Annotated in this window: 59 protein-coding genes (1 of these 59 only partly in view); 25 read left to right on the top strand and 34 right to left on the bottom strand. The window is 68.6% G+C overall.

Annotated elements, in window-relative coordinates; genetic code table 11:
• The 9 genes from ACWF9G_RS22900 to ACWF9G_RS22860 form a co-directional block, all read left to right on the top strand.
• On the top strand, window positions 1–1,711 hold the 3' portion of the coding sequence (locus ACWF9G_RS22900; protein WP_452517753.1) for a hypothetical protein. The gene continues 68 nt to the left of window position 1, outside the view; 1,711 of the gene's 1,779 nt are visible here — the last part of the coding sequence; the start codon falls outside the window, past its left edge; its stop codon occupies window positions 1,709–1,711.
• Complete coding sequence (locus ACWF9G_RS22895; protein ID WP_452517752.1) at window positions 1,708–2,025, top strand: hypothetical protein; 318 nt, start codon at window positions 1,708–1,710, stop codon at window positions 2,023–2,025. Before ACWF9G_RS22900 ends, ACWF9G_RS22895 begins: the two co-directional genes overlap by 4 nt.
• Window positions 2,022–3,638, top strand: a complete 1,617-nt coding sequence (locus ACWF9G_RS22890) for a peptidoglycan DD-metalloendopeptidase family protein (RefSeq protein ID WP_452517751.1) — start codon at window positions 2,022–2,024, stop codon at window positions 3,636–3,638. The genes ACWF9G_RS22895 and ACWF9G_RS22890 overlap by 4 nt, the downstream gene beginning before the upstream one ends.
• A 14-nt stretch (window positions 3,639–3,652) precedes the next feature.
• Complete coding sequence (locus tag ACWF9G_RS22885) at window positions 3,653–4,210, top strand: hypothetical protein (RefSeq protein WP_452517749.1); 558 nt, start codon at window positions 3,653–3,655, stop codon at window positions 4,208–4,210.
• 19 nt (window positions 4,211–4,229) lie between these two features.
• The gene (locus tag ACWF9G_RS22880) at window positions 4,230–4,706 is read left to right on the top strand and encodes a hypothetical protein (RefSeq protein WP_452517747.1); all 477 of its coding nucleotides are present in this window, start codon (window positions 4,230–4,232) and stop codon (window positions 4,704–4,706) included.
• Window positions 4,707–4,737: 31 nt separating this feature from the next.
• A complete protein-coding gene (locus tag ACWF9G_RS22875; protein WP_452517746.1) occupies window positions 4,738–6,294 on the top strand; it encodes a DNA translocase FtsK in 1,557 nt (518 codons plus the stop codon).
• The gene (locus ACWF9G_RS22870; protein WP_452517744.1) at window positions 6,291–8,081 is read left to right on the top strand and encodes a type IV secretory system conjugative DNA transfer family protein; all 1,791 of its coding nucleotides are present in this window, start codon (window positions 6,291–6,293) and stop codon (window positions 8,079–8,081) included. Before ACWF9G_RS22875 ends, ACWF9G_RS22870 begins: the two co-directional genes overlap by 4 nt.
• Window positions 8,078–8,491 (top strand): DUF4913 domain-containing protein, encoded by a 414-nt coding sequence (locus ACWF9G_RS22865; protein ID WP_452517743.1) that lies wholly within the window; start codon window positions 8,078–8,080, stop codon window positions 8,489–8,491. Before ACWF9G_RS22870 ends, ACWF9G_RS22865 begins: the two co-directional genes overlap by 4 nt.
• Before the next feature lie 114 nt (window positions 8,492–8,605).
• A complete protein-coding gene (locus ACWF9G_RS22860; RefSeq protein ID WP_452517741.1) occupies window positions 8,606–8,803 on the top strand; it encodes a hypothetical protein in 198 nt (65 codons plus the stop codon).
• Window positions 8,804–8,942: 139 nt separating this feature from the next.
• Here the strand turns inward: ACWF9G_RS22860 and ACWF9G_RS22855 are convergent, their stop codons facing one another.
• From ACWF9G_RS22855 to ACWF9G_RS22840, 4 genes are all read right to left on the bottom strand, one after another.
• Window positions 8,943–10,142 (bottom strand): hypothetical protein, encoded by a 1,200-nt coding sequence (locus tag ACWF9G_RS22855; protein WP_452517739.1) that lies wholly within the window; start codon window positions 10,140–10,142, stop codon window positions 8,943–8,945.
• A gap of 235 nt (window positions 10,143–10,377) precedes the next feature.
• Window positions 10,378–11,472, bottom strand: coding sequence for a hypothetical protein (locus tag ACWF9G_RS22850; protein WP_452517737.1), 1,095 nt, complete (start codon window positions 11,470–11,472; stop codon window positions 10,378–10,380).
• A 1,725-nt stretch (window positions 11,473–13,197) separates the two neighbouring features.
• Complete coding sequence (locus ACWF9G_RS22845) at window positions 13,198–13,572, bottom strand: hypothetical protein (RefSeq protein ID WP_452517735.1); 375 nt, start codon at window positions 13,570–13,572, stop codon at window positions 13,198–13,200.
• Complete coding sequence (locus ACWF9G_RS22840) at window positions 13,553–13,843, bottom strand: hypothetical protein (protein ID WP_452517733.1); 291 nt, start codon at window positions 13,841–13,843, stop codon at window positions 13,553–13,555. Before ACWF9G_RS22840 ends, ACWF9G_RS22845 begins: the two co-directional genes overlap by 20 nt.
• 216 nt (window positions 13,844–14,059) lie before the next feature.
• Here ACWF9G_RS22840 and ACWF9G_RS22835 point away from each other — a divergent pair, with 216 nt between their 5' ends.
• A complete protein-coding gene (locus tag ACWF9G_RS22835; protein WP_452517731.1) occupies window positions 14,060–14,506 on the top strand; it encodes a hypothetical protein in 447 nt (148 codons plus the stop codon).
• Window positions 14,507–14,562: 56 nt separating this feature from the next.
• Here the strand turns inward: ACWF9G_RS22835 and mobF are convergent, their stop codons facing one another.
• A complete protein-coding gene (gene mobF, locus ACWF9G_RS22830; RefSeq protein ID WP_452517828.1) occupies window positions 14,563–21,426 on the bottom strand; it encodes a MobF family relaxase in 6,864 nt (2,287 codons plus the stop codon).
• 335 nt (window positions 21,427–21,761) lie between these two features.
• On the opposite strand from mobF, the gene ACWF9G_RS22825 reads away from it, so the two are divergent.
• Genes ACWF9G_RS22825 through ACWF9G_RS22815 form a run of 3 tightly spaced genes read left to right on the top strand, consistent with a single transcriptional unit; the run spans window position 21,762 to window position 23,286 of the window.
• Entirely contained in the window at window positions 21,762–22,310 is a 549-nt protein-coding gene (locus tag ACWF9G_RS22825; RefSeq protein ID WP_452517729.1) for a hypothetical protein, read from the top strand.
• A 3-nt stretch (window positions 22,311–22,313) separates the two neighbouring features.
• The gene (locus ACWF9G_RS22820; protein ID WP_452517727.1) at window positions 22,314–22,877 is read left to right on the top strand and encodes a hypothetical protein; all 564 of its coding nucleotides are present in this window, start codon (window positions 22,314–22,316) and stop codon (window positions 22,875–22,877) included.
• 46 nt (window positions 22,878–22,923) lie between these two features.
• Window positions 22,924–23,286, top strand: a complete 363-nt coding sequence (locus tag ACWF9G_RS22815; RefSeq protein WP_452517725.1) for a hypothetical protein — start codon at window positions 22,924–22,926, stop codon at window positions 23,284–23,286.
• Here the strand turns inward: ACWF9G_RS22815 and ACWF9G_RS22810 are convergent.
• The 22 genes from ACWF9G_RS22810 to ACWF9G_RS22705 all read right to left on the bottom strand — a co-directional run bounded on the left by ACWF9G_RS22810 (window position 23,283) and on the right by ACWF9G_RS22705 (window position 38,782).
• Window positions 23,283–23,525: a hypothetical protein gene (locus tag ACWF9G_RS22810; RefSeq protein WP_452517723.1), complete on the bottom strand. Its 243-nt coding sequence runs from the start codon at window positions 23,523–23,525 to the stop codon at window positions 23,283–23,285. The genes ACWF9G_RS22815 and ACWF9G_RS22810 overlap by 4 nt on opposite strands.
• 155 nt (window positions 23,526–23,680) lie before the next feature.
• Window positions 23,681–24,124: a hypothetical protein gene (locus ACWF9G_RS22805; protein WP_452517722.1), complete on the bottom strand. Its 444-nt coding sequence runs from the start codon at window positions 24,122–24,124 to the stop codon at window positions 23,681–23,683.
• Window positions 24,121–24,753 carry an LPD29 domain-containing protein gene (locus ACWF9G_RS22800; RefSeq protein ID WP_452517720.1) on the bottom strand — a complete coding sequence of 211 codons (633 nt, stop codon included), beginning with the start codon at window positions 24,751–24,753 and terminating at the stop codon, window positions 24,121–24,123. Before ACWF9G_RS22800 ends, ACWF9G_RS22805 begins: the two co-directional genes overlap by 4 nt.
• Entirely contained in the window at window positions 24,753–25,271 is a 519-nt protein-coding gene (locus ACWF9G_RS22795) for a hypothetical protein (protein ID WP_452517718.1), read from the bottom strand. Before ACWF9G_RS22795 ends, ACWF9G_RS22800 begins: the two co-directional genes overlap by 1 nt.
• A 40-nt stretch (window positions 25,272–25,311) precedes the next feature.
• A complete protein-coding gene (locus tag ACWF9G_RS22790) occupies window positions 25,312–26,061 on the bottom strand; it encodes a hypothetical protein (protein WP_452517716.1) in 750 nt (249 codons plus the stop codon).
• Between the two features lie 196 nt (window positions 26,062–26,257).
• On the bottom strand, window positions 26,258–27,025 hold the full coding sequence (locus ACWF9G_RS22785) for a DUF6884 domain-containing protein (RefSeq protein ID WP_452517714.1): 768 nt from the start codon (window positions 27,023–27,025) through the stop codon (window positions 26,258–26,260).
• Between the two features lie 69 nt (window positions 27,026–27,094).
• Window positions 27,095–27,751, bottom strand: a complete 657-nt coding sequence (locus tag ACWF9G_RS22780; RefSeq protein ID WP_452517712.1) for a hypothetical protein — start codon at window positions 27,749–27,751, stop codon at window positions 27,095–27,097.
• A gap of 67 nt (window positions 27,752–27,818) precedes the next feature.
• The gene (locus tag ACWF9G_RS22775; RefSeq protein WP_452517711.1) at window positions 27,819–28,511 is read right to left on the bottom strand and encodes a hypothetical protein; all 693 of its coding nucleotides are present in this window, start codon (window positions 28,509–28,511) and stop codon (window positions 27,819–27,821) included.
• An 89-nt stretch (window positions 28,512–28,600) separates the two neighbouring features.
• Window positions 28,601–29,044, bottom strand: a complete 444-nt coding sequence (locus tag ACWF9G_RS22770) for a hypothetical protein (RefSeq protein ID WP_452517709.1) — start codon at window positions 29,042–29,044, stop codon at window positions 28,601–28,603.
• A 154-nt stretch (window positions 29,045–29,198) separates the two neighbouring features.
• A complete protein-coding gene (locus ACWF9G_RS22765; protein ID WP_452517707.1) occupies window positions 29,199–30,212 on the bottom strand; it encodes a DUF3560 domain-containing protein in 1,014 nt (337 codons plus the stop codon).
• An 81-nt stretch (window positions 30,213–30,293) separates the two neighbouring features.
• Window positions 30,294–30,644 carry a hypothetical protein gene (locus ACWF9G_RS22760; RefSeq protein WP_452517705.1) on the bottom strand — a complete coding sequence of 117 codons (351 nt, stop codon included), beginning with the start codon at window positions 30,642–30,644 and terminating at the stop codon, window positions 30,294–30,296.
• Between the two features lie 205 nt (window positions 30,645–30,849).
• Window positions 30,850–31,134, bottom strand: coding sequence for a hypothetical protein (locus ACWF9G_RS22755; protein ID WP_452517704.1), 285 nt, complete (start codon window positions 31,132–31,134; stop codon window positions 30,850–30,852).
• A complete protein-coding gene (locus tag ACWF9G_RS22750) occupies window positions 31,131–31,742 on the bottom strand; it encodes a hypothetical protein (RefSeq protein ID WP_452517702.1) in 612 nt (203 codons plus the stop codon). The genes ACWF9G_RS22755 and ACWF9G_RS22750 overlap by 4 nt, the downstream gene beginning before the upstream one ends.
• Before the next feature lie 32 nt (window positions 31,743–31,774).
• Window positions 31,775–32,245: a hypothetical protein gene (locus ACWF9G_RS22745; RefSeq protein WP_452517700.1), complete on the bottom strand. Its 471-nt coding sequence runs from the start codon at window positions 32,243–32,245 to the stop codon at window positions 31,775–31,777.
• 62 nt (window positions 32,246–32,307) lie between these two features.
• On the bottom strand, window positions 32,308–33,162 hold the full coding sequence (locus tag ACWF9G_RS22740) for a PP2C family protein-serine/threonine phosphatase (RefSeq protein ID WP_452517698.1): 855 nt from the start codon (window positions 33,160–33,162) through the stop codon (window positions 32,308–32,310).
• A 99-nt stretch (window positions 33,163–33,261) separates the two neighbouring features.
• On the bottom strand, window positions 33,262–33,624 hold the full coding sequence (locus ACWF9G_RS22735; protein ID WP_452517696.1) for a hypothetical protein: 363 nt from the start codon (window positions 33,622–33,624) through the stop codon (window positions 33,262–33,264).
• A 191-nt stretch (window positions 33,625–33,815) separates the two neighbouring features.
• Window positions 33,816–34,466: a hypothetical protein gene (locus ACWF9G_RS22730; RefSeq protein ID WP_452517694.1), complete on the bottom strand. Its 651-nt coding sequence runs from the start codon at window positions 34,464–34,466 to the stop codon at window positions 33,816–33,818.
• Between the two features lie 128 nt (window positions 34,467–34,594).
• A complete protein-coding gene (locus ACWF9G_RS22725) occupies window positions 34,595–35,443 on the bottom strand; it encodes a DUF932 domain-containing protein (RefSeq protein ID WP_452517692.1) in 849 nt (282 codons plus the stop codon).
• A 311-nt stretch (window positions 35,444–35,754) separates the two neighbouring features.
• Complete coding sequence (locus ACWF9G_RS22720) at window positions 35,755–36,048, bottom strand: hypothetical protein (RefSeq protein ID WP_452517691.1); 294 nt, start codon at window positions 36,046–36,048, stop codon at window positions 35,755–35,757.
• 97 nt (window positions 36,049–36,145) lie between these two features.
• A complete protein-coding gene (locus tag ACWF9G_RS22715) occupies window positions 36,146–37,810 on the bottom strand; it encodes a ParB/RepB/Spo0J family partition protein (protein WP_452517689.1) in 1,665 nt (554 codons plus the stop codon).
• 129 nt (window positions 37,811–37,939) lie between these two features.
• Window positions 37,940–38,311, bottom strand: a complete 372-nt coding sequence (locus ACWF9G_RS22710; protein WP_452517687.1) for a DUF6573 family protein — start codon at window positions 38,309–38,311, stop codon at window positions 37,940–37,942.
• Between the two features lie 72 nt (window positions 38,312–38,383).
• A complete protein-coding gene (locus ACWF9G_RS22705) occupies window positions 38,384–38,782 on the bottom strand; it encodes a hypothetical protein (protein WP_452517686.1) in 399 nt (132 codons plus the stop codon).
• Window positions 38,783–38,994: 212 nt separating this feature from the next.
• On the opposite strand from ACWF9G_RS22705, the gene ACWF9G_RS22700 reads away from it, so the two are divergent.
• The gene (locus ACWF9G_RS22700; protein WP_452517684.1) at window positions 38,995–39,360 is read left to right on the top strand and encodes a hypothetical protein; all 366 of its coding nucleotides are present in this window, start codon (window positions 38,995–38,997) and stop codon (window positions 39,358–39,360) included.
• A gap of 158 nt (window positions 39,361–39,518) precedes the next feature.
• Here the strand turns inward: ACWF9G_RS22700 and ACWF9G_RS22695 are convergent, their stop codons facing one another.
• Window positions 39,519–40,193, bottom strand: coding sequence for a hypothetical protein (locus tag ACWF9G_RS22695; protein ID WP_452517832.1), 675 nt, complete (start codon window positions 40,191–40,193; stop codon window positions 39,519–39,521).
• Here ACWF9G_RS22695 and ACWF9G_RS22690 point away from each other — a divergent pair.
• Window positions 40,192–41,889 (top strand): PIN domain-containing protein, encoded by a 1,698-nt coding sequence (locus ACWF9G_RS22690; protein WP_452517826.1) that lies wholly within the window; start codon window positions 40,192–40,194, stop codon window positions 41,887–41,889. The genes ACWF9G_RS22695 and ACWF9G_RS22690 overlap by 2 nt on opposite strands.
• Here the strand turns inward: ACWF9G_RS22690 and ACWF9G_RS22685 are convergent.
• Entirely contained in the window at window positions 41,886–43,163 is a 1,278-nt protein-coding gene (locus ACWF9G_RS22685; RefSeq protein ID WP_452517682.1) for a recombinase family protein, read from the bottom strand. The genes ACWF9G_RS22690 and ACWF9G_RS22685 overlap by 4 nt on opposite strands.
• A 247-nt stretch (window positions 43,164–43,410) precedes the next feature.
• Here ACWF9G_RS22685 and ACWF9G_RS22680 point away from each other — a divergent pair, with 247 nt between their 5' ends.
• The 7 genes from ACWF9G_RS22680 to ACWF9G_RS22650 all read left to right on the top strand — a co-directional run bounded on the left by ACWF9G_RS22680 (window position 43,411) and on the right by ACWF9G_RS22650 (window position 48,473).
• Entirely contained in the window at window positions 43,411–44,232 is an 822-nt protein-coding gene (locus ACWF9G_RS22680; RefSeq protein ID WP_452517680.1) for a helix-turn-helix transcriptional regulator, read from the top strand.
• Between the two features lie 132 nt (window positions 44,233–44,364).
• Window positions 44,365–44,697 (top strand): hypothetical protein, encoded by a 333-nt coding sequence (locus tag ACWF9G_RS22675; protein WP_452517678.1) that lies wholly within the window; start codon window positions 44,365–44,367, stop codon window positions 44,695–44,697.
• Between the two features lie 221 nt (window positions 44,698–44,918).
• On the top strand, window positions 44,919–45,194 hold the full coding sequence (locus tag ACWF9G_RS22670; RefSeq protein ID WP_452517676.1) for a hypothetical protein: 276 nt from the start codon (window positions 44,919–44,921) through the stop codon (window positions 45,192–45,194).
• Between the two features lie 252 nt (window positions 45,195–45,446).
• The gene (gene mycP, locus ACWF9G_RS22665) at window positions 45,447–46,877 is read left to right on the top strand and encodes a type VII secretion-associated serine protease mycosin (RefSeq protein ID WP_452517674.1); all 1,431 of its coding nucleotides are present in this window, start codon (window positions 45,447–45,449) and stop codon (window positions 46,875–46,877) included.
• A gap of 5 nt (window positions 46,878–46,882) precedes the next feature.
• A complete protein-coding gene (locus ACWF9G_RS22660; RefSeq protein ID WP_452517672.1) occupies window positions 46,883–47,023 on the top strand; it encodes a hypothetical protein in 141 nt (46 codons plus the stop codon).
• 161 nt (window positions 47,024–47,184) lie between these two features.
• Window positions 47,185–48,009 carry a hypothetical protein gene (locus tag ACWF9G_RS22655; protein ID WP_452517670.1) on the top strand — a complete coding sequence of 275 codons (825 nt, stop codon included), beginning with the start codon at window positions 47,185–47,187 and terminating at the stop codon, window positions 48,007–48,009.
• A 245-nt stretch (window positions 48,010–48,254) separates the two neighbouring features.
• Complete coding sequence (locus ACWF9G_RS22650; protein ID WP_452517668.1) at window positions 48,255–48,473, top strand: hypothetical protein; 219 nt, start codon at window positions 48,255–48,257, stop codon at window positions 48,471–48,473.
• 197 nt (window positions 48,474–48,670) lie between these two features.
• Here the strand turns inward: ACWF9G_RS22650 and ACWF9G_RS22645 are convergent, their stop codons facing one another.
• On the bottom strand, window positions 48,671–48,988 hold the full coding sequence (locus ACWF9G_RS22645; protein ID WP_452517666.1) for a hypothetical protein: 318 nt from the start codon (window positions 48,986–48,988) through the stop codon (window positions 48,671–48,673).
• Between the two features lie 23 nt (window positions 48,989–49,011).
• Between ACWF9G_RS22645 and ACWF9G_RS22640 the strand changes: the two genes are divergently transcribed.
• Window positions 49,012–49,185: a hypothetical protein gene (locus ACWF9G_RS22640; protein ID WP_452517664.1), complete on the top strand. Its 174-nt coding sequence runs from the start codon at window positions 49,012–49,014 to the stop codon at window positions 49,183–49,185.
• 132 nt (window positions 49,186–49,317) lie between these two features.
• Here the strand turns inward: ACWF9G_RS22640 and ACWF9G_RS22635 are convergent, their stop codons facing one another.
• The 3 genes from ACWF9G_RS22635 to ACWF9G_RS22625 form a co-directional block, all read right to left on the bottom strand.
• Window positions 49,318–50,073, bottom strand: a complete 756-nt coding sequence (locus ACWF9G_RS22635) for a TIGR02391 family protein (protein WP_452517662.1) — start codon at window positions 50,071–50,073, stop codon at window positions 49,318–49,320.
• 153 nt (window positions 50,074–50,226) lie between these two features.
• The gene (locus ACWF9G_RS22630) at window positions 50,227–50,517 is read right to left on the bottom strand and encodes a hypothetical protein (protein WP_452517660.1); all 291 of its coding nucleotides are present in this window, start codon (window positions 50,515–50,517) and stop codon (window positions 50,227–50,229) included.
• Window positions 50,518–50,750: 233 nt separating this feature from the next.
• Window positions 50,751–52,202 (bottom strand): hypothetical protein, encoded by a 1,452-nt coding sequence (locus tag ACWF9G_RS22625; protein ID WP_452517658.1) that lies wholly within the window; start codon window positions 52,200–52,202, stop codon window positions 50,751–50,753.
• A 178-nt stretch (window positions 52,203–52,380) separates the two neighbouring features.
• Between ACWF9G_RS22625 and ACWF9G_RS22620 the strand changes: the two genes are divergently transcribed.
• Entirely contained in the window at window positions 52,381–52,749 is a 369-nt protein-coding gene (locus tag ACWF9G_RS22620) for a hypothetical protein (RefSeq protein ID WP_452517656.1), read from the top strand.
• A gap of 104 nt (window positions 52,750–52,853) precedes the next feature.
• On the opposite strand, the gene ACWF9G_RS22615 is transcribed toward ACWF9G_RS22620, so the two are convergent.
• Entirely contained in the window at window positions 52,854–53,234 is a 381-nt protein-coding gene (locus ACWF9G_RS22615) for a single-stranded DNA-binding protein (RefSeq protein WP_452517654.1), read from the bottom strand.
• Between the two features lie 406 nt (window positions 53,235–53,640).
• On the opposite strand from ACWF9G_RS22615, the gene ACWF9G_RS22610 reads away from it, so the two are divergent.
• Window positions 53,641–54,294, top strand: a 654-nt coding sequence (locus ACWF9G_RS22610; protein WP_452517652.1) for a hypothetical protein, incomplete at its 3' end; no start/stop codon positions are given.

The raw sequence follows: 54,294 nt of genomic DNA, 5'->3' as shown, positions 1-54,294 counted from the left end.
TATCGGCACCGCGGTCCTGAGCGACGAGCGCCGCGCTGCGGTGGAAATGAAGGCGGCATCGAACAACCCGCTGGCTTCCTACCCGGCGCGCCTGCGCCTGCACGTCGACACCAACCGGCGCATCGCCGCCGGAATGCGCGAGAACGGGATGGTCGGTAGGAACGCGCGAGATCTGGTGCAGATCAGCAAATCCGGTGTCGTCGGCGCCAGCGGTGGCCGGTCGTGCTCGGTCGGCTCACCGGTCGAATTCCGCGGCACCACCGCCCAGGTGTGTGGGATCTGGCCCTGGGCCGTCGGCGCTGGCGCGCCTCTCATCGGCACCCCCTTGGGCACTCATCTGACCACCGGGGAGCCGGTCTGCTTCGACCCGATGAACTGGTTCAGTCGCGGCGGATTCATCACCGCGCCGATTCTGTTCGTGCTGGGGCTCAACGGCTATGGCAAGTCCTCGCTGGTGCGCCGCATCGTTCTCGGCAACATCGCGCAGAAGATCAAGCCGCTGATCCTGGCCGATGTGAAGCCGGACTACCGCAGCAGCATCGAGCTGGTCGGCGGTCAGGTCATCGACCTGGGCTACGGCCACGGCATCATCAACCCCCTCGATCCCGGTGTCATGGCGCAGGCGCTGGCCAAGCTCGACCGGGCTGGCCTCGAGGTCGAGGCGCAGTCGCTGCGCACCGAGCTGCGGGCCCGCCAAACCAACCTCATCGCCGCCCTCATCGAACTCATCCGTGGGCAGCGCATCGCCGACTTCGAGGACACGATCCTCTCTACTGCCCTGCAAATTCTGTTCCGTCCCGTCGTCGACGGCGGTCGCGGGTTCACTCTCGATGCCCCGCCGATCCTCGACGATCTCGCCGAGGTCGTGACCGCCGGTGGTCCCGAGCTGCAGCTGGACGCGGCCGCCGAGGACGCCGAGCAGTACGCGGCGGCGACCATTCCGCTGCGCCGCTCGCTGCGAGCCCTGACCCAGGGCAACTTCGGCGCGGTGTTCAACGGCGCGACGACCACTCCGCTCAACCTGGACTCGGTCGCGGTCTGCGTCGATGTCTCCCACATCGCCAAGAACGACCGCAAGCTCAAAGCCGCTGTGATGCTGGCGAGTTGGAACTCCGGCTTCGGCGCGATCGAGGCCTTGAACATGCTCGCCGACGTCGGCCTGGGCAAGCAGGAGTATTTCTCGGTCGTCATGGATGAGCTGTGGCAGGCACTGGGGCTGGGCGACTTCATGGTCGACCGCGTCGACGAGATCACCCGCCTGCAGCGTGGTGATGCCGCGTCGCTGATCATGATCAGCCACACGATCAAGGATCTGCAGTCTCTCGGTTCGACCGCGGCGATGAACAAGGCTCTCGGGTTCCTCGAGCGTTCGCGCGCCAAGATTTTCGGTGCGCTACCGCGCGAGGAGATCGCGCGCCTGAGTTCCATCGTGCCGTTCACCGCAACCGAGACCAACGAAGTCACCAGCTGGTCGGCCCCGCAAGCACTCACCGGTGAGCCGCTCAAGCGCAACGCACCCAAACCGCTGCCCGCCGGTGTCGGCAAGTTCCTGCTCAAGGTCGGTGAGGACGGCTCACCTGGCATCCCGTTCCAGCTCGTGCTGACCGACGTCGAACGTCGGGCGGGCATTCACAACACCTCCAAGCGATTCGAGACCTTCGGCGATCGCGAGGACACCTTCGACGACGACGATGAGAGGCAGGCATCGTGATCCAGGGCGGCCGCACCTACGGACCTGTCACCGCCGAGCTGCGCCTTTCGGCTATCGACCAGGCCCGCAAACTCATCGACGACGAAGGCTTCACCCGGACCGCAGCAGCAAAAGCGATCGCACCGGCGGTCTCTGTCCACTGGAACACATTGCTGAACTGGCTACGCGAAGCTCTCGACACCGAGCCGGGCGCCTCGGTGCCCGAACTCCAGAAGCAGGTCCGCGAGCTCCGCAGCACCCTCGCCGCCACACAGGCGCTGATGCGCGGAGCGGTCCAGGAGTCCACCGACGGCGACCGGGCCGGGTTGCTGTGAACAAGCTGACGGCCGCCGTGGCGGCGTTCATGCTCGCGTTCGGCTCGGTGATGTTCACCGTGCTGTTCTTGCTCGGCGACGACACGAAAGACTGTGCGCCGACGGGCGGTTCGCCGGGCGGGAGCATCCAGGCCAGCAACGGCAAGGCGATGCCGATGGCCGAGGGCACCTACACCCCGACCAGTGGATTCGGTCCCCGGTGGGGAACCCAGCACCGGGGCCAGGACTTCGGCGCCGACGAAGGTACCTCGATCTACGCCGCCGCCGACGGTGTCGTCGTCGAGGCCGGGCCCGCTGGCGGGTTCGGGCAGTGGATCATCGTCGATCACAACATCAACGGCGAGTCCGTCAGCACCGTCTACGGCCACATGTGGGAAAAGGGCGTCCTGGTCCGAAGCGGCGACACCGTCAAGGCCGGGCAGAAGATCGCCGAAGTCGGCAACAACGGCGAATCCACCGGCGCCCACCTGCATTTCGAGGTGTGGCCGGGAACTCGGCTCGGCGGTGGCACTGCCATCGATCCGATGCCGTGGCTCTCCGGCGCGGGCTCTGGAACTCCGGTGCCATCGCAGTCGAGCACCGCACCGTCGACGCCGTCGCCGACCCCGCGCGATTCGGCGGCGGCCTCGACCGGCGGCGAGCTCGCCTCGCTGCCGGCGGCCAAGGGCTCCGAGGACGGCATGCAGGTCGACACGATCCGGGTCGCGCGCACCATCAACCAGCTGTTCCCCGAAATCCAGACCTTCCACGGAGTGCGGCAGGACCCGATCCCGGATCACCCCAGCGGCCGCGCCGTCGACGTGATGATCCCGGACCCGACGTCGGGCCAAGGTAAGGCACTCGGCGACCGGATCGCCGACTATGTGATGGCCAATGCGGCTGCGCTGCAGGTGGAATACATCATCTGGCGCCAGGAATACCGTGGCGCCGACGGCAGTCGCAACATGATGGAAGACCGCGGCGGGGACACGGCCAACCACTACGACCACGTCCACATCACCACCGTCGGCGGCGGCCAGCCCAACGGCCCGATCGGACCGGCGCCCGGCGGTGCCGGTACCCCGACCTCACCGGAGTGCTCGCCGCACGTCGGCGACAGCGACCTTGAACCGGGGAAGGTACCGGCCGAACTCGAACCGTGGTACCGGCAAGGCGGCACGCTGTGCCCGCAGATCAAGTCCTCGCTGCTCGCCGCACAAGGCAAGCAGGAGTCCGGTTTCAGGCGGGGGCTGACCTCGTCTGCTGGCGCGGAGGGCCTAGCCCAGTTCCTCCCCGGCACCGCAGCGTCCACCGCAGCTGACGGGAAGCCCTTCGTGATCGACGCCGACGGCAATGGGACCGCGAGCGTGTGGGACGACGGCGACGCGATCATCGGACAGGCCCGCTACATGTGCCAGATCGCCAAGACGGTCGACGGCTGGATCGATGAGGGCAAGGTTCGCCCCTCCGGGCCGCGCGAGGAGCTGTATCTCGCGGCTTACAACGCCGGTGAGGGCGCGGTGCTCTCCAGCGGCGGATTCCCGACGGGTTCACCGGATTACGAGACCCAGACCCGGCCGTATGCGGCCAACATCCTGGCCTTGGCGGCCGAGTTCGCCAAGACGATGAGCTGACGGAGGACCGCGACATGACATCTCGCACCTGGACCACCCGCCTCGCGGTCTCCGCGGCGGCCGCCACCACCGCCGTCACCATGTTGCTCGCCGGCTGCGGCGGCGGGACCGACCCGAACGAACACCACCACGAGCCCGGCGACGCACACGTCCACATCGAGGGCCCGACACCGGAGACCGCCGACGCTGGCACCGCGGCGCGTATGGCGTTGACCGCGATGTTCTCCTGGCAGCCCAAGAACGACGCGAGTACCGGCGCTGGGCTGACGCGGGCCAAGCCCTGGCTGACCGGATCACTCGCCACGTCCGCGGACGCACCTCCGGCGACCGGGGTTCGCCCGCTCGCCGAGTGGGAGGCCTGGCGGGCCTCCGGCGACGTCATTACCGCCGTGGTCACCGTCGACCGGGTCGACACCGATGGCGACAACCAGGCGCTCGTACAGGCCACGGTCACCCAGACCGTGCAGCACACCGATGGATCGGCCACCCCTTACCGCGTGCTCCGGGTGGCCGTCGCGACAGATCACACCACTACCGGGTGGCGCACAAGCAGCTACCGGATCACCGGATAACCACGAGGGGGACACCATAATGCGAGTCGTCGAGCTACACGCCGAATACAAGGTCAGCTGGCTGATCCGAGATTTGCCGACCGCCGCGCTGCGCGCCGTCGTCCGCGACGATCTCGCTGCGGCGATCGTCGCGCTGCCGGTGCTGACCGCCCGCACTGTCGACAGCCGCGCGAGGCTGGCCCGCTGCCAGGTCCCGGTGCGCCAGGCCGCGCTGGAGCTGGCGTGCTCCGGCGCCGACGAGTGGCCTCCACGCTGGGAACTCGATGCTTTCATCTACGCCGAGATCGGTCCCGAGATCCTCGATTTCGCGCACGGCATCGAGCAGGGGCTGGCCCGCACCCATGGCACCCAGGCGGGGTACTGGGCATTGCGGGTGATGAGCGAGGCCTTCCTGATCAATCCGAGCGCGACCACCGCGTTCATCCGCCAGTCCTACCAAGCGTTCTTCGACCGCGCGGTGCTCGACGGCTTCGGCCGTCTGGAACTGCACGGCTGAGCCGTCCCGTCTCACAACGATTGGAGTGAAGATGCAACCGCACGAAGACGAGCAGATCGTCGACGAAAATATCGCCCTGATCCAGGCGGGAGCTCGGGCCCTGGTGGCCGCGCGCCGCGCCTACCTGCGCCATGCCCGCGAGGCCGAAGCACGCGCGGAGCGGGTCCGCCAGCGCTACGCCGAACAACAGTCGCCATCGGAACAGCAGCAAGCCCGTGCCGAAGCACGTCAACGCGCCCAGCAGAACAAGGCCGTCTCCCAGCTCAACGAGAAGGAGGCCTTGCTGGCGCGCTGGGCTGCGGCCGAGGCCGCCCGCGGTGAGGCAGAGAGGGTTGCCGATGCGTGGTCGGAACGTATGCGCGACGCGGGCATCGACCCCGAACAGGTCAAGGCCGAAGCGGACCGGATGGAGGCGGCCGCCGCCGCCGACCCCGACGGTGCGAAATCCGCCGCCACCGACGAAGAACAGAATCTTGTTGCCGAGCAACTGGCCGAAGAGTTCGTCGATCAGCAGGCTGCCGACGCAGCAGTGGCCGCGGCCGAAGAGGCCGTGAATCGTTGGGAGAACAACGCACCCGACATGGGAACCCGCCCAGTGCCGGGCAGCTCAGCCGACCTGAACAGCACCGACAACGAACAAACCACCACCGCAACGACCGAGCAGAGCGGGCATCGCAGATCTACGAACCGCAGGCCCGAGGTAGACCTGGACACGGTCCGGCGAGCAGCCGAACTCGTCGTCGACACACAGTTCGGCTCGACCTCGATGGTGCAGCGCAAGCTGCGCCTGGGCTTTGCCGAGGCACATGCGGTGATGGACAAACTCGAAGAACACGGCATCGTCGGGCCATCGGCCGGGTCCAAAGCCCGCGACGTACTGATCACCCCCGACCAACTCGATGGCGTGCTCCAACCGACCAACGCGGGACCGCCCCGACGCTCGGCGGTGAACGAGGAGATCACGCGCGCCGTGGAGAACCTCACTGCTGGGTCGGAGCCCGATCCACATGAGCAAGCGCGCACCGAGTTCCGGCAGCTGCTCATCGACGAAGCGAAAGCGGCCTACGCCGACACCGATTCGGAGGTGATCGTCGCGGCGCGGACCAAGTTCGAGGCTGACATTAATTCCCGTGAGGACCTCGAGCACGCGCAGGAGAAGTTCTTTAAGTGGTGGGGCGCCGAGGGCTGCGAAGAGTACCGCGCCGAGAGCCGAGCCACTGCGGCGGCAACCACCTCGTTTGCGGACCAAGAACGCGCGGACAGGGAGTTCAGGCAGTCATGGGGACCCGAGGGCCGCAACGAGTACCGCGCAGCCAGCCCGCCAGCCACCTCGACGGAGTCGGCCGCAGCAACGGCACCCGAGTCGGACGCGGAGAGCCCGGCGAAGACCTCGCGGCGCAGTAGGTCCGCCACCGTCGCCAATCCGGAAGCAGTTGCAATCAATCGACTGATTCGGACAGCGGAAGCCAACGCGGGTGCCGACCCCCGGACCTCGACGTCATCGAGATTGCGGCCGTCGAAAGAGCAGGTAGCAGCGCAGGCTGTGACGCAGACGGTGCGCGCCGCCGTTGCGGAGGTGGAGCTGTGAGCGCACGCAGGCACGCACCCGAGTACCACATGACCGGATACACGGCTCTGCTCATCCTGCTCACCGTCGCTGTCGTGCTGCTGATGATCGCCTTCGGATCCTGGCACCTGGCCGCACAGTTCACCGGCGACGACATCCCGACCAACCCCTGGATGGCGTTCGGACGCAGCCGTTACCGGGCCCTGTGGACTCCGCTGGCCACCGTGTTCACCGTGATCGCAGAGGCCGCGTTGATCGGTCTTGCCGTGCTGGTGGCACTGCGATTGACCACGCGGGGCAGTGAGATCGACCGGCGCGCCAAGGTGCTCGCGCCAGCGCGCACGCTCACCGAGATCGCCGGACCGACGGCGGTGGCCAAGGCCAAGCGGCTGCGCCCGGACGTGGTCGACCTCGACGCACCCGGCGCAATCGGCCTGCACTTGGGCGGGAGCGTGCACGGCAACCTCGCGATCACCCAGTCCTATGAGGACACCTTGGTCGTGTTCGCCGGCCCGCGCACCGGCAAGACCGCGGGTGCGGCGGTCGGCTCGGTCATCGACGCTCCCGGCGCGGTGCTGGCGACCAGCAACAAACGCGATCTGCGTGACCACACGCGCGGGCTGCGTGAGACCCGCGGGCGCAGAGTGTGGGAATCGGACCTGCAAGGCATCACCGGTGAGCCGCACCAGGACTGGTACTGGGATCCGTTCAAGCACTTGAGCTCGCTCATGGAAACGCGCCGTCTCGCCGGGCGGTTCATCGACGCCGAGAGCATCGACGGCGGACAGGTCAACAGCTACTTCGACGGCGGCGCGGCGGAGTTGATCGCGCTGTACTTCCTGGCGGCCGCCGTCGCCGGTGGCGACGTGCTGCACTCCTACGCGTGGCTTTCCGACGCCGACAACACCAAACCCGCGGCGCTGCTGCGCGAGGCAGGACACCCGATCGCCGCAGAGAAGCTACGCACCGCGCAAGGGCTGAACAGGCGCCAGCGAGACGGCCTCTACGACGTGGCGCGGCGCAACCTCAATGTGCTGACCGAACCCTCGTATCTGCGCACCGTCTTGCCGCCGACGCGCACCCAGATTCCCGGGGACGACACCGATCTCGGTCGCTACCTGCCGACCCACGACCTGCCCGAGCTCGACCTCGCCGAGTTCGTGCGCAGCCGCGATACCCTCTACGCGCTGTCGATGGAAGGCGCAGACAGCGCCTCGGCCCTGACCACCGCGCTCGTCGGCGCGATCATCGACGAAGGTCTCAAATTGGCTCGGCGAAGCCCCGGCGGGCGGCTGCCGGTGCCGCTGGTAGCGGTGCTCGACGAGGCCGCCAACGTCTGCAAACTCTCGGAATTGCCCGCCTGGTACAGCCATCTCGGATCCCAGGCCATCATCTGCCAGACCTACCTGCAATCCCCGCAGCAGGGCCGCCGCGTCTGGGGCGAAGGGCTCGGTCAGCTGGTTTCCGCCGCGAACCTGCACTACTACGGCGGCGGCGTGAAGGACAACCAGTACCTCGCCGACATCGCCCAGGAGATCGGCAACCGCGACGTCCAGCGCTGGGCCATCAGCCTTTCGACCAACGGAGGCCGCACCCACTCCCAGAGTTGGAGTGCCGAACTCGCCATCCCGGTGTGGATGCTCGCCGAGATGGACAAGAACCGCGCGATCATCCTCAGCACGGGCAACTCGCCTGTGCTGGTCGAAAAGGCGTGGTGGAGCGAACGACCCGATGCACACCTGATCAAGGCCTCTGTCGCCGAGTACGGCGCCACCGACGAACTCTCGACCATCAAGGAGCTGCTGTGACCGCGACCGCGACCGCACCAGAGGAGAAGGCGCCCGACCTGTTCGACGACGCCGGGCAGTGGGTCGACAGCTGGCTCGCGCCCGTGCTCGAGGGGAAGTTCACCGGCGGTGACTCGGGAATGGTCATGTGCAAGGAGTGGTGGCGCCATCGCATGGTGTGTGTCCGGCTCACCGCGCTGTGGCGCGAGTGGGAGGAGGCCAACCGCAAAGGGGAGATGAGTTCGTGGTGGGTCTATCACTACGACGCCCACGCGCGCGTGCTGTTCGACACCGAGCGCGGCCCGATGTACCGATGCACCTCCGAAGATCACCGCGAGAGCAAGGAGCGTCCGGTCAGTCCTCGTGCAGTGCCGGACGGCTGGTTCGACCAGAAGGACTCGGGTCCCGACTTCTCGGTCTTGGTATCGTGATGTCGACAAACGGTTCCAACAGCGACTCCGACATTAACTAGGACAGCGATAGGCGACGCCCGCCGACCGGCATCGGGGCATCCGTCTCGCGCTCGCGGCGCGGATCGCGCAAAAATGGTCTCGGGCCCGACACTTGGTGTCGGGCCCGCCAGCGCAAGGATCAGCTACACGAAGCTGGCCGGGCATGAGGGAGTCACCGCCGCAGGCAACACGATCCACGGCTGGATACAAGGCAAGAACTTCCCGCAGTGGGCGAACTTGGCCCCAGTCCTGCACGTCTGGGGGATCACCGACGGCGAGCTGGGGAAGTGACAGGATGCGCACGCGCGCGCCGACGCCGATAGCAGACTCCGGCCCGGACTTTTGGCTGAGCTGATGGTGCAGCTACATAATGCCGGAGCAGACATTGACGAATTCGATTGCGGCGAAAGAAAGCGGATCTCACTCGGAGTTACGTTGGCCCTATTGGGATGCCTTGGAATGTTTCGAAATATGGGGAGTCGACGCGATTGCCTTGAGCGTCGAAGCAACGGATGTATACATCGGTCCCCGGGAGGCCAGCTGCGCTCGGCCCGGAAGGATTCCAGCACTCGACCTTGCAGTAGTGCCCAAGGGAAAACGAGGGGGCAGCAGCGACCCATACCGAGTTCGGCGTCGCACTGATGTCGCTGTGGTGCATCCGATAGCGCCCGGTTTCGATGCGGTAGGCGGTGTTGGTGCCGGCACTGTCCATGAAGGCGCCGCTATTGTAGGAACGCGCCGGCGTGTAGGAGGCGGCGCTGGGTTTGTTTGCATACGCGCGCGCGCCTTGGTGATATGGGCTGATCCTGGTCACGGTTTGGTCGTAGTTGAGGATGAAATTCGTGTCCTCTAGGGTCGCACCAGCCCAGCCGTAAACAGTCACCTCAAGCGTTTCCCCCGTCGCCGAGGCGACGGGTGTGGTGGCCTGACAATGTGTGACATCTGATCCGAGAGCCGTAACTTGCGCCAAGCCCGGGTTCGGGGTTCCGAGTCCTGGGATACTCACCTTGTAGACACCGGTACTTGTTCGCCGAATCCGGGGAAGCGGGTTGCCTGAACTAGAGTTGAAAGACATGTAGCGTGAGCCTGTTCGGAACGTGGGGGGTCGCGATGTTCCTATATATTCGTAGCTTCTCGCGATGTCCGTGCCGGGGATCCTCGTGACGCCGGTTGTGGTCTCGAAGAACGCGGCGGGTCCATCCAATGGCCCGACGATGGCGCTATCCTCGTCACGGGGCCAAGCACTGAACGAGAACACAAACTTCGAGTCGACGGCCCCGCCCGTGCCTTTGAGGCACGAGACAAACATACGCGAGCCCCACCAGTCAGTGCCATCCCAAGTCCCAATATATTCCGGTATGGGTCGCCTGTGGAACTTGCACCGCGCGTTATCGGCGCCGTAAGCGACGACCTGAGCCTGATAGGCGTCAAAGGGCTCGTGGTCAGTAACAATTACATCGTACAGCCCCTTGTTCCTGTGAATTACCCGGATGGTCGTCCCGTATGGGTTCTCGTCACGCCAGCGCGCTCGCCAGGTTGGGTTTGGAACGAACCCTTTGCCATCATACGGTTCATGCGGTGCATTCTCCTGATCCACCCAGGCAAATTCCTGCCTGCCGCCCGTAGTCATCGTGGCCACCTCTCAACGCGTATCGGCGATAAGCCTTCCCGGCTGCTGTGTTCAGACGAGTTTCATTTCGTTCGACATGGGTCTCAAAGTCCAGACCTGCTTGGTTCCAGCTCAATCATCCCTCGCTCAAGTTCGTGTTTGGTGTACCATTTTTCCTCATCTGCTTCGTTCTCACTCGCCCATGGGAACTCGTCCGCCCGTAGTCATCTCTGCTGTCCTCTTAGCGTCGTCCGAATTAGCTCAGAATCAAATCCAGGGCTGGTATCAGCCAGCCGGCCTCCGGTGCCTCGACCGCGGCACATTTCTCGACGAGGCTGAGCAAAGCGAAGATTCGGCCCGTACTTTGTTGCCTCAACGTCCCTCCCATCGCCCCAGGGGCTGGGATGTTGGGGAGATTGCCGCCGCTGTCCTCTTGGGCAAATTCCTGTGCTTCAGCGACAACCAGTCGGTCTTCCGTATTAATCGGATAGCGCCTTCTCCGGACGCCCTCGGAAGCGTTCACCCCTGGGATTTCGCCCAGATTGCCGCCAATGGTGATCACGTGATCGCCCGGGACCACCTCGACTACGATGTCGCCGTGTAAGGCCCTGCCGCTTCCGAGCGTCGGTATTTGGGTGTACCGGGTCACATCCGCGATGTTGATGTTGCGTTGCCGATCCAGCACGATGATGTCGCCTTTCTGAACGGCTCGCTCGGTGGCCGGAAAGGCGTGATAGGTCCCCAAGGTCAATGCTCTTTTTCTATTGTAGGCTTCGATAAGGTATCCGCGGTGCCCGGCGCTGCCGCCGCCGAGCAATAACCCGTCGCGGCCCAAATGTTGGCCGTCGAATTCGGCTTCTAGGCCTTCCTGAATAGCAGTTGCCCTCACGCAGAAAACCACGAACACCGAACTCCAGGCACTGACATCATTTCTAAAATCGAGTGCCAAGCGAATGTCAGATTCGACGAGCACTTCCAGGTTCGACGGGTTGCTCGGCGTTCCCGTGTTCGGTGCGCCGGCGAGAAGATCCTCGCGCACCTGGGTAACGTTAGCTGGCGATGGGTTCGCGAACAGCTGACTGTACCTGGAGTTGAGTGCAGGCAAGGCGGCCTGCGTCTGCGCGACGGCGAGCGTTGTCGGGCGGATGGAGCTGTGGCGTGCGAGCGAGTACCTGACCAAGTGTTGGAACTGGGCACCTCCCCCCTCGGTCAGTGCGTTAGTTTGGGCCATGTTGAACCATTTGAGACGCTCGAACATGACCATTTGCGCGATTGCATCCCGCAAACCCATGTCGCGGATACGAGTGTTTCCCGGACCGAAGTAGCCGCACCACATATTAGCGCCGGTCATGACGAATGCACGTAAAGCCTATTGATAAGCGGTGGGTCTGCCGCAATATTCGGAGTGTTGACACTGACCTGGCGGCTCGTTGCAACGGCAACCAAGGCTGTCGCCAGCAGTTCTTTCTGCATCGCAGCGTTCGCGGTGAACCATCGCAATCCGTCCCATGCTGGCGTCCCGCTCTGGTAACTCAATTCAATCCTTATTGTGCCGCCGTCCGCATTTGGACCTGCTCTATGAACGGTGCAGGTGTATGTAGGCATAGGTCACCCTTTCCACGCGGGATCGAACTCTGGGGGTACGGGCCACCCAACAGATATCTGAGGTTCAGTACTGTCGCCACACTGTCGCCACGTACATCCTCCGATCCATCAGCAACGGCCGACGTTACTGCCGCCTGGTCGGGCGACCTTGACGGGCCGACTCGGCTGAAAGGTCTCCAGAACACGGGCAGACCATTTGAGTGGTCCTTCACCAGGGTCGAGAATCGAGCGATGCAGAAATAAGGTCCACTCGATCCCTGCCAACACGAGCGGTCTGCATATATGATCCTCGCGTTAGCCCGCAATGTCACTGATCGTTAGACTCTCGAAGGGGGCTCGCGGCAGCCGGTCTAGGTTGTGTCTCCCAATGACTTGAGCCATTCGATGATCAGGGCCAGGACCACTCCGGCGTAGGTGATGGCCAACTAGTCATAGCGGGTGGCCACCGCACACCAGTGCTTGGCCTTGTTGAAGGCACGTTCGATGATGTTGGGCCCGCTTGTAGGTTGCTCGATTGAAGTAGGGTGCCCGCCCACCGCGGCGACCTCTGCGTTTGCGGTTGGCCAGTTGGTCGGATCGTTCGGGAATGACGGTGCGGATACGTTTGCGCCGCAACAAGGCGCGGTTGGCGGCCGAGGAGTACGCCTTGCGGCGATCATTACCTGCGGATTGCGCCGTGGCCGCCGTCGAGGCGGGACACCGCGACCGCCTCCATCAACGGCACGAGCATCGGTGCATCGCCGGCGGCGGGCAGGTTTCGCACGTACCTGCGTAGTTCGCCTGAGCTGCGCCGAAAGTTCCATTTCGGCCGGGAACCGGCCACGGAACTCATCCCGGCCGAGCAATGGTCATGGGCGGATCTCGAGTAGTGCCGGGTCTGGTTTGATACCTGGGCACTGCGGTTGTGTCTGAGGCGTGCGAGCCTAGGCCGTGTCGTAGTCTGCCTCAGCTTCACCGCATGCACACGACGGCTCGCACGCAGTGCAATGGCGGCATCCGAGGCAGGTATGTATGCAGGAATGGCCACATGCTGCGGCAAGGTCGAACGGATCCGCGACGGCTGGAATGAGCGGGCCCCCAGCGGAATAGGGGCGGACGACCTTCGACATAGGCCACAGGGTCGCACGGCCCACCGACACGGGAAACGATCCGATCAGCTGATCGAGGGGGTCAGGACCATTCGCACGGAATGTTCGGCTAGCGGCCGTTCAGGGACAGGCCCCATACGCCAGAAAAGGGGCAGCGTCCTAGAAGTCGTCGACTCCTGCCGCGGCCGGGTCGGGCGGGGGTCTATGTACACGGCGACCGCGCGGCGACACCAGGCTGCCACGTCCGAGCTGTCCTTGTGTGTCTCGCGGTCGAGCTGCTCGTTGCGATCCGCCCGGCTGCGGCGGGTAATTGGTTGCAGTCGAAGAGGCCCTCGCCGGGTTCGGCGGGGCCTCTTCGCTGATAGGCGGTTCGACTTCGGCGGTCAGGCCGAGCGAGGGTGATGTCGGGCCAGCAGCGCGAGGACTTCGTCGCGGCTGATCGTGCTGTCTGCGCCAGCCTCGGCGGTCACCCACTCCGACACGAGTCGGTCGACGGTGGTGTTCGCTGCGGCGGCGCGCGCTTCCAGCTGGTGCAGCGCGGAAACGGGGAGACGCAGCTCGACATTGAACCCGACGAGCAGCTCCTCGGCCGGCGCATCCACTGCGGGGAGCTCGACCAGCGCGCTGGGGACGGTGAAGAAGACTTTCATCGACTCTTCGCGATCGGGTGGGAAGTCGTCGATGCTCCAGTCTTCGCCCAACTGGTCAACCAGCTCGCGATACACCGCATCAGCAGCGTCATCCTTCGTACGGCCCATCGGTGCTCACCTCCCATTTCTCGAACTCGGCGAGGTCATCGCCGGTCAACTCTCCAGCTGCCACGATCAGCGATCGAAACGGCTCAACCTCGCGAACAGCTACCTTCACGGGCTTGCCCGCTCGAGTACGTCCTGCTATCAGTGTGACCGGTACCGGGCCGCCCGTCGAGGGTCGGGGCCATCGGCGGCGTGCCGTGAGGACCTCTTTTACTTCGTCGCGGGTCACGCCCCGCAGTTTCGATTCCGCCCACTCGGGCAGCTCGTACGGCATGGTGGGTCACCCTACGCCGACGTCCCGACATCGGCTGATTCGCTGGAAGTCGTTGGAGGCCACCGGCAATTCCTCCATGTTTCTGGCAGCGTTGGACATCGAGCTGGACGGCGCCGGTGGACGCGCCGAGATTTCGCCGCTGGCTAGGAAGTTGCCGTCGCCGACGGCCACACTGTGTCTATCCCGACCGAGTACCGACGAGAGGTGAAACCCCGAATGTCTCATCGTCTTTATGGTCCAAGCATCGCCACGGTGCATCTGCATGGGCTGCACGAGTACTTGATCGGCCGGGGCTGGGTTCTCGGGGCCGTAATCGGTGAGCCAGAAGAGGAAGGCTATCCCGGCGATCCCGAGCAGGATTGGTACTACGCCGCCAGCTATCGCGGTATCTCGATGAATGATGTCGACGACGCCACCCCGAGCTTGCTGAGCTGCGGCTTCATCTTCGAGAACGGGCTGAGCATCCGCGTCGGGTCTGCGGGGAACTGGAAGGGATGCCCCGATCACAACGAAGCCAGCTACAGCGTGCACGTCGACGAGAGCGCCGACGCGTTGGACTTCACCCAGCTCGGTGTGCTCCTGGACCAGTTGGAGCCGATCGCGGCAGCGCTCGATCCCCGTGAGCTCATCGAGTGCCGCTTTTTCGGGGCCTGCGGGCGCTGATCAAGCACTTCGTACCAGCGCGCCCGGCGGCGAGTTGGCGTGCGAGCGCGGCGCGATCAGAGTTCGGTGCCGTGGTCGCGTCCGTGCTGACGCTGGGCCTCGAGGTGAGCAGCGTGCTGCTGCTCCGGTGTCGGTGCGGTGGTGCGGCCGGTGCTGGCGGGGGCGTGGATGGTGCGTAGCCGCTGCTCGGTCGCGGCGTCCATCGGCGTCAGTCCGGCGCGTCGGTCGCGTTCGGCCAGCGCGGTAGTGAGCTGCTCGGCGGCGGCCTCGGCACGCTCGGCGGCCCGGCGGCGCTGCTGTTCTTCGCGCTCGTCGTCTGCCTGAGCCGCGGCGAGTTCGGCGGCCAGGGCGGCGCTGTCGGCCGCACGGTTGAGCAGCGAGGCCCACAGTGCTTCGGGGGCTCCGACCTGTCGCGCGGTGTCGACCGCGGCGCGGGTCCGCTCACGGGCGGCCTGCAGCGCGGCTTCGGCGCGGGCCTTCTCTGCTTGTAGTTCGTCGAGGCGCGCTTGTTCGGTGCGGCGGGCACCGACTCGGATCGCGGGCAGGCCTGCGAGCTTGCGCTCGGACTCGGTCACCGCCGTGCGGGCACCGGCGAGGGCCTGGTCGGCGGTGGCTTGGGTCTTGCGGGCCTGCTGGGCGGCCGTGATCGCGGTGGCCTGCTGGTTGAGCTGCTCGTGTGCGGCGTGCACCCGCGCGGTGGCGGTTTCGGAGTTCGCGAGACCGGCCCACAGTGCCGGATCGTCGCGACGGGTGGCTGCCCGGCGCAGCCTGCGGATCAGCGATTCGAGGTCGGCGTCGCTGCTGAGTCGCATCGGTTCGTTGAGCAGCTCGGCCAGCAACTCGGCCTCGCGGGTCGCGACAGGATCGGTCGTCGCGGCCTCGGTGCCCGGGGCCTCGTCGACGGCTTCGTCGGCTTCGGCTGCTGCTTCGGCGGTGACGTCGCTGGCTTGGTCACTGGGCAGCGGGGTGTCGGGGTCGGCGTCGATTTCGAGGTCGGTGATCGCGCGCCGGTTCGGGTCGCGGTCCGGTTCGACCAGGGCGGCGAGGCGCTCGTCGAAGGTGCGGCGGGCGCGCTCGGCGGCGGCGGTGAGTTCCTCGGCGTGCGCGCGGGCTGCGGCGGCGGTGCGCCCTGCCTCGTCGCGGGCGGCGTCGAGCTTGTGTGTCGCGTCGTCGCGAACCGATTCCTGGTACTGGGCCAGCATCGCTGTGGCTGCCGCAGCGTCGGCCTCGGCCAGGGCCGCGATCTGGGTACGCATCTGGGCGACGAACGGGTCGTCGACGTCGAAATCGGTGAGCTCGCGGGCGGCGGCCTTGGCCAGGTCTGCTTCGGCGTCGAAGGCCTTGGTGGCGGCTTCGGCCGCGTCCAGGGCGGTGGTGCGAGCGTCGACGGCGGCGGGCATCAAGGCATCGACGCGGGCCCGGACCAGCGCCGTGAGCGGCTCGTCGTCCAGCGCGGTGGTGACCAGCCCAGCCGTGTACGCGCGGCGGCGCCCGGACTCGACGGCGGCGTCGACGAGCTCGGCGCCTGCGAGTGGTGCGAGCTCGCCGACGACGGCGCTTCGGCCAAGCACTGCGGGCATCGCGGCGTCGATCTCGGCGCGGCTCGGGGCGAAGCGTTGGTCGACCTCGATGGCGGCGTCGGCGCTGTCGAGGCCGGTCTCGTTGACCAGCGCGGTGATCGCGGCCGTGCGGGCGCGGCGTTCGTAGATGCTGAGCTTGATCGCCCGCTCGCGCACGTTCGACAGGTCCGCGACGGCGAGCTCCCCGGCGAGCTGCTGGACGTAGAGCACGTCGCGCCAGTCCACCGCGGGCCGGTCGCCGGCCGCGGCGTCCAGTGCGCGCCGGGCGTCGTCGACTTCGCCGCGCAGCTGAGCGGCCCACTCGCGGGCGCTGTCGGCGGCCAGCTTGGCCATGGCGATGTCGGCCTGGGCGTTGGACTCAGCCCGCTCGGTTTCGGCGTGGCGCAGTTCTTCGAGGGCGGCGACGAGCTGGGCATGGGTGGCCGGGTCGTCGGTGGATTCGGCGATCCGATCGGTCATGAACGCCAGGAACTGTTCGTCGATCGGTCCCGGTGCGGCCCGCAGCTGCTGCTGGTAGAGGTCGTCGGCGGCGGCGGCCTCGACTTCGGCGGCCTCCCATTCGGCCTCAGTGTTGCGCACCGCGTTCACCAGGCCGACGAGTTCGTCGCGGCGCTGCCGCAGCTCGGCCAGGATCGGTTCCATCACCTGGGCGTGTGGGCTGGTGTCGTCCATCGCGGTGGCGAACAGCAGAGATTCCTGCTCGCGCGCGGCGGCGAGTTCGGCGCGGATGCGCTGGAGCCGTTCGCCGGGGGACAGGTCGGGGTAGGGCAGCTCGACTGTGGGGGCCGACGCGGCTTCCCACACGTCGACGGCCGGGTCGTCGAGGCCGTCGTCGACGTAGTCGCGAATGAGTTCGGATTCGGCCCGGTCGCGCCAGTCGGGGGCGTTCTCGGGCAGTTCCAGCAGCAGGCGGTGCAGCTCGTCGGCGTGGTCGGCGACGGCGGTGTCCATGCCCGGATGCTCGGGCGGGATCGGTCGCAGCCCGACCGGCCATCCGAGGTCGTCGAGTGCCCGGAACCGGTCCTCGCTCGGCTCCTGTGCGAGCACATCGGCATCGGCGCTCGTCGCGACGGCGACGCCGGACAGCGTGGTCTCGCTGGCGTCGAGCAGGCTCAGCGTCGCGGTCTGTGCGAGCACGGTGTGGTCGGGGATCTGGACCTGGCGGGTGCCGATCCAGTGGTCGGCGCGGGACCGCAGGATCGCGGCGGCGTCGCGGGCGCGGGCCAGGCTGTGCTCGATGTCGTCGGTGATGGCTAGCACCATGGCGCCGGTGTCGAGCCGGTGTGCGTCGGCGAGTGCGATGGTGTCGAGCAGCGGCCGGAATTGGCGTCCGCCTTCGACGGTGCGCATCAGCGCGGCTGGGAGGGCACGGTCGAGCAGGTGGCGCGCGCGGTCGCGCGAGAGCTCGGCGACGTAGTACTCGTAGTCGCGTTCGATCTTGTCCCGCCGGGCCTCGGTGGTCGCTGCGGAGGCGTAGTTGTCGAGTGCGGCCTGCTTGTCCTCGGCGCTGCGGGGCACGCTGGGCCGGTTGCCGCGCAGCGGGTCGGCGAGGTCACCGACCAGGCGCCCGCGCAGCATTTCGGCGAACTCGGCGAGTTCGACGTCGACGCCGGGGTACCGGGACGGGACCGGCGCGACGCCGGGGATCTCGACGTCGCGCAGCGCCATGAATCGGCCGCCGCGTTCGGTGGTGGCCAGCACCGGTGTTGTGTTCATCGATGCGACCAGGTCGGTGAGCGCGTCGACGTCGACGGTGGGGGAGTAGGCCAGCGTTTCCACGCTGGCGACGGTCCGCGCGCCCGCGGTGTTGTCGACGTGGCGGGCGATGAGGATATCGGCGCGGGCCCGCAGCATGCTGGCTGCGTCGCGGGCGGTGATCAGTGATGCGGCGTCGAAATCCTGGCCGTCGCGGGTCACGATGTCGCCGACGAGTTCGGCGGTGTCCATACCGAGCGCGTCGGCCAGGGCGATGGTGTCGAGCAGGTCCTCGCAGTGCTCGGACTTGGTGATCTCGCGCATCAGTACGACCGGCAGCGCGCGGTCGAGCAGGTATTCGGCGCGGGCCCGGCCCAGCAGTGTGGTGGCGTAGTCGTACATCTCGGCGGTGCGGGCCGGATCGGCGATGCGCTTCTGTTCGGCGCGCATCACCTCGGTCGCGGTGAGGTTGTCGTCTTCGCGTGCCAGCACCCGCAGGAACATGGTCTTGGCTTCGGCGGGCTCGTCGGGAATCCGGTCCAGGTCCGGGTCCGGCAGCACGTCGGTGGCGACGTAGAGGGTGTTTTTGCCCTTGCCGCGGGTGAGACCGACGTAGGCCAGCGCGCGGCCCAAGGTCGTGTTCATCAGCAGGTGCGCGCGGTCGACGGTCATGCCCTGTGCGCGGTGCACGGTGCTGGCGTAGCCGAGTTCGGTGTAGTCGCGGACGTAGCGGGCGGGCAGGGTGATCCGGCCGCCGTGGCCGATTCCGGTGGCGGTGATCGTGCCGTCGGGGCGCACCCCGGTGATCCGCCACAGGTCGCCGTTGTCGATCGGGGATCCGACGCGGCGGCCGCGGCCGGTGATCCGCACGCGGGAGTTGTTGCGGCGGGTCACGATCGTGTCGCCGACGAAACCCTTGTGTCCGTCGGCGAGCTTGGTGTGTGCGCCCTTGCTGTCGACTTCGTTGCGCAGGATGTGGGCGGCCTGGGCGGCGCCGTTGAGCGCGTAGACGTCGTTGAGGGTGGCCGCCATCATCAGGCTGGACTTGCCTTCGGCGGTGTCGGCCAGGTGCGCGGTGAGCATCTTCTCGCGCAGCTCGTCGGCCATCCCTGAATGGACACGGTTGTGGTCGTTGTAGAACTCCCACGCCTGTTCCGCGTCGCCGTTGCGCACCTGCAGCGACGCTTCGGCCTCGGCCGGATCGTGGAACCGCACGACTTCGTCGAGCTCGGGGGCGTTGGTGTCGTGGGCGATCAGGCGCAGCAGTCCGCCGGAGTCGACGGCGGAGAGCTGGTAGGGGTCGCCGATCCAGCGCACGACCGCGCCGTGCTCGTCGGCGATGGTCTGTAGGGCATCGAGATTGAAGTTCGAGGCCATGCCGGCCTCGTCGACGAGGATCATCGTGCCGCGGGTGATGCCGACGTCGACACCGGCGTTGGCCTTGGTGATGAGGCTGTCGATGGTCTGGGCGCGGACCCCGATCTCGTCGCCGAGCACGCGCGCGTTGCTCATCTGCGGGCTCAGCGCGATCACGTTGCGGCCGTCGGCTTCCCATGCCTTGACGACTGCCCGCATCGCGGTGGTCTTGCCGGTTCCGGCGGGCCCGACCGCGACGGCCAGGCGGGCGCCGGAGCTGCAGAAGTGCTCCACGATGCGCCGCTGTCCGGCCTTGAGCCGTCGCGGTGCGCCGCGGCTGACACCGAGCTTGCGGGGCCGCGATTCCTCTTCGACCTCGTCGATTGCCCGGTCGATGGCGGCGCGGGTGAGGATCTCCGCGGTCGCGGCCTGACTGGCGTCCTGGAGGCGTTTGTCGGCGGCCAGCACGGCTTCGCTGGTGTAGCGCACGCTCGTGGCTGCCAGCGGGGAAAAGACGTTCTCGCCGTTGCGGCGAGCCATCGCGGCAGGCACCGCATCAGGGTCGATGGTCAGCTGGGTGCTGTGCTGGTCACGCACCATCGACACGACGTATTCGACGGCAGCACGATGCTCGGCGTCACCGGCGAAGTCGCACACCGCCAGCCGGTCCTCGACCGCTGATCGGATGTGGGTTTCGACCCACGTCGCACGCCGACCCGACACCTTGACGACAACCTCGTTCGCGATCCGCACCGGGTCGTAGGCGACCCGGTCACGGGCCGCGACGGCGTCATCGAGCGAGTCAAGGACGTGGTCCACGGACGCTTCGTTGAGCAGTGCCACGACCTCGTCGGGCGCGGCGGCGGGGTCGACAAGTGTGCTGAGGTCGTAGCGCCGCAAGGTCTGCTCGACCACTGCCATCAGCGTCTCTGAATCGGTATCGAGGGTGCCCTGCCGACCTCCGAGCTCCACACCGACAGCGACAGCGGCGCGGACACGATCGTAGGGCTCTGCGAGCTCGGGCAGGAGGCACCGGCGCACCACATCAGCGGCGAATTGCTCGCCGGTCCGGCCGTCTCCGAGGAACTCCGCGGCCCGCTCGCTCCACTCGCCGATCATCTGCCGCAGCGTCTTCGGCAAGGGCTTTCCCTCGCGGGTATCGAGGGTCGCCTGCTGGGCGATCTTGATCTGCGCGGCCTTGCCCGGGTTCTGCCCGTGGATCTCGCGGTACTGCTTGACCAGCTCCTCGGTCCTGGCCACGATGTCGCCCCGGCGGGAGAACTCCTTGATCATCGCTTCGCTGATCCCGACCACTTCCAGAGTCGGTTCCTTGCCCCGGCCGTGGGAGCGCTCCTCGAACCGCAAACCGAGCTCACGCTTGAGCTTGCCGGTGATCGACGCGTTGTACTGCGAGGACAGCGACACCGTGGCTTGCAGCAGCGCATCGGCCCGCAGCGAAGACCACTTTCCATCCGACCCGAGCACCCGCGAAGACACGACCACGTGAGTGTGGGGGTTCATGTCGCCGGTTCGGTTGTCGAAGTGCATGAACTTGGCGAGCGTCAATCCCTCGGTGTCGATGAGCTGGGTGCCGCCACGTCCGCGGCGGGCCAGCGCGTAGTTGTCCTCCATGCGCCCGAGCACCTCGCGCATCGCTTCCTCGTGCGCACGCCAGATCGCCCGACGCGTGTCGTCGTCGGCCAACCCCCACAGGATCGACACCGACTTCTGGGGCGTAAAGGTGCAGTCCCAGCCGACCACGGCCTGCCGAGCTTTGCGCTTCTCGTCGAACAGGGCCTTCTTGATTTCCTCGACGCCGGGGGGCCGTCCGAGCTCCGCGGTGAGGGCCTCCCGAGCTGATTCAGTGCGTAGATCGATCCACTGCTCGCGGGTCGGCGCGTGGTGCTCGGTAGCGATGAACTCGGCCTTGCGGCGTTCGTAGATCTCGGTGATCGGCGTCTTTCCGCCTTTGAACCGGTAGAACCCGGTGCCGAGTCGACCGGCCGCCAGAGCCTCCTCGGCAGATGCACCGGCTTCGAACTCGCGCAGGAAGATCTTATCGGCGTCGGGATGCAGACCCTCGCCGTAGAGGGCCCGCATCTGGGCTTCTTCGACATCGCCGGAAACGCCCATGATTTCGGCGCCTCGACCGGCCCACACGCCCGGTGGTGCGCCGTGTTCGTTGTAGTAGTCGGTGACGCTCATCCGCCCACGTTCACGGTCAGCAGTGGCTACTTGACGTGTCAAATATTCGTAGCCATCACCTCCGTGAAGCGGATGGATGGTCATCACCATGTGACCACCGTAGCCGCAGGCCAAATCGGACAGCAACCCAAAGTTCACAATGGTGGAAGAGGTGTGTAGGAGATTGGGTGCCCGCGGGGGCAGTGGCCGGCGGGCGGGCCGGGTAGGTGGGGGGACGGCACGGGAAGGGGCCGGGCAGGTACCTGGCTGGCACGTGACGGCACGGCTGGGGGTCGGACGGGTTCGAGCGACGGCGGGGCCGAACGTGCGCCACGCTCGCGCTGGGGCTTGCTTAGGTCGGTTACCGTTGATGGCGAACACCTCGCGCGCAGATGGGACAGGCGCCGGGAACCGCTAGGCGACTGAGAGGATTCGGGGACATGGCAGGCAGCAAGACACCGGCGGCGGGCGGGGCGGTCGCGGCGCGCAAGCTGGCGCGTGAGCGCATCGCGGCCACGCAGGAAGAACGGCGCAAGCGCGACGAACAGAACACCCAGGATCTCGCGGCGTTCTTCGTCTCGGCGAGCAAGGTCGACGACGCGGCGGCCAAGCGCGACGCGGCGATCGCGGCGGCAAATGCGGGCTTCGCTTCGGCGGAGTCGACGGCGATCGGCGAGCAGGCGGCAGCGCTCGCGCGCATCAAGGACCGGGGCGCGACCCAGAGCGAGATAGCCGACCTGACAGGGCTGTCGGTCGACCGGGTCGGTCGCCTGCTCAAGGCTGCTGCGGCGGGCGCGCGGGTCGCCGACGGCAAGCAGTCGGCCAGCAAGCCGAAGCCTGAACCGGTCGTGGCGGCCGATCCGGCACCGGCTGAGTCGGCACCGGCCGACACCGCAGCGGCCGACGCGGCGGCCAGCGGCGGTGATGGCTCGGGGTCGGCCGGGGAAACGCTAGGCGCGGGTGCTGCGGTGCCTGCGTCGGCGTCCTGAGCCATGGCGCGCCGAACCGTCGGCGACGACGGTCGGCCGCGCAACGCTCCGCTTCCGCTCAAGGTCGACGACGTCGGCGAGATCGCGCGGTTTGAGCGCAAGGTAGTGCGAGGTCCCGCGCCGGGCGACTGCTGGGTTTGGACGGGTGCGATCGGTGACGACGGCTACGGGCGGTTCGCCATCATGCGCGGCGGCCGTGAACGGGTCGTGAGGTCGGCGCGCTACGCGGTGGCGCTATACGTCGGGCCGGTACCGGCGGACCTGTACGCCCTTCACGACTTGTGCGACAACCCGGCGTGTGTCCGGGCGGCGACCGTGGGCGGTCATCGGCCGCATGTCGTGCTGGGCACACAGCAAGAGAACATCGCGGCGATGACAGGCAAGGGGCGCGGGCACGGCGGGCGGCCGGTGTGGGCACACGACGGGCTCACCCGCGCCGAACGGGTCGCGCGGTCGCTGGCGCTGCGCGAGGCGGTGCGCGGCGGCTGGGACGCGGACGCGGTCCACGCGGCGTTGCTGCCTCCGCGCCCGTCACTTTTCAGCGCGCCGGAGGACTGGGCGACATGATCGCGGCCGCGTCGCCGACGCGGCGCACAATCGGGAGGGGTGGGCAATGCTGACTGTGGTCGGCCTGATCGTGTTCGGGGTCTCGCTGGTGGCCCTGGCCGGGCTGCTCGGGGCGTGGGTGTGGCTGTCGAGTGGTCGCGTGCTGCGGGTGCTGGGCCTGGTGCTCATCGCGAGCAACCTGTATCGGCTCCTAGTCGCGGTGGTCTTCCCGTGGGTGCTGGGGTCGGCGCTGCGGTGGCTGGCCGTGGGCGCGCTGCTGTGGCTGGTCGGGCACTGGGTCTACCTTGTGCGGCACCGGCGCGCGCGGTCGGTGGCGGCGGCGCACGTCTTCTCGCTGCCGGGGCTGCGGGCGCTGGTGCCTGCGCCCGCGCCGTCCGGCGAACCGCTAGGCGGTCCGGCCGGGAGCTAGGCGCATTGGCACGCGCCATCGCGTAGCCATCCGCACGCGGGGCACGGGATCGGGAGTGCGACCGGCTCGCCGGTCATGAGCCACTGATTCGGTGCGCGGCCGGGGGTGCGGATCGTGGGCGGGGTCGCGGCGTCGACGTTGACGACTCGGTGAGTCTCGCCGCGTCGGCGGGCGGCGGCGGCAAGGTGGTCTAGGTCGGTGATCGGGGTCGGGATCGGCGGCGGGGCGTCGGTGCTCATGGGCTCGACCTCTCGGGGCGGGTGGTGGTGAGGTGCCCTGTATCGGTCGCGGGATCGGCCGCGCCGTCCATCCCTCGAGCGTAAGCGTGGATGGACGGCGCGGCCGGTACTGCGGCATTGTGCGGGGGCCTCGGCATCGGCCGGGCCGGGTCGTGTCAGCTGGCGCGGCGGGTCGCGGTGCTGGCCGTGGTCGGCGACCGGATGAGGTCGGCCGCGTAGACGGTTCGTTCGGAACTCGATCCGTGATCGTCGTCGAACTCGACGACGTAGAGGCGGCGGCCGGGCGTGCTCGGCTCGGTGGTGGCGTATGCCTCGTCGCGCACGGTGCCCGGCTGGATGAACAGCGGCGCGCCGACGGCCAGCGGGCTCGCGCAGATCCACAGCACTCGGGCACCGGGTGCATAGGTTCCGTCGGCGGGCTGGGCGGGATCGTCGGCGGTGTCGGTGAGCAGCACCATGGCGGCGGCGGTGGCGGCCTGCCAGCGTGCCAAGGCCAGTTCCTCGGTGTGGGCGTCGGGGTCGTCGACGGCTCGGCGGTAGGACTCGGCGGCGGCGCTGAGTTCGGTGGCGACGTGGCGGCGGGTGGCGGCGGTGATCATCGGCGGGCTCCTGCGTCGTGAGCGAGTTCGGGTGCGCGGGCCGGGGTCAATGCCCGGCGCGCGGCGGCGAGTAGCCGTGCAGGCACGCTGGGGGCCGCTGCGGCGGGCGTGTAGCGGGGTCGGGTGGCGGGGAGTTCCGCGGTGTCGGCAACCAGTGCCAGCGCGCGCGAGAGCGGGATTCGCGCGGGCTGGTCGGTGCCGTAGGTTCCGGCCAGGGCTCCGGCCGCCGGGCCCAACACGATCGGAGTTCTAACCGTGATCGGGTAGGCCGCGTTCCAGTCGATCGCGTCGGTGTCGGTGCGCGGGACGGCAAACCAATACCGATGTCCGATCGCGTCGGCGACGGCGTCGTATCCGGCGGCGGTGACCTCGCGGGCAGTCAGTACGCCGTGTACGCCGAACACCACGGGCCCGGCGGCGTCGTGGCCGTCGGCGAGTGAGCCGAACGGGCGGGTGACCTTCTCGACGGCGGCGACCGGGGGGCCGTCGGCCCATCGCACCGTGACCCAGTTGTGCCACTCGCCGCGACCGGGTCGCACGACGAACCGCGAGCGGGGCCAGGTGCGGGCCAGCTCGGCGCGCACGCGGCGGGCGACGGCGGCGGCGGGGAGAACTCGCGTCGTTGCCATCACGCGGCGCCGGTGAGGTAGGTGGGCGCGAGCGCGTCGGTGGCGCTGAGCGCGGCCGCGACGTAGCCGGGGTCGATTTCCTCGGCGGCGGCGAGCAGTCGCCGGGCGCGGTCGTGATCGCCTGCGGCGGCGGCTTTTCCGGCGGCGGTGAGGCGGGCCTGTGCCAGCGCGACGCGGAACCGGGCGGCGGTCTGGCGCTCGGCGCGAGGTCGGGTGAGTAGCTCGGGATGCTTGGTGAGGTAGGCGCGGACCTCGGCGGCGACGACTTCGCCACCGTGCTCGGCCGCGACGGTCTGCAAGTGCTGGCGGGTGACGTAGCGGGCCGCGTCGTCGACTCCGAACATGTAGGGGCCGCCGTAGTAGGCGGCGGCGTAGTCCTGGGCGGCGCAAGCGATCATGGCGCGGGTGCGGTCGGTGAACATCTCGGGGCTCTCCTTCGGCGGTCCTGGCGATGGTGGGAGGGCAAGCGAGCGCAGCTCGTGCGGCAGGTCCTCGGGGGCCGGGAGCGGGCCGGGCATGTAGGCAATGCCCGACCCGCTCGGTTGGCCGGTCGGGGTGCTACAGGGCGGCGAGCCAGTGAGCGTGACCGGTGCGGGTCCATCCGCGTGCCTCGCGCTCGGCCTGCGCGGTGAGCGCGGGCAGTCCGAGCTGTCGGCCTTCGGCGGCGACGCTGACCAGATATTCGGCCCGTTCGACGCAGAGCGCCCCGACCTCGGCGGCGTGCTCTGCGATGTCCTGCCCGTCGCGGCGGGCGGGCAGCTCGGCGGCGGCCGGGGCGATGTACTCGCCCTCGTCGGCCTGGTGGACCAACACCATGTTTCGGGCGGCGGCGGCCCACTGCTCGGCAAGGGTGCGGGTCTCGGCGCTGACCCAATCGGCCCGGCGGGCCCGGCGGGCCATCGCCTCGGCGTAGCGCACGGCCAGCGCGAGCACGTCGCCGAGGTTGTCGGCCTCGCCCTGCACCGCCCAGCGGCCCAGCGCTGCCCACGGGTCGCGGTCGGCGCGGTAGTGGGCGAACGAGAATCCCTCGGCGGTGAGGTTGAGCACGTAGAGGTGATCGATTTCGCTGGGGATGTCGTCGAGTTCGGCGGCGGTCATCTCCTCGGCCGCGACCACCGGGGGGCCGCCTTGGGCCGTGGTCTCGGCGAACTCGCGCCACGCCCCGACCGTGAGCGCGTGCCCGGTCAGGTGCAGGCGGAGCAGGAACTGGCCGATGCGGGGCACCTGGTATTCCGGCGAACCCTCGAACAGGTAGAAGCCTGCGACGGTGTCGCCGACGGTGATGCGAGTGACGGATCGTGCAGCCATGTGGCTTGCCTCCTCGGTGATGTGGGCGGATTGTCCGACCCACAACCCAATAGTACCCCAAGTTCCCCAAGTTCCCCGACTTTTGGATGTGACCCACAGCACATTTCCGGGCTCTGGGCGCCGGCTGTTCCGAGGGCGATTCGCCGGCTGACCCCGGTCGGTCGCGGAGCTTCGGCCGTCCGCCCGTGGTGGCGGCTCAGTGCTCCGTATGCGGCCTGTCGGCTGCGAGTCGCGCCAATCGCTGGCGCTGATAGCCGATCGCGACACCGGCCAACGGGGCGACGGCGTGCGGCCACGCCGCGCGGGCGGCCTCGGCGTAGTCACGCCCACCCAGTACGACCACCGGCCGCGCCAGCAGTCCGGCGGCGTCGGCCTGGGCCCGGATGAGGTCGGCGACCAGATCGCGGCAACCGGTCATCCGGGCGTCGTAGGGTGCCAGCTCGTCGGCCAGCTCGACCAGTCCATGCCGGGCGGAAATGATGCGGATGTCGGCATCGGCGGCGATGTGGCGGGCGGCCGATAGGCACTCGGTGAAGTAGGGGCCGGTGTAGAGCTCGGCGGCCGGGGCCGGGGTGTCGAGCTTGCGAGCTCCGCACGCGACCAGCACCAGCGGGCGGCCGGGGTCGGTGTCCAGATCGGCCGGGGTACCGGCCTGGGTGGTCGCGGCCCTCCACGCGGCGGCCAGACTGCCGGTGTCCTCGCCGACTCCGACCGGCTCGACGTCGTCGGCGCGGTTGTAGATGGTGACCGCCCATTCGCGAATGTCTGAGCGCGCGACCGGTAGCGAGTAGTCCTCGGTTGTGACGAGTGCGTAGCGGTCCGGGCCTAGGTCGACCTCGAGGGCGACGCAGGGCCCGCCGGTGCCGATGACGCGGGCGCGGTGACCGGCGGCGGCGAGCTGGGCCACTTCCGGGGCCAGCGTCGGCAGGTAGGCGCTGCGTCGGTCGGTGGCGTTGGTGAGCATTGGGGGCCTTTCTCGGCGGTTGCCCTCGGCGGCCGGGGTGGGCCCCGACCGCCGGGGCAAGGTGGGTGGCTAGAGGTGGCCCAGCAAGGCGGCCGGGGTGTCGCGCAGCTGCTCACCGGCGGCGATCTTGCTGAGTGTTTCCAGCCGATAGGCGGCCGCGTGCCACCGCTCGGCGGCCTCGGTGCGGTCGGCGTCGGCGCGCCGTACCTCCTCGGCTGCGGTCTCCATCCCGGCGCGTGCGGCAGCACGGGCGGCGGCCGCCCAGAGCGCGGCCAGGTCGTCGCGGGCGGCGAAGTCCGCCAGCATCGCGACGACGACGTGTCGGCCGCGACGGTTGGTCGCTGTCGGCGCGGATTCCGGGATGCCGTAGTCCCCGATTCGGTACACCGCTACTCGGCCCGGTGACTGTGCGAGCGTCTCGGCCGTGATCGTCCACCCTCCGACCAGCTGCACGCCGTTGACGGTCAGGCGCTCGCGCTGGTCGCCGACCCACTTCCCGCCCTCGGTGCCGTAGGTGTAGGCGAACGTTTCGGGGGCGGTGATGTGCAGCGGCGAGCCGACCGCCACGGACAGCGCGCCGGTGATGCGCGGCCCGCGTAGGCGATAGACGACGGTTCCGGCGTCGTCGGGTGCGCTGATGGTGGCCGTGACCTCGCCGACCTCGGCGATGTCGAATACTCGTGTGGTCGCGTTGGCCTCGGCGGTGGTGGTGCTCGGTTCGGACATCGGTCGTCTCCTTCGGGGTGAGGTCGACGGGCCGGGCAGGTAGGCACTGCCCGGCCCGTCGGACTGGTCAGAATTCGCCGGTCAGCAGCCGGTAGGGGTCGCGCGGGCCGTTGGGGTCGGAGATGCGGGCCAACAGAGCGGCGCGGGATCGGGCTTCGCTGATGGCGCGGCGTAGATCGGCCTGCTGTGTCGCCAGATCGTCGATGCGGGCCTGTGCCCTCTCCAGCTCGACGGCGGCGCGGCGCGCGGCCGCGAACCTGTGCAACTGCGGCAGGTCGTCGCGGGCGGCGAAATCGGCCAGTACCACGCGCAGCACGCGCAGCGTGCGCGTGGTCGTCACGTGGGACGCGGGTTCGTCACGGCCGGACTGCTTTTCGATGCGGCGCACCTTCGCCCATCCGCGTTCCGGGGCCAATGCCTCGTTCATGCGGTCGAAGCGGAATTCGCTTTGGCGGCCGACCAGTTGCACGCCGTTGACGGTGAGGCGCTCGTGCCACAGGGCGGCGTCGGTGCGTTCGTGCAGGCCGTAGCCGATGCCGTAGCCGAATTCGACCCAGGACGGGCCGGGGGTCCTCAGCGGCAGGGCGACAGTGACGCTGAGCGCGCCGCTGATGCGACGGCCGGTGAGCCGGTAGATCACGGCGCCGGTCTGCCCGTCGCGGCTGATCGTGGCGCTGACCTCGCCGACTCTGGCGATGTCGAACACGCGGGAGGTCTCGGCGGGGGTTTCCGCGGCGAGCTGCGCGGTGTTGCTGGTCATGGTGGGTGGTCCTTTCCGGGGTGCTGGGTGGCCCGTGGCGGGCCGGGGAGCGGGCCGGGCAGGTAGGCACTGCCCGGCCCGCTGATCGGTCAGAAGCGGGGTTCGTTGTGCCCGCATTCGTGGCACACCAACATCGGGGCGTCGCCGGAGCGGGCAAAGGTGACGATGCTCATTTCGCGTTCACAGCAACGCTGTTCGCGCAGCTTCGGCGGCGGGGCGTCGCTCTCGGCGGCGGTGATCGTCGCGCGGGCCGACAGTGCGCCGTCTCCGTCGCGGATGACGAAACCGACGCTGTGCGGCTCACTCCATCGCACGGCGAGCGTCGATCGGTCCTCGATCCCGTGCCGCACGTAGCCCCGCAGCCACTCGGTGAGTTCGTCGTACTTGCCGGTGATCGAGAAGTACTCGACATCGCGGTATTCGCCTTCGCCGTCGCCGAACTTGGCGTCGATGAACCGCAGCGTCCAGACCAGCCACGGGCCGCTGGCGGGCAGTTCCTCGGGGGCGGCCGGTTCGGTGGTGGTGGGTGTCATCTGGGTAGTCCTTCCGTGACGGGGGCGGCCTCTCCGCCCCACAACCAATATACCCCAAGTTCCCCAAGTTCCCCATTTGACGATAGGTGAACTGGGTCACATCTGATAGGCGGGGGTCGGACCCTCGTGTCGATCCGGCCCCCGCCTGGGTCCGTCAGCGCTCGACGCGCTGCCCGTCGTGGAACTCGACGACGTTGCCGTGTCGGTCGGCAACGGCGGTGATGCGGTGATAGGGCAGCGTCGCGCTCGCGCCGTCGTGCTTGTCGAGCGTCACCGACTTCTTATTGACGCGAGTTACCTTGTACGGCAACCACTTCCGTCCGCTGATGCGCACATAGTCACCATTGCGCACCTTGTCGGGTCCGAAGATGAGCACTCCGGCGGCCTCGGCGGCGGTGATGCGGTCGCGCCAGTAGTCGAACTGGCCGACCACCTGTTCCAGCGCGGCCGCCAGTGCGGCCCGGTCCTCGCCGTCGGCGGGCGGTACCGGGTCCATGAGGCGGCGGCCGTGGAGAATGCCGTGGTCCAGGGTCGCGCCGTCGAGCAGCCGTTCCAGGCGGGCGCGCTCGGCGGTCAGGCGCTCGATGCGGCGCAGCGTCACGCCGATGTCCTCGTGTGCGCCTTGGTCGGCGGCGGCCTCGGCGGCGACGCGGTGCGCCTCGGTGGCCGCGCGGTGGGCCATGACGGCGGCCTCGGCGGCCTTGCTGAACGTGGTGATGCGGCGGCGGTGCCCGGCCTCGCTGTGGTGGCCGATCATCACCGGCTGACCCAGCGGCGGCAGGGCCTCGCGGGCGGCGGCCTCGGCGGCGTCGGCGGCCTCGGCCTTGGCGTCGGCGGCGGCGGCCTGGCTGGCGCGCTTGGCGGCAATCGCGGCGGATCGGGCGGCACGGTCGGCCTCGACCTCGGCGGCCGGGCGCGGCGTGTCATCGATTCGCACGCTCGCCTCGTATCCGGCGGCGCGCAGCGTGGCGGCGGTGCGGTCGATCAGCTTGCGGGGGGCCTGCTTGTCGCGGGTGCCGCGAATGATCCACGCGCCGGTGCGCCCGTTGAACTTCCACCGGCGCCCGGTCTGGAGTTCGGACAGCAGCGTGGCCACCCCGTCGCCTTTGGTGGTGCCGGTCAACTGGGTGCCCTGGGCGTGGGTGTGGGAAATGGTCAGTTCGGACATGGTCCGGTCTCCTCGTGTCGTCCTTCGGGGGGGACCAGTGGGGCCGGGCAGGTAGGCACTGCCCGGCCCCACCGGGGGTTTTCAGGCCAGGTGTGCGGCCACGAATCGCGCGGCTCGCAGATCGCGGTCGATCTGCTCGGCGAACCGCTGCACGGTCTTGATGTCGACGTCGTGCAGCTGGTCGGCGCGGATCGCGGCGGCGCGCTGGGTCGGCTCGAGCGCGGCGATGCCGCGCAGGTGCTCGCTCCACTCGGCGGCGGCCGCGAAGTGCTTTTCGCCGTCGGTGACCAGGCACACGCCTGCCGTGCGGTCGCCGACGGTCCACGTCTGGTGGTCGTGGAAGTCGGCGCATTCCAGCGGCGCGGTGAAGCGAGCGGGGCGGTCGAAGCGGTAGCGCTGCGGGCAGCGGGTTTCGTAGGTGGCCTGGTCCATCGGGGTTCCTCTCGGGCTGGGGCGGCTTGTCCGCCCTACAACTCCCAATATACCCCAAGTTCCCCAACTTCCCCATCTGCCTAGTTGTGAGCCCGGTCACACTTGCGGGCGCTGGTCGCTGCCCTTGACCTGGGGAGAGGGTGAGGGCCGGGCGGTGCCTACCTGCCCGGCCCTCGGCCGAATCGTGGGGGCCGGGGGCCGCCGGCTAGTTCTGGGCGCTGCTCGCCGGCTGGCCCAGGGCGGCCTGGATGTCGTCGCCGTACTGCGCCAGCTCGTCCAGGATGGCGGCAGCGTAGAGCCCTGCGGCCGGGTGGTGATCGCCCTTGTCGGGGTTGGCGTCGAACACGATTCCGTCATAGACGGGGCCGTCGTTGACGTTGACGCGCATTCGGCCCGTGCGGGGGCTCGTGGCGATGTCGACGACGGTCGCGCCGTCCTCGCCGGTGTAGACGGTGATTTCGGGCGCGTGCTCGCTCGTCGGATCGCTCATCGCTGATCCCGCTTGCGGCCGCCGAACAGCACACCGGCCCGGGATCGGGTCACGGTCCACAGGTCGAAATGCTCGTGTCCGGTCGCGGTCGCGTGGTCGTGCTCGTAGCTGACATCCTCGTCTCGGGTGAATGTCGGCGACCGGTAATCGCAACTGCGGCACGAGTATCGGCGAGTTTCGGCGTGATAGTCGATGCCTTCGGGTGCGGTCGGCAACGGCGACGCGGGCGCGCTCGCGGCGACCTGCGCCAGGATCGCGCGTGCCTGCTCGAGGTCGTCGACGACTTCGCTGTCTCGGTAGCTGTCGAGGTAGGACAGCGCGCGCCATAGGGCGGCGGCCGCGTCGTGCTGGGGCGGTGCCGGGGGCGCGGCGAACGGTTCGCCTCCGGCCAGCATTTCGCGGTACTGCTCCTCGGTCGGCAAGTCGGTGGCGTAGACGCGGATCGCCTCGAACACCGTGACGTCGCGGTTGTTGACGGCTTCGGCGAGATGCGCCAGGTGCACGCTGGTGAGCGTGAATCCGGCCAGGCGGCACAGTGCGGGGTACGGGATGGTCAGATCGCGGCCGGTGATGCGGGCCAGCTCGGCGGCGGGGTGGTTGGTGTTCATGGTCGGTGTCGGCCTTTCTTCGGGGTGGTCGGTCAGGACAGATGGCGCACGAGGGCGCGCACGGCGGCCAGCTGCGGCCGGTGCTCGCCTGCGTGCGGCCACGTCTCGGGGGTCTCGGTGCTCAGGTCGTCGAGCAGTCGCCGGGCGTCGCGGCGCGCGGCCGCGCGATCACGCGGGCGAAAATCGTGCTCCCACACCAGCAATCCGGGGTGGTCGTCGGTCGACCAGGCATCGGCGATCACACGGGCCTCGTACGGGCTCAGCTCGTGGGCGGGGCCGTCGTGCTCCTCGGCGGTCAGCACACGCCACCCGATCGCGGTGGGCGCGTCGACGTAAAACGTGGTCTCGGCGTCGGGGTCGGTGTCGGTGGCCGCGTCGGTGACGGTCCACGTGGTCCCGTCCGGGTCGGCGAGCGTGCGAAACAGCGTTTCGGCCAGACCGACGGCGGCGACGTCGGGGCCACCGATCACCACCTCGGTGGTCAGGCGGATTGTGCGGGGCATCGCGTGTCCTCTGGGAAGGCGGTGCCCGGCCGGATCGGGCCGGGCACCGGATCGGGTTGGGGCTAGAGCCACTCGCGGAGCTCGTCGGGAACTTCTGCCGATGCGGGTTCCGCGGGCGACTCCTCGGCCGGTTCCGCGGGGGCGATGATCTCGAACAGCAGCGCGCTCGCGTTGTCGGCATCGCGCCCGGCGGCGCGTACCGCCCAGCGGGTGAGCCAGATAGCCGCGCGCTGCGGATTCGGCGCGGTGGTCATCGCGTGGTGAATCGCGCGCGCCGAGAGCACTTCGTGCACACCGTCGGTGGTCAGCAGCACCCGCACCGGTCGCAACGCGGCGCGGCCGTGCCAGTGCCATTCGGCGCGCTGGCGACCCTCGCCGGGATTGGCCAGCGACCGGGTGATGACGTTCGGCCGCCCGATGCGTGCCATGTTGTGATCCTCGGTCAGCTGGATCAACCGGCCCTCCGCCAGCTCGACCCACACCCGGCAGTCACCGAGCCATGCGGCGGCGATCGCGGCATCCTCGCGGTTGATCGTGACCACGGCGACGGTCGCGTCGGGGCGGTAGCCGTAGCCGGGCCCGTCGGCGAAACCGGCGAACGCGTTTCCGGCCTCGGCGTGGGCGGTGGCGGTGTACAGCGGCAGTACGGCGGCCGCCATCGTCAACAGCTCATCCGGGCAGTCTCCGAAGTCGGCGGCCTCGCCGAGTGCGCACACCGCCTCGACGGCGGCGCGGGCGATGTATTCCGAGCCCTTCGCCGATCCGACACCGTCGGCGATCGCAGCAACGAGGTAGTGGGAGTTCACGGCGGCGCGGGTTCGGAATGTGGCCGCGTCCTGCTGCACGGTGCGGCCGCCGATCTCCTCGGCGTGGCCTGATCGCGCGATCGGGGAAGTCCATGCGTAGTTGGCGAACATTTGGGTGGTCCTCTCTGGGGGTTGGTCGGCCCGTGGCGGGCCGGGGGAGAGGGCCGGGCAGGTAGGCACTGCCCGGCCCTACGGGGGAGGCTCAGACGGTCACCAGGTGAGCCGGTAGCGGCCGGGGGCCTCGGCGTCGCTGATGTGGGCGGTGTCGGGCAACCGGAACGGGGCCGATGCGGCGTCGAGAGCCTCGAAGGCGACATAGCCCCAGGTCTCGACATCGCCGACGGTGTCGGCGGTGCCGGGCGCCTCGGCGATCACCGTGCGGGGCGCCGGGGAGTGCGCGGTACCGGTGCGCAGCAGCGCGACGTACCGCCCGTAGGCGTCGCCGCTGTGCCAGTCGGGGGCGTGCTGGTTCTCGGCCTTCTCGGTGAACGTCTCGATCACCTTGGCGACGATCGCGGCGGCCAGTTCGGGCGCGTCGGGGTCGGTGGCCAGCGCGGCGGGGGGAGTAGGCATTTCGTACCTCCTGGGTGTCGGGGCGGTCTCTCCGCCCTCACGTTCCAAAGTACCCCAAGTTCCCCAACTTCCCCAATCGTACAGATGTGAACTGAGCCACATTCCGGTTGATCGCGGGAGCGTCTGACCGGGGCCGGGGGAGCGGGGCCGGGTAGGTAGGCACTGCCCGGCCGGGCAGGAGGCTCAGACGGTCACCAGGTGAGCCGGTAGCGGCCGGGGGCCTCTTCGGTGATCGCGCAGAAAACGGGCAACTCGTGTTCGACGGCGACGGCGTCGAGTACCTCGGAGATCATGAATCCCCAGGTAGCGACGTTCGCGGGGGTGTGCTTGTCCGTCTCCGCAATCTCGGCGACCACGGTGCGGGCTGCGGGCGAGTGTGCGGTGCCGGTGCGCAGCAAGGCCGCCAACAGCGTGGCGTCGTCGGGGTGGCGCCACTCCTCGGCGCGGGCTTCCTCCTTGTCGGCGTGGGCGGCGAACTGCGCGACCACCTCGGCGGCAATCCGTTCCTCGATGGGCGACGGGGTCGCCAATGCCGTGTAAATGGTGGTCATGGCCTCGGCGGCGGCGGCCATGCGGCGGGCGTAGTCGACCACCTCGAGCACGGTCAACTGATCGCCGTGGGCTCGGCGCTGGAGCGCGACGAGCGACTCGGTAGCGCGCTCGAGCCAGTAATGCGCCTGGCGCTGCAAGCGCTTGCGCTCGGCGGCGTCCGCGCCGAGCGTGGCCTGTGCGGTCTCGTAGGCGGCCGCCATGCGGCGCGCGCAATCGAGGTGATCGCCGACCGTGCGGAATCCGTCGGTGACATAAACGCTGGTCGTGGAGTCGACGCGGACGAACGACATTTTCGTCTCTCTCTCGTTTTCGGGAGCGGGGTTCATGGGTGCTGGGCGGGCCCAGCGAGCGGGCCGGGGAGCGGGGCCGGGCAGGTAGGCACTGCCCGGCCCCGCGATCGAACGGGGCCGGTCGGCGGCTAGCCAGCGGCCTTGATCTCGCGCATGCCCTCGGCCAGGTGCCACAACGCGCGGTTGAGCTTCACGTCGGTGGTCACCGAGTTGACCGGGCGGGTACGGGTCCGGGTGTCGGTGCGGGTGCGTCCACGCAGACCACCGCGAATGACGTTCTCCTGCACGACGTTGAAGGTCGACCACAGATCGGTTCCGCTGTCCTCGCGGCGGCGGGCGTCGAGCAGGGCGCGGGCCGGAATCGGGGCGTAGTTGGCCGGGTCCTCGGCCGGGTCACCCCACCGGGCCATCCGCGCCGACTCGGCGAACAGGGCCCGCTCAGCGGGTGCCATCTGCAACGCCTTCATCTCGTCGCGGCTGTGCTCGACCAATTCGAACTGGTCGAGCACGGTGTACGCGCCTTCGATCACGTCGGCAACCACGTTGCCGGAGTGGCGCACGCGCACGTCTTCGACGATGTCGCCGACCACCATCCCGTTGGTGCACACGAACCGCAGCATCCCGGCCAGCATCTGGTAGGCGCTGGTGCCGTTGTGGCTGTTCAGCAACACGATTTCGTTCGCCTCGGCCTTCGCGACGGTGTTCGCGTGGCGCAGGCGAATCAAGTGCTTGGTGAACTCGCGGTGTCCCTCGTCGCGGGTCTTGGTCTGCGCGACCGCGAAGGGGCGGAAGCCCTCGCCCTCGAGGCGGCGCAGCACCTCGATGGTCGGGATGTGGGCGTATCGGTGCGAGCGCGACTCGTGGGCCTCGGTGGTGAAGATGCTCGGCGCGTGGCGGCGCATCTCCGCATCGGTGAGCGGCCGATTCTGGCGGTAGGTGGCGGCGCTGGCTCCGAAGCGGGTTGCGAGAGCGGACATTCGGTCCTCCTAGGTAGTGGGGCGGCCTCTCCGCCCCTCTGCACACCAATATACCCCAAGTTCCCCAACTTCCCCAGATGGTGAAATGTGAACTGGGTCACATTCCGGCTGATGGCGGCTACAGGGTTGCGCCGGCTCTGGCGGGGGCCGCTGGGCCGGCGGCGGGGGAGCGGGGCCGCGTTCGCTCACCACAAGCCCATTTGTGCTGTGGCCTCGGCTGTTTCGCCCTCTGGCGGAGCCTGATCCTGTAGGGCGTCCAGGTCGACGGGGTCGGCCGTGGATACGATCCCGGCGGCGTCCTCGGCCGCGCGCTAGGCGGCCCGGGCGGTATCTTCGGCCGCGCGCTTGGCCTCGCGTCGGCGGCGACACGGCTCCGCCCACCGGCACACCACCAAGTAGCGGTGCAGCTCGTTGCCGTGGCTGCCGCGTTCGCGCCACGCCTCGCGGTCGGCCAGGAAGGCGGGCATGTAGTCGCGGGTGCCTTTCCGGCCGCAGGAGAAGCACCAGAAACACCAGTACGACGGGTCGTAGAAACTGTTCTTTCCCTCGCCGGGCCGTCGTCGTGCCCGGCGTTCGCCGGTGCGGTGTAGCGGTGATCCGTTCATGATGGGTGGCCCTTTCCGGTGCGATGGGTTCAGCGCGCGATGCCGCGTACGACAGCGGGGCCGGGTGCCGTGGTGGCACCCGGCCCCGCCGGGCGGGCTACTTCTTCGCTGCGGCCTTCTTGGCGGCCTTCGCGGCGGCCTGGGCCTCGGCGGCCTCGGCGGCGACCGCGTCGACGTCGGCCGTGCCGAGTGCAACCGCCTCGATCGGCGCGGGCGTGTATCCCCACTCCGTCAGCAGCGCGAGGTAATCGGCGATGAGACCTCGGCGGCGCTCGGGGTTTGCTCCGGCGCTCATCGTCCCCCCGCGCCAGTAGTGCGGCGTGCCCTCGTTGGGCTGCATCCGGGCTTCGACGGCACCGATCGCCATTGCGACCGTGACCACTTGAGCCCGGTCACGGGCTCGGTCGGCGGCGGCCTTGCCGCGCGGCTTCTCGGCCGCCAGCGCGTACCCCTTGGGCCCGGCCAGCTGCTGAGCGAGCGGTGCGGCGGCGTTCTCGCTGATGATGCCCGGCGACTCGGCGATCACCCGCACCGCCCACAGCAGCGCCCCGGCGGGCAGCGTCGGACCGGTCACGTTCTCGCGCACCCAATCCCGGCGGACCACGGTCGCGGCGCGGGCGAGCCCGTTGCACAACCCTGAGCGGCGCGACGCGGCGGCCTTGGCTGCCTTCTCGGCCGCGATCGTCTCGGCGTCCTTGTCCGAGCCTCGGCCCGCGACCGACCGCAAGTCTTCGGCCTCGGCATCGCGGCAGTAGTACTCGGGCGTCCGGACGGTTTCGACCTGCACGGCGGCGGCGTGGTGCTTGCCGCGCCGGGGAACGGCGTGCGGGTCGTTGCTGGTGCGCCAATCCACCGCCCATTCGTCGAGTACCTCGCCGGTGGCGGCCAGCGTCACCCGCTCGCGGTCGCGGAAGTACACCGACCAGTGCGCCGGGTTCTTGATGTCGGCGGCGGTCACCTCGGACCGCTCGGAACCGCGCAGCAGGTGAAGCGGGGTCAAACGGTGATAGTCGGTGTAGAACACGTCTTCGTCGAGCAGCTCGAAACCGCGCGCCTGGTGCTCGGCGAGCAGTCCGGCGCGGGCCGTTTCGGCCTCGTGGTCGGCGCGGACCTGCGCCAGCGTATGCGCGAAGCTGCCGCGCCCGGCGGCCGCGACCAACCGCGCCGTGGCACCCTCGTCCTCGGCGAACTCGGCGGCGGCCGCCGCCTCGGTCAGCGACATCTGTCCCTCACCGACCAGCCGCGCGGCCGCCGTCGACTTCGACAGAGCGCGAACGGCTTTCACATCCTCGATATCGACGGCGAGACGCTTGGCCGCCTTCGTCGGTGCCAAACCCAGATCCAACACGTCTTGAATGGCCTTCGCCTCGTCGGCGGCGGTCATCTCGTGGCGCAGCTTGTTGGCGCGGAACTGGTGGCTGATCCGGTCCAACTCGCTGATGTCGACGGCAACGACGCGCACCGGCACCGTGCGCCCGGCCTCGCGGGCGGCCAGCGTGCGGAGCTGCCCGTCGAGCACCTGCAACGCGCCGTCACTGCTGCGCCGGGCGACCGTGATCGTCTGCTCGACACCGTTTTCGGCGATGTCGGCGACGAACGCGGGCCAATCGGCGATGGTGAGCGCGGCGGCTTCCTTGACCTCGCGAACGTTGTCGCCGATGTCCAGCGTGTTCGGGTCGACATCATCGATGAATTCCCGCATGGTCGGCGCGGCCTCGGCGGCGGGCTGGGCGGCGGCCGGTGTGGTCGTGGTGGTGGTCATAAATCGGTCCTCTCCTGTACGGTGTTGGGGTTTGGAGGGACCATGCGGGTAGGCACCGCATGGTCCCTCTTTTCGTGCCTGGGCTTGCGTGCGCGACCGGCGGGCCGCGCGCTCGGCGGGCGGAGCGGCTCACTCGTCGTCGGGGTGGGTGATCGTGATGACGGGCGCGCCCTGGTCGTCGGGGCCCACATGGGCGGTGAGGGTGAGCCGGTCGGGCTCCTCGGCCGCATCGGCGCGCTCGATGGCGAATTCGCCTCGGTAGGCGGCTTCGGGCCAGTCGCGCATGGCTTCGCGGGCCGCGACCAGTACCGCCGTGGTGCGGGCGGCGTAGTCGTCGCCTTCGCCGTTGTAGGCGACCGACTCGGTCCACGCGCGGTAGCTCAGCGCTGTCGGGTGCGGCAGTTGCTCGGCCTGGGCGGCGGCGGTGACATCGACCAGCCAGCCGTCACGGATGGCGGCGGCGCGGGTGAATCCGTAGATCACTGCGGCGTTCTCGAACATCTCGAATCTCCTTGTGTTGGTGGCGATTCCGGTTCGGGCCGGGCAGGTAGGCACTGCCCGGCCCTACTGCGGTCAGCGGGCGTCGGTGGCGAAGCGGGTTTCGATGGCGCGCAGGGCCTCGGCGACCAGCTCGGCGGCGCGGCGCATTTCCTCGGCGCGCGCGATCGCGATTCCGCCGTCGACGACTCCGGTGCTCTCGGTGCTCCACGAGTACGACAACCGCCCGAGCTGCTCGATGCGCTGGCGCAGCTGCCACACGACACCGGCGAGCGGGGTGGGCGCGCGATAGTCCCACATGAGGACCGCGCTGGTCAGCGACGCGACCGCCTCGAGGTAGGGCTCGCTGCCGGTCTCGGCGATGCGGGCGGCGGCCGCGTAGCCGTCGGCGATGCGCAGCACTTCGGCGAGCACATCCGAGCGAGCAGCCGCGTGCGCCACCATCGGCGTAGCGGGGGCGGTGTAGGTGGTCATTTCGAATCTCCTTCTCGCGGTGAGGACTTGCCGGGTCCGGCTCCCTCTGACATACTCCACATTACCCCAAGTTCCCCAACTTCCCCGACTTCAAGACCATTTGAAAGGTGTGAGCTGTGTCACTTTTGTCAGAGAATCCGCAGGTAGAGAGCCGATTCGCGAAGCGTTCTCGGTGCCATTCCATAGTTGGGGTAGTTGGTAAACTCCCCGACATGGAGACCGTCCGCAGCACCACGCTCACCCAATCGGGATGGACCAGCACCCTCGACCGGGTGCGAGGCGGTGAGGCGCTCGCGATCATCCAGCGCGGCAAGCCCGCTGCCGCTCTGCTGCCCTACTCGCTGTGGCAGCGCGCGGCCGCGGCCGCCCCGGTGCCCGCGGACAAGCACCAGACCCACACCTCGCACGAGGTGCGCGAGAACCTGCGGCTGCGGCGCGAGGACGCGTCGCTGCGCGGACGGCACACGATGATCACCTGGCACGGCAGTGACGAGCCGGAAGTGGTCCTGGCGCCGTGGGAGTGGACCCGCGGTGCGCTGCCCGAGCTCGGCGACGCCGAACGTCCCGACGAGCAGTAGCCGGCTATCCGCCGGATCGCCTTCGCCGGCTCGGCGCGGGAGGAATCCATATGGATATTGGTTCGCTCGTCGGGGTCTTAGGGGCGTCGCGAGGATGGAATCCATATGGGTATTGGTTCGCATGTGCGGAATTGGCCCAGTTCAGGCCAAGATCCTGCTTACTGGGTACCCATGTCGCTGCGAGCTCGGCGTGGCTCGTGGAACCGTGCTGCGTGCTCGACCGCGGCGGCGACGACCGCGTCGGCGGGGCGTTCGGCCCAGCGGTCGATGGCCATCCGGGCGAGTGTTCCGACCGGCAGCGTCTTCGGCACGGTGCGGGTCAGCCCGAGCGCTTCCAGCTCGTGATGGACGTATTCGGCACGCTCGCCGGCCAACGCACGGCCTGGGAACTGCGCGGCCGCTTCGGTGAGGACTTCGTCGACCGCGGTGACGTGAGCGGCGCGGGCCCGTACGAGCAGTTCCTCGACAGCGTCAGCGATCGGCGCGGGCAGGTAGAAGGTGACGTGGCTGGCGCCGGGAAACCGGCGCGGCTGGGCGTCCTGGTGGGCCAGGCGGACCGCGGCCGCGTAGCGAGCGAGGTCGATCGGCGCCGGGCGGGACAGGAACAACTCGACAACGATCACCGCGAGGCAGTCCGAGCTGGACGCGGGCGCGCGGGCGTCCTCGGTGGCGTAGCGGCGTGGTCGACGGCGCAACAACTCACGGCGCCAGGCATTGACGGCGCGGGCCTGCTGTGGGGTGAGCTTCCCGGAGTTGAACTGCCGGGCTGGTGCTGCCTTCGCCTGCTCGGTCCCCCCGGAGGCTAGCTCGACCTCCGGCGACGGAGTATCCATGCGCCCACGTTACTGGCCTGCGCGGTGGAGGCCCGGGATCGTTCGGGTTCCGCGCGCGGGGGTGTCGGAGCCACACGGCAGAATCTCAAGCGTGCCAACGATCATCGTCCTCGACGCGAACATCCTCGTTGCCTCGCCGCGGCTGCAGAATCCGACATGGCAGTCGCTGGTCGAGCACCGCGACGACTGGGACATCCGGATCGTGGTGCCCGAGGTCGCCGTCATGGAAGCGGCGAAGAACGTACCGGGGAAGTGGGCGAGCACGAGGGACAAGCTGCCCGCCCCGAAAACGTTTCGGGAGTTCGGCCACGAGGGGACGCTGCAGGCGGTTCTCGATGAGGTCGACGCCCAAATCGGTCGTTACGCCGATGATCTGGATGAGCGCCTGGCGGCGATCGGGGCCGAGATCGTCGCTCCGCCGGCGGGGGCCGACCTGATGGGAATCGCGCGCAGGGCCGCCGAGGCGCGCGCACCGTACGGCGCGGGTGTCAAAGACGGCTTCCGTGACACGGTGATCTGGCTGTCGGTCATCGAGCTGGCGAATGAGAATCCCGGCGCCGATGTGTGGTTCGTCAGCAACAACACCCATGATTTCGGCCCGGCCGTGGCCGGTGACTGGACCGGTCCCGGTACTGGTGATCGCGATGATTGCCCCATCTTGTTCCACCCCGACCTGATCGACGAGCTCGAAGGTCTCTACCTGAGCGACCGGGTCCACTACGTCACCAACATCAACAGCCTCGAACGACATCTCGCAGCGCAGTTCGCGCCGATCACCAGCGAGGACCTGCGCGCCCAAATCGACGAGGACCAGCTGATCAAGCAGTTCGGTGCATCTGTGCGGCAGTGGCCGCTCGATCCGTACTTTGCCGCGCTGGATCCGAGCACCGCAACCGCGGTCATCAGCAGCGCGGCGCCGGTGGCGGATTCGTGGGAGTTCCACGACGCTGCTGATCGCTACGAGATGGGCTTGACCGCGCGATTCACTGTCACCGCCGACACCGTCATCGCCTGGACCAGGAGCGAGGCTCCCAATGAGATCGCGGTACAGGAGAAACAGCTCAGTGTCACCGGCGATGTCACGATCGGTGCCGATGGGGCGGTAGTGCTCGAGCCCAGCGTGGTTGCCGCGTTGCCCGATGACCCGATGCGCAAAATGTGGCCCTCACCGGCCGATGTCGTGCGCGCTCAGCAAACGGCGGTACGGGCGCAGAAGAATATCGTCCGGATCCTCAATGAAGCGGGGCCGTACGACAATCCCGCTCGGCTCAAGGCCGAAGTCGATCTGTGGCAGGAAACGGCCGCGGGCGCGAACCGGATCCTCGACTCCGACTCAGTCAAACGTGCCCTCGCTGAAATGGCCGACCGCGCCGCGTCGCCTACCAGCATCAGCCAGGCCCTGTCCCAGCTCGGGGACTCGGCGGCAACGCAGGCCAGCATCAGCCAAGCTCTGTCCCAGCTCGGGGACTCGGCGGCAACGCAGGCCAGCATCAGCCAGGCCCTGTCCCAGCTCGGGGACTCGGCGGCCGCCCGCGCCAATGTCGAGCGGGCGTTCAGCGTCTTGACCAGCTCGGACGGGTACTCCGCGGCGCTGCGCCAGGCGTTCGAGACGTTCCGCCGCGCCAACCATCGGGCCCACGGATCCTCGGCGGAAGATGAGTCGACCGACTCATCGGAGCAGACCACCGACGACTAGGCGCCGTCGGCCTCGTGGTCGGGGCAGATCAACCCGCCCGTGGCGTTGTCGTACCACCCGTGGGCGGTCAGCCAGCGGTGCACCAGGGGCGGTAGGGCTCCGCCAGCTGTGATCATCTCGACGGCAAGGTGTCCACCGAGGATCGGGCCGTTCTCGCAGAGCCTATGTGCGCAGGTGACAGCGACACGATCGTCCGGCTGGCACTTCGCGCAGTGCTTGGTGATGATCAATCCGCCCTCGAATCCAGGCTCCAGATCAGGCTCGAGCCAGCAGTAGCCCAGGTCATCGACCATCTGCTGAGGGCTGTAGTCCCGACCCGGGCGGGTGTTGCAGCAGGGGCAGGGATTACGCGGCTCATGGCGGCGCGGCTGAAAGCGCTCGACAGTCTTCGGGTGCTGGTAGATCCGGCCGGTGCTGCGCCGGGCCCGCTGCGGCCGCGTCCGTCTCGGGCTCGCCGGCTGGGTCACCGGATCCTGGACGGCGGCCGGGGGCGGTGCGTACTGCTGCACGACTTCGGGATCCGGCGGGAGCACCGGCGGTGCGGGAACAGGCCGCCCGGGAGCAGGCCGCCCGGAAGCAGGCGGCATCGGCGCCTCGACCGTTCGCGGCGGCACGGGCACCGCCTCGACGGCGAGCGGTGCAGCGGCAGGCGCGACTTTCGGGCCCGCGGGGGACTTACGCGGGCGTGGTCGGCGGGTGCCGTCGGCGGGGCGTTTGATGTGGCCGTAGACGGTGGCGCGGCCGACGCCGAGGATCGCGGCGATGTCGGCGACGGTGTGCCCGCCCTGGTCGTAGAGCGATTGCGCGTGCTGGACCTGGGCGGCCGTGAGTTTGGACGGGCGGCCGCCCTTGCGTCCGCGGGCGGCGGCGGTGGCCAGACCGGCGCGGGTGCCGGTGGCGATCTGGCCGCGCTGGAAGCGGTCGAGGGTGCCCAGCAGGGCGAGCTGGGCGCGGCCGTCGGCGTGGTCGGTGTTGATCCCGTCGACGAGCGTGCGCAGCCCGATCCCGGCCTCGTGCAGGGCCGCGCCGAACGCCACGAGGGCGCGCAGGCCAGCGGCCAGGCGCGAGAGGTCGGTGACGACGAGGGTGTCGCCGGGGCTGGCGGCGCCGCGTAGGCGGTCCAGGGCCGGTCGGGGTGCGCGTTCGGCTTCGCGGGTCGCGGTGGGCACGGTGTCGACGTGGATGTCGGCGGTGGCGACTCCGGCGGCGCGCAGGGCGGCGATCTGGCCGTCCGGAGCCTCGTCCGGAGCGATGGAGACATACCCGATCAACATATGTCGATAATACCTGATCAACCCTTTTTAAGACATAGAGTTTCCGACGTCCGACCGTTTCCGACACCGATTTCTAACCCTCCGATAAGTGGGCGTTATCGGAGGTCAGACTTTTCCGGTTCGATACCCATCGAACCCGGGGTCGATATGTCGCAAACCATCCCTTTATCGACGTCAACTCGCACCCAATCGAGACACGTAGGTATGCGACGTTGATTCACGTTGGTATGCGGTATAGATTGGCGGCATGGCTCTCCACACTGCCCCCGCGATCGACCTCGACGCCGACGGCGTCTACCCCCTCGTCGGCGATCTCACGGTCACCGTCACCACCAACGCCCGGTATCAATTCCCTCAGGCCGGTGCAGCCTGGCAGGACAGCGGCACTCGCCTGTGCATCACGGACTGGTGGTCCGGCGGCGAATCGGAGCGGGGCCGCCGCGACCTCGCCAAGGACCGGGCGGCTGTCGAGGACTTCCGGCCTTGGACCGGGGGTGACGCGCACCGAACCAGCACCATCGCCGAAGCGTCCAGGATCTACGCAGTCGAGGGCGTTCACGATGCCACCGCGGCGTGGAATGTCCTCGCCGACACCGCCCGCGCGCATCTGGTCTACAACCGCCTCATCGCCGAACGACGCGAACGCGCAGCCGAGGTGCTGCGCGAGGCACGTGCCGAGTTCGACCAACTCGACGGGCTGGCGCGGTTCCAGGGCGGCCACGACCGGCTGCTCTCGGCCGGTACCCGCGTCTTCGACTGGGGCTATGTTCCCGCCGAAGACCTGGCGATCGCCCTGTCCGAGGACGAGATCGAGAAGGTCGTGCGTGAGGCCGACGGCCGGGGGCACACGCCGCTGCACCTCGCGGTCGACCACATCGCCGAGCGGATCGGTGTCGACGTGGCCACGGTCCGCTCGTACCGCCACAAGAAGATGCTGCCCAAGCCGGACATGGAACTGGGCGACCGCGCCGGCTGGCAATGGCGCACCATCGAGGCATGGGTGAAGACTCGACGCGGGCAAGGCTGGGCCGCTGGCACCTCGACCGATGAATCCGGCCGCCGCCGCTGAGGCCAGGAGGGCACGCGGCCCGCTTTCACCGCCGCGTGCTCCCCGGTGATGATTCGCACCAACTGCTCAGGCGGAACGGGTTTCGCCGCGCACTCCACTGCACCTACGAACACTCAGACAGGAACACCTGCGATGGCATCGAAATCCGCGTCCGAACTGGCCGACGAATTGGCCGGGTTCGGTGAGGAGATTCGGCAGCGAGCAACCGACGAGGCACGCGCCGACATCTCCCAGCACATCAGGGAGATGTTTCTCGGCGGCCCGAAGATTGATCGAAAGGGCTTCGGTGGCGCTACCCCGGCGGACTGCGTCTTCGAGTTCCTCGCCGAGCACCCGTCGCTCCAGAAGGATCCGTTGCTGAAGGCCGCGGCGAAACGCTTCGACGACAACGGAATCTCCGACGATTTCCGCGCGGGCGTCCTCTTCGCCTGCCGACTGTTCGCCGACCCGAACTTCGATTACTGAGCGGCGTCCGCACTGGGCGCCGAGCGAGTGGGCCGATCCCGCTGGTCGACTCTTTGCTGCGACGGTGAGGTCTGTGACGGACTCGGGCTCGGGCGGTGGTGTGGGCGTGCCGCTACAGTGGAAGGCGCTCGGGTATCCCGAGTTCTCGTGTTACGAAATCTCCACTGTCTCTGTCGGATTGCGGCGGCGCACAATGGCGCCGTCGTTCAGGAGGGAACCGAATGAGCACCACTGGAAAGATTCGCGCAGCGATCACGGCCACCGCCCTCGGCGCTGGACTCATGTTCGCAGGGACCGGTCTCGCGCAGGCACTGCCAGCCAACCTGTCCTACGACGACTGCAACAACTACGCCAATCAGAAGAACTGGGAGGCTGAGCAGCGTCGGGATCCAACCGGCACCCAGGCCGGCTTCGACCGATACGAATGTGTGCCCGATGTCACCGATGTCAACGGCAACCAGCTGTACAAGGTGATCATCACTTCCGGCCACATCTAGGCGGGGGCCTTCAGCGCCACTGGCGCAACATCACCTGATAGACCAGGCACGACGAGCCCGGCCGAGAGTGCACCTCGGCCGGGCTCTGCCGTTCCCGCCCGAGGCGCAAGCCGCTGTCCGGATGTCAGCTTCGGTGTCGGTGGGTTGGCCACAGTGATTCGTCGGTGCACGGCGGCGAGCTGTGCATCGCAGAGTCGAGCGGCTGCTCATCGGCGAATCTGGCCTCTTCTTTGGGTGTGCGACAATTCCGCGGTGCGTGGGAGTAATCAGTGGGGGCGTCAGCGGGCGCATGCAGTAATCACTCGAGTAGTACTGGTCGCAGGCATTATCGGGTGCTCGGTAGGGATCGGCGCGCCGACCGCGGCCGCCGCCAAACCGCCAGCGATCGACTTCGGCGCGCTGCCCGCCGACGGAGCACCCAAGCCCTACACCGAAGTCGACGTCGCCAACGCCTGTACCTCCACCCGGACCCGCACCGATGCTGCCATCCCGCCCGCGCAGAACTTCCTGAGCCTCGAGCATGCATGGCAGTTCAGCAAGGGCGCAGGCCAGACCGTCGCGGTCATCGACACCGGCGTGGCCCGCCACCCGCGCCTGCCCAACCTGATCGCCGGAGGCGACTACGTCGCAGGTAGCGACGGCACCGAGGACTGCGACGCGCACGGCACCATCGTTGCGGGCCTGATCGCCGGGCAGCCCTCGACCGCCGATTCATTCAGCGGCGTCGCGCCAGAGGCTCAAATCATCGCCATACGTCAGTCTTCCGGCGCCTACCGGCCGAAAGGCCGCGAAGTAGACCCCAATGATCCGAAGAACGGCGGCGGCGTCGGCAACGTCACCAGCCTGTCTGAAGCCGTTCGCCACGCCGCGGACATGGGTGCCACTGTCATCAACATTTCCGAAGTCGCCTGCGGATCGACCAAGATGAACGACACCAAACTGGGGGCGGCCGTCGCTTACGCCGCCACCGTCAAGGACGCCGTCATCGTCGCCTCCGCAGGCAATACCGACACGAAGACCTGCAACGGCAACCCCGGCATCAACCCACTCAACCCCGCCGCCGACCCGTGGGACTCCCTGGCCGTCGCGGTCACCCCGGCTTGGTACGACCAATACGTCCTGTCGGTCGGCAGCGTGGACCTCAACGGAGCGCCGTCGAAGTTCACCGTCCCCGGGCCCTGGCTCGGCGTCGCCGCCCCCGGCGAACAGATTGTCTCCCTCGACCCCTACAGCGGGGGCCTGGCCTACGCCACCATCAACGCCCAAGGCGCCGAAAACACCGTCGCAGGAACCAGTTTCGCCGCGCCGTATGTCTCCGGACTCGCCGCGCTGGTCCGCGCCCGATTCCCTCACCTCACCGCAGCCCAGGTGATCCACCGGATCCAGGCGACCACCCACAACACCCCCGAGGGCTGGAATCCCTACGGCGGGTTCGGGACCATCGACCCGGTCGCTGCGCTCACTCACGACGTCGACACCGCCACACCGCTCGAGAAGAAGCCCTCGAGCGCCCGCGGCCGCGCAATGCAGCTGGCTGTCCCGCAAGCAGCGCCGGCTCCCGACAACACCGCTCGCAACGTGGGCCTGATCGGTGCTGGCGTCGTGTCCGTCCTCGTCGTGCTCGGTTACCTCGCGAGCTTCCCGATCGTGCGGGCGTTCAATCGCGGCCGAGACGAGGACTGACCAGCATGGGGGACATCGGCCCGATCCGCCGCCGCATCGAAGTCGTTCCGGAGACCCGCCCGGTGCTGCCGGTGCCGACCGAACCACCCGCCCCGGCTCCCGCGCCCGCCCCTGTCCGCCGGGGCGAGCCCGCACCAGCACGGTGACCGACCTCGCTGTCGGCGTCTACGCCGTTCGGACCTTTCGTGTCGACCGAAGCGGGCAGTTGCTGCCCGTCTCGGCTCATCACCATTTCCGCGGCGCGACTGCGTGGGACCGTGGGCGATGTGTTGCGACCTGTCTGGCCTACCCCGGCTCCACTCACCAGGTGCCGGCCGAAGGCTGTGAGTGCGGGATCTACGGATTCACCGATGTGACAACCCTGCAGTCCCAGTACCGGCAGGCACACGGCATCATCGCGGTGATCGCCCTCGAAGGCGCCGCCCTGGAAGGCACGCACGGCTACCGCGCCCAGGCCGCCCGCGTCCTCGCGCTGTGGACCGCACCTGACCTCATCCACGACGCCCTCCGCGACAAGATCGCGGCCAGCCTCGACGACGTCGTCTTCTACGACGACCTCGACACGATGGTCGCTGACTTCCCTGGCCTGCGCCGTACACCGACCACCGACCCGCCGCGCACGATCACCCCGGCGGATGTGTGCGTGTCTTCGTCGCTGCCGCGCCGCCAATTCTCCCGTGCGCTCGCCACCATCGTTAAATGGTGGCTGCGCGTCCTGCTCTGGGTCATCGCATTCTGTTGGTGGCCGGTCTGGGACTACTTCGCCACCAGCTCGAACTTCGACATCTCCGACTACCCGGTCGTCGGCGCGATCATGGCGATCCCACGCTGGATCAGCCAGTTCGCTATCGCGCTTGGTGGTCCTGTGGCGATGTGGTTCGGGTGTCTGCCTGCCGCGATCGTCGGTGCCCTGTACACGTTCCCGGCCGCTCGTCGGTTCGCCAGCCGACTCGTTGCCCCGGCCGAGGGAATGCTTCAGGTGACCGTGGCCGCCACGATCACCGCGGCATTGGTGGATGCGGCATCGGTCGCGCGCTCGCCCATGAGCTGGATCGCCGCGGCCGTGCTGTCGGTGCTGGCTGTGACGGTTAGGCCGATCAGCAGCGCTCGCAGACTGTGGATCCGCGGGTAGTCCTCAACATCCGGCGCACAGCCGGGGGCCGTGGTTCTGCTCCCCGGGTCGTTCCGCTCGACCAAGGTCTCGCGTGTCCCAATTCTCTTGCTCGACCGCCGATTTCGCCGTCCTCGTCGACGGTGAGTCTCGCTGACCCCGATCGCAAGGTTTTCTTTGGCGAACGATATTCGCTGCCCCCTAACGTCATCTGTGTTGAAACACCCACTGGGGGTGTGCCGGCACAGGTGAAGGGGAGTTCAGGAATGAAGAAGCTGGTTACCGGTCTGATGATGAGCGCGATTGCCACGGGGGCGTTGGTGGCCGTCGCGCCCGCCGCACAGGCGGCACCGTACGCGAACCTCAAGGACTGCAAGGCCGCCGCGGCCCGCGCGAACCAGGCCGACGACGACGCGGGCCAAATGGCGAATAGGAATCGCGTGGTGTGCAAGCGTGACGGAAACGGCTGGCGGCTCGGCCGCTAACTCCCTGCGCCGGTCCAGGCAGGGCGTTGAGCATTCGCGACCGCACGTGGTGTCCCTGACCAGAGAGGTCAGGGATACCACGTGCGTTGGCGGCCGACTTTCAAGTCGTCTGGGAACAGATCGTCGATGCTGGTGATCCGCACATTGGCACCGGGCATCCAGTTCGCCGTCCGACTGATGGCGGATCCAGATTTCGACTACTGAGCGGGTTCGTCAGGCCTCGGGAAATCGGATCGACGAATGTCGTCTCGCAGCGCGGACGGGCAGATGTCGTCATCGACCGGCGGCCAGACGATCAGCCTGTCACACACGCGGCGCCGGAACGTGCGGTGATGCCCGTGGGTGGGCCCACACGGGTAGGTCCCGACCAGGACCCGGCCGCCGCTGAGCCGGTGACCTGCGCGGCAGGCATACGGCATCGGCTCGGCCCAGCGGTCGCCACGCACGCGGTACAGCGAGCAGGGTTCGACCACGGTCCGATCCACCATCCACACCGGCGACCAAGGATCGCTCATACGTTCGAGTATGATCCCTGACCATGAACGTGGGTGATCAGGTCCGGATCGGCGCGAACGGCGTCTCGCTGTTCCGCATCGTCGAGATCGCCGACGACCGGGCCCTCATCCTGTCCGTGCTCAACGTGCCTGGTGCGTACCCGTTCTCGATGCGGCTCAGCGATCTGGTGGCCGCGCCGGCTACGGACACTCAGTGATCCCGCTGAAACTCCAGGCAGTTTCGAACGCAGAGAATGGCACCCACTACGACCAACGAAACCGTCAGTCGCCCTACCAGCATCGTCGTATCACAGGGGTAGACGTCTGCCCATCCACCGCCGAAAACGCCGTCAGGCCTCTATCAGCTCGGCCTCTTCGATCCAGCGGGCGAACAGACTCATTGCGCACAACCGCTCCAATGCAGCCTGCTCGTCAAGCTCGACCTCGTCGTTGGGCAGGTGCCCGATCGGGTTGCGGATGGCACCGAAGCACCCTGCTCCAAAATCCATCACTCCAAGGCGCATCGAGCGAGCCGTCTTACCGTCGCTGATGCTGGTGTAGCGCAACCGCGGCTTGTCCTGCTCGGGATCCTGTTCGGAGAACGACTGCTTGACCAGGTCCGTCTCGGAGACATCCCTGCGTCCTGTCTTCTTCTGCAGCAGCGAATTCACTGCCTTGGCCGCCGCCAACACCGCTTCATGGCGGTGCCCGGTAGACCACTGGGCAGAAGCCGCCTTCCACACCAGCGGATGCAGCGATGTCGCTCTGATCTGAGGCGAAGTATCGGTCCCACCGAGCCGCTCGATCAGCTCGTTCTGATAGTCCAGGCGAACGATCAGCCGGCGAACGGCATCCCGCACTGCTCGCTCCGGCTCATCCTCCGCGTCATCACAACGATTCTGCTGAACCCAGTCTGGATACAGCCGCTCGAGGATCGCGCCTACGACCTCCATCAGCTCGACGAACTTGCCACGGCCACAACGCATGACCATGCCATTGCTCACGTTCTCGTACACGGCTTCGGTCTCGCCGAGGAAGTTCACGAGCTGAGACCGGACCCATTCGACGTCAACGCCTTCAAAAGCCATGACGCCATCATTGCTCACCAGCCTCCAACGTCTGTAGCAAATTTTTGACTACCCAACGGCGCGGACAGCGTCCGCAGACCTTCGTTCGCGAGACACTCTGCGGCATAGTGGGTCCCGCAGGTCGCCTTCTGTCACATTCAGCGTGGAGCGCTGCTCGGTCAGCCCGCGTGCCTAGTTACCGCCGAGCATGGCTGCCCAGTAGAACGCGCAAGCGGCTGTCCATGCCGCAACAGCCATCAGCGGCCAGATCCAGACGACATAAGCGACGGCCAAAATCGCGAGTGCTGCGACCAGGATGGCCCACCCGATCCACGTTCCGACGCTGTCGACAAGCCACGCCATACCGAACGGGATCGCGAAGACAAGGGCGGCAGCACCGATCAAGATAATGACGATGCCGACGACGGCAAGACGATCTTCAGAAGATCCAGGTGCCTCGATGAGCAGCAGTTGATGATGCATGTGAAGCAGTCTGCCTGGTCAAGGCTGCGAGTCACACCGGATCGGGCTTCGTCCAAAGCGCCTGCCGCAGACCGCGTGAAGCACTGGCGACTGGGCACCGAAACGCGGCCTCTGCCAGCGAGATACGCCATATCCGCCCGATTTTCGGCGGATACTACGGCGACCCCTGGGTGCGGCGCACTGGTGTAGCCGAATTTCAGGCTTCGTGGATTGCGGCGATCCACTCCGGCAGGTCAGCGATCTCGCGCTCCACCGGGACCTGCGGTCTTGGGTGCGCTTTCGGCTTCGAGGCGTTTGACGTTGTCCTCGGCCGCCGCGAGCATGCGGTTGAGTACCTCGGTGTTGCTCCGGCTGGCCTGCTGCACGCTGGCGAGCGCGGCTGCGTGGTCCTCGCGCAGCTGTTTCCGCTCGGCGCGGGCTTCGGCCCGCACGTCCGACAGTTCCTTGCGCAAGCCGGTGATCTCGTCGCGGTCGGCCTGCGCGCGGGCCTTCGCCTCCTCGGCGGCGGCGTCGAGCTCCCTGCGCGCGGCGGCGGCGTCCTCGCGCGCCTGCGTGCGCACGGTGGTCAACTCTTCACGCGCACGTTCCAGATCGGCGGCTCGCTCGTCGGCGCGTGACTGCGCCCCACGGGCTTCCGTCTCGGCGAGCTGCTGGGCCTGGGCTGCGGCTTCGGCCCTGGTCGTCATCTCCGCCAGGTCTGTGCGCATCTTCTCGAGGTTCTCGCGCACGCGCGCCAGCTCGGCGCGGTCGTCGGCGGCCCGACGGTCGGCCGCTTGGGCCTCGGACTCGGCGCGCTGCTGGGCGGCGGCCGCATCGCTGAGCTGAGTGTTGGTGTCGGCGATGATCCGCTCGACCCGCTCGCTCTCCTCATGGCGAATGGTCTCGATCTGTGTCGTCGCGGCCTGCCTCTCCGCCGCGACGGCGGCTTCGGCCCGCTCAGCGCGAGCCTCGGCGTCGGCGGCCCTGCGCTGGGCATCGGCGGCTTCGTCTGTGGCGGCCGCGACCTTCTGTTCTGCCTCGGTAAGGGCGGCTTCGACGTTCTGCTGCGCCTCGGCACGGGCGGCTTCGACCTGCTGCTGCGCCTCTGCCTCGGCGCGCTCTTGGGCTGCGATGGCGTCCTCGGCCGCGCCTTCGGCCAGCTCGCGGTCCTTCTGCGCGTCGGCGAGCTCGCGGCGGGCGGAGTCGGCCTCGGCTTCGGCCTCGTCAGCGCGGGCCTCAGCGGCCTCGGCGCGGCCTTGTTCATCGCGGCGGATCGCGGCGATCTCGCGAGCGGCCGAGTCCGGGTCGCCGGCCGCGGCGACCGCATCAGTGAGACGACCGACGAGGACGGCGACCTGGTCGCGGTGACCGGCGGCGGTCATCTCGAACTCCGCCAGCAGCCCGGCGATCGCGGCGCGCGCCGATGTCACCGGCCGGGCTGCGATCCGTTCCGCCCTGGGCTCCTGGTCGACCGCGGCCAGTTTCCAGTTCTTCTTGCGGTTGAACGCGTTCACGCGGGTGTGAGCGACCTGCTTCCCGGTCTCTGGATCGAAGTGCTCCTCGCCGCAGTAGTCGCGCTTGCGGCCCCGGCCCCCTGCCTCATCCAGCGGCTGACCGCATTCCTCGTTGGCCGTGACGGGAAAAATGCAGGTTCGCGCCGCGGCGGCGGTCGTCGACGCGGCCGGGGCGTCGGGCTGTTCACTCATGCGTCGACTCTATCAGAATTCCGTTTTCGTATAAAACGTTTCTGTTATTTTGTTTTTGTTTTAAACGTTTTGAACGTAAACGAATATCGAGTGTCGGAAAATGTCGCGTTGGGTTACCGACGTTCGCCGCGCCGCGGACCGCCCCCGGGCTGTCGGTGGCCTTCGGCACACTGTCGACATGACGAATCTGTGGGTGGAGTTGCAGGTCGGCGGCTGGGTTCGCGCCGATCAGATCGGTGAGATCGACACGCGCGAGGTCTTTGGGAGCGCCTCGGGGAGGCGCGTCCCGGCCGGGGGCACTGTGTCGTCGGCCGGGTGGGCGGTGGTGGTGCGGATGGCCTACTCGGCCGGGTCGTGGAATGACGACGGCGGCGATCTCGGTCCGCGTGAACGCGAAGTGGCCACGCTCGCGGACCAGGCGACGGCGAAGGCCGCGGCGCGGCAGCTGCTGTTCGCACTGGCGCAGGGAGGCCGGGACGACGCCGCGGTGCTGCGGTTGTCACGTGACGGCGAAGTGGCCTACGACGAGGTCGTGCGCGTGCGCTGACCGGGGTCGTCCCCGCCGCGACCGACTTCGGCGGCGGCCTGCCGACGTCGTTGTCGGGGGCGGGAACGGTGAGGGCCCGGCCTGGCCGGGCCCTCGGTCCCGCGTCAGGCCACCGCGGGGCGCGGGGCGCGGCTGACGACGGCGGTCTGGGTCGACAGGTCGACGGTGACGGTGTCGGCGGTCAGTTCCAGCGAGGCGCGGGCTGCGCCGTCGCGGCCGGTGTAGGCGTCGGCGGTGAGGCGGGCGCCGGTGACGGTCACCTTGGTGCCGACGCCGATCGTGCCGACGGTGTTCTCGGCGAGCTTGCGCCAGGCGGTGACCCGGATGGCGGTGGTGTGGGTGTCGACCCATTCGCGGCGGTCTTCGTCGTAGCGGCGGGCGTTGGCGATCACCGTGAAGTTGGTGACCGGGGTGCCGTCGCCGGTGAGGCGAAGCTCGGGGGTATCTGCGAGGTGGCCGGTGATCTCGACGCGGACGGCGTTCATGGTGGGCTCCTTCGGGGGTCGGACCTTTGTGGTCCGGGTGGCTTCCGTTTCCGGGGTGGACACGGGTTGCGGGAGCCGTGCGGGTGGGGTGTTGTCCGGGCTCGGAGCGCAGCGACGACATGCCTCGGCCTGGACGATTCCCTGCTCGGGCGGCCATCGTGGCCAGGGGTCGCATCGGTGACGGGTGCCATTCGGGCGCAGGGTGAACCTCGGGGCCTGACCGTGAACGCCGTCCGCGTCGAGATCGCCGGTCCGCTCCCCCGTCGGCTTCGCCGATCCGACTGCGGCACTGCCGATTCCGCGGTGACGGCCAACGCTCACCGCTACGACGCAGGCCGCTCACCTGGGAAGACGCGCGGACAGACGTCGCCAGAGGGCCGTAGCTTGCCGTATTGTTCGAACGTATGTGCGAACAGATCGGCGGGCGGTGAGCGTTCCGGTGCGCCGGGCCAGTGCTCTGGATCCGGCGCTGGCGGGCCGATCGCGCACCGAGCAGCTGGCCGAACTACGCGGCCGCATCGCCAAGGTCGACGGCCGCATCGGCGCGTCCCCGCGCGCCGACGTGCAGGCGGCCGACGTGCTGGCGGTTCCCGGCGCTCTCGGCGACGTGCTGCCCGCTGGCGGCCTGGTGCGCGGGACGACGGTGCGGTGCGGGCGGGGCAGCGTGCTGACCGGCCTGCTCGCCGCGGTCACCGGCGGCGGCCGCCCGGCTGCTGTCGTCGGTGGTGCCACGCTCGGTCTGCTGGCCGCGCACGAGATGGGCGCCCGGCTCGATCGTCTGTTTCTGGTCGACCCGGCGCGTGGCGACCCGGGTGAGGTCGCCAGCGTGCTTCTGGACGGGCTGGACTTGGTCGTGCTCGACGTCGACGATCTCGCGGTGCCGCCGTCACGCTGGAAGGTTCTCACCGCGCGGGCCCGCGCGAGCGGGAGCGTGCTCATCGTCTCCGGACGGCGGGTGCGCACGCCGGGCACGAACCTGAGCGTGGACGCGCACCCGATCGGCTACAGCGGCCTACGTCGCGGCCGCGGCCGCGTTCAGGCTGTGCACCTGGCGGTGACG

The organism is Nocardia sp. NPDC055029, assembly GCF_053608525.1.
This window is presented reverse-complemented; position numbering and strand designations above follow the sequence as displayed.

Excerpts from the sequence above, each read along its gene's own strand:
- ACWF9G_RS22790 (WP_452517716.1), bottom strand. The coding sequence starts at position 26,061 with ATGGCTGCACGATCCGTCACTCGCATCACCGTCGGCGACACCGTCGCA.
- ACWF9G_RS22640 (WP_452517664.1), top strand. The coding sequence starts at position 49,012 with ATGAACGTGGGTGATCAGGTCCGGATCGGCGCGAACGGCGTCTCGCTG.
- ACWF9G_RS22705 (WP_452517686.1), bottom strand. The coding sequence starts at position 38,782 with ATGACCACCTACACCGCCCCCGCTACGCCGATGGTGGCGCACGCGGCT.
- ACWF9G_RS22735 (WP_452517696.1), bottom strand. The coding sequence starts at position 33,624 with ATGCCTACTCCCCCCGCCGCGCTGGCCACCGACCCCGACGCGCCCGAA.
- ACWF9G_RS22800 (WP_452517720.1), bottom strand. The coding sequence starts at position 24,753 with ATGGCAACGACGCGAGTTCTCCCCGCCGCCGCCGTCGCCCGCCGCGTG.
- ACWF9G_RS22690 (WP_452517826.1), top strand. The coding sequence starts at position 40,192 with ATGCGCCCACGTTACTGGCCTGCGCGGTGGAGGCCCGGGATCGTTCGG.
- ACWF9G_RS22750 (WP_452517702.1), bottom strand. The coding sequence starts at position 31,742 with ATGAACACCAACCACCCCGCCGCCGAGCTGGCCCGCATCACCGGCCGC.
- ACWF9G_RS22770 (WP_452517709.1), bottom strand. The coding sequence starts at position 29,044 with ATGACACCCACCACCACCGAACCGGCCGCCCCCGAGGAACTGCCCGCC.
- ACWF9G_RS22720 (WP_452517691.1), bottom strand. The coding sequence starts at position 36,048 with ATGAACGGATCACCGCTACACCGCACCGGCGAACGCCGGGCACGACGA.
- ACWF9G_RS22645 (WP_452517666.1), bottom strand. The coding sequence starts at position 48,988 with ATGAGCGATCCTTGGTCGCCGGTGTGGATGGTGGATCGGACCGTGGTC.
- ACWF9G_RS22620 (WP_452517656.1), top strand. The coding sequence starts at position 52,381 with ATGACGAATCTGTGGGTGGAGTTGCAGGTCGGCGGCTGGGTTCGCGCC.
- ACWF9G_RS22740 (WP_452517698.1), bottom strand. The coding sequence starts at position 33,162 with ATGTTCGCCAACTACGCATGGACTTCCCCGATCGCGCGATCAGGCCAC.
- ACWF9G_RS22840 (WP_452517733.1), bottom strand. The coding sequence starts at position 13,843 with ATGCCGTACGAGCTGCCCGAGTGGGCGGAATCGAAACTGCGGGGCGTG.
- ACWF9G_RS22625 (WP_452517658.1), bottom strand. The coding sequence starts at position 52,202 with ATGAGTGAACAGCCCGACGCCCCGGCCGCGTCGACGACCGCCGCCGCG.
- ACWF9G_RS22795 (WP_452517718.1), bottom strand. The coding sequence starts at position 25,271 with ATGCCCGGCCCGCTCCCGGCCCCCGAGGACCTGCCGCACGAGCTGCGC.
- ACWF9G_RS22670 (WP_452517676.1), top strand. The coding sequence starts at position 44,919 with ATGAGCACCACTGGAAAGATTCGCGCAGCGATCACGGCCACCGCCCTC.
- ACWF9G_RS22700 (WP_452517684.1), top strand. The coding sequence starts at position 38,995 with ATGGAGACCGTCCGCAGCACCACGCTCACCCAATCGGGATGGACCAGC.
- ACWF9G_RS22730 (WP_452517694.1), bottom strand. The coding sequence starts at position 34,466 with ATGTCGTTCGTCCGCGTCGACTCCACGACCAGCGTTTATGTCACCGAC.
- ACWF9G_RS22775 (WP_452517711.1), bottom strand. The coding sequence starts at position 28,511 with ATGACCAGCAACACCGCGCAGCTCGCCGCGGAAACCCCCGCCGAGACC.
- ACWF9G_RS22780 (WP_452517712.1), bottom strand. The coding sequence starts at position 27,751 with ATGTCCGAACCGAGCACCACCACCGCCGAGGCCAACGCGACCACACGA.
- ACWF9G_RS22825 (WP_452517729.1), top strand. The coding sequence starts at position 21,762 with ATGGCAGGCAGCAAGACACCGGCGGCGGGCGGGGCGGTCGCGGCGCGC.
- ACWF9G_RS22715 (WP_452517689.1), bottom strand. The coding sequence starts at position 37,810 with ATGACCACCACCACGACCACACCGGCCGCCGCCCAGCCCGCCGCCGAG.
- ACWF9G_RS22615 (WP_452517654.1), bottom strand. The coding sequence starts at position 53,234 with ATGAACGCCGTCCGCGTCGAGATCACCGGCCACCTCGCAGATACCCCC.
- ACWF9G_RS22680 (WP_452517680.1), top strand. The coding sequence starts at position 43,411 with ATGGCTCTCCACACTGCCCCCGCGATCGACCTCGACGCCGACGGCGTC.
- ACWF9G_RS22815 (WP_452517725.1), top strand. The coding sequence starts at position 22,924 with ATGCTGACTGTGGTCGGCCTGATCGTGTTCGGGGTCTCGCTGGTGGCC.
- ACWF9G_RS22845 (WP_452517735.1), bottom strand. The coding sequence starts at position 13,572 with ATGGGCCGTACGAAGGATGACGCTGCTGATGCGGTGTATCGCGAGCTG.
- ACWF9G_RS22660 (WP_452517672.1), top strand. The coding sequence starts at position 46,883 with ATGGGGGACATCGGCCCGATCCGCCGCCGCATCGAAGTCGTTCCGGAG.
- ACWF9G_RS22860 (WP_452517741.1), top strand. The coding sequence starts at position 8,606 with ATGGTCTCGGGCCCGACACTTGGTGTCGGGCCCGCCAGCGCAAGGATC.
- ACWF9G_RS22785 (WP_452517714.1), bottom strand. The coding sequence starts at position 27,025 with ATGCTCACCAACGCCACCGACCGACGCAGCGCCTACCTGCCGACGCTG.
- ACWF9G_RS22810 (WP_452517723.1), bottom strand. The coding sequence starts at position 23,525 with ATGAGCACCGACGCCCCGCCGCCGATCCCGACCCCGATCACCGACCTA.
- ACWF9G_RS22885 (WP_452517749.1), top strand. The coding sequence starts at position 3,653 with ATGACATCTCGCACCTGGACCACCCGCCTCGCGGTCTCCGCGGCGGCC.
- ACWF9G_RS22650 (WP_452517668.1), top strand. The coding sequence starts at position 48,255 with ATGAAGAAGCTGGTTACCGGTCTGATGATGAGCGCGATTGCCACGGGG.
- ACWF9G_RS22745 (WP_452517700.1), bottom strand. The coding sequence starts at position 32,245 with ATGCCCCGCACAATCCGCCTGACCACCGAGGTGGTGATCGGTGGCCCC.
- ACWF9G_RS22695 (WP_452517832.1), bottom strand. The coding sequence starts at position 40,193 with ATGGATACTCCGTCGCCGGAGGTCGAGCTAGCCTCCGGGGGGACCGAG.
- ACWF9G_RS22675 (WP_452517678.1), top strand. The coding sequence starts at position 44,365 with ATGGCATCGAAATCCGCGTCCGAACTGGCCGACGAATTGGCCGGGTTC.
- ACWF9G_RS22855 (WP_452517739.1), bottom strand. The coding sequence starts at position 10,142 with ATGACTACGGGCGGCAGGCAGGAATTTGCCTGGGTGGATCAGGAGAAT.
- ACWF9G_RS22630 (WP_452517660.1), bottom strand. The coding sequence starts at position 50,517 with ATGCATCATCAACTGCTGCTCATCGAGGCACCTGGATCTTCTGAAGAT.
- ACWF9G_RS22850 (WP_452517737.1), bottom strand. The coding sequence starts at position 11,472 with ATGACCGGCGCTAATATGTGGTGCGGCTACTTCGGTCCGGGAAACACT.
- ACWF9G_RS22755 (WP_452517704.1), bottom strand. The coding sequence starts at position 31,134 with ATGAGCGATCCGACGAGCGAGCACGCGCCCGAAATCACCGTCTACACC.
- ACWF9G_RS22725 (WP_452517692.1), bottom strand. The coding sequence starts at position 35,443 with ATGTCCGCTCTCGCAACCCGCTTCGGAGCCAGCGCCGCCACCTACCGC.
- ACWF9G_RS22875 (WP_452517746.1), top strand. The coding sequence starts at position 4,738 with ATGCAACCGCACGAAGACGAGCAGATCGTCGACGAAAATATCGCCCTG.
- ACWF9G_RS22765 (WP_452517707.1), bottom strand. The coding sequence starts at position 30,212 with ATGTCCGAACTGACCATTTCCCACACCCACGCCCAGGGCACCCAGTTG.
- ACWF9G_RS22805 (WP_452517722.1), bottom strand. The coding sequence starts at position 24,124 with ATGATCACCGCCGCCACCCGCCGCCACGTCGCCACCGAACTCAGCGCC.
- ACWF9G_RS22835 (WP_452517731.1), top strand. The coding sequence starts at position 14,060 with ATGTCTCATCGTCTTTATGGTCCAAGCATCGCCACGGTGCATCTGCAT.
- ACWF9G_RS22685 (WP_452517682.1), bottom strand. The coding sequence starts at position 43,163 with ATGTTGATCGGGTATGTCTCCATCGCTCCGGACGAGGCTCCGGACGGC.
- ACWF9G_RS22820 (WP_452517727.1), top strand. The coding sequence starts at position 22,314 with ATGGCGCGCCGAACCGTCGGCGACGACGGTCGGCCGCGCAACGCTCCG.
- ACWF9G_RS22710 (WP_452517687.1), bottom strand. The coding sequence starts at position 38,311 with ATGTTCGAGAACGCCGCAGTGATCTACGGATTCACCCGCGCCGCCGCC.
- ACWF9G_RS22880 (WP_452517747.1), top strand. The coding sequence starts at position 4,230 with ATGCGAGTCGTCGAGCTACACGCCGAATACAAGGTCAGCTGGCTGATC.
- ACWF9G_RS22760 (WP_452517705.1), bottom strand. The coding sequence starts at position 30,644 with ATGGACCAGGCCACCTACGAAACCCGCTGCCCGCAGCGCTACCGCTTC.
- mobF (WP_452517828.1), bottom strand. The coding sequence starts at position 21,426 with ATGACCATCCATCCGCTTCACGGAGGTGATGGCTACGAATATTTGACA.